Annotated in this window: 48 protein-coding genes (1 of these 48 cut by a window edge); 16 read left to right on the forward strand and 32 right to left on the reverse strand. The window is 72.2% G+C overall.

Annotation, left to right across the window (positions count from 1 at the left end; genetic code table 11):
- Nucleotides 1-37: 37 nt before the first annotated feature.
- From M8330_RS04195 to M8330_RS04235, 9 genes are all read right to left on the reverse strand, one after another.
- Nucleotides 38-1,084 (reverse strand): C-terminal binding protein, encoded by a 1,047-nt coding sequence (locus tag M8330_RS04195; protein ID WP_250826315.1) that lies wholly within the window; start codon nt 1,082-1,084, stop codon nt 38-40.
- Nucleotides 1,085-1,086: 2 nt separating this feature from the next.
- Nucleotides 1,087-1,593 (reverse strand): Lrp/AsnC family transcriptional regulator, encoded by a 507-nt coding sequence (locus M8330_RS04200; protein WP_250826394.1) that lies wholly within the window; start codon nt 1,591-1,593, stop codon nt 1,087-1,089.
- Nucleotides 1,594-1,676: 83 nt separating this feature from the next.
- Nucleotides 1,677-2,549 (reverse strand): substrate-binding periplasmic protein, encoded by an 873-nt coding sequence (locus M8330_RS04205; RefSeq protein WP_250826316.1) that lies wholly within the window; start codon nt 2,547-2,549, stop codon nt 1,677-1,679.
- 176 nt (nt 2,550-2,725) lie between these two features.
- Nucleotides 2,726-3,379 carry an amino acid ABC transporter permease gene (locus M8330_RS04210; RefSeq protein ID WP_250826317.1) on the reverse strand — a complete coding sequence of 218 codons (654 nt, stop codon included), beginning with the start codon at nt 3,377-3,379 and terminating at the stop codon, nt 2,726-2,728.
- The gene (locus M8330_RS04215) at nt 3,379-4,002 is read right to left on the reverse strand and encodes an amino acid ABC transporter permease (protein WP_250826318.1); all 624 of its coding nucleotides are present in this window, start codon (nt 4,000-4,002) and stop codon (nt 3,379-3,381) included. Before M8330_RS04215 ends, M8330_RS04210 begins: the two co-directional genes overlap by 1 nt.
- A 1-nt stretch (nt 4,003) precedes the next feature.
- Nucleotides 4,004-4,816, reverse strand: a complete 813-nt coding sequence (locus M8330_RS04220; RefSeq protein ID WP_372490178.1) for an amino acid ABC transporter ATP-binding protein — start codon at nt 4,814-4,816, stop codon at nt 4,004-4,006.
- Nucleotides 4,817-4,840: 24 nt separating this feature from the next.
- A complete protein-coding gene (locus tag M8330_RS04225) occupies nt 4,841-6,259 on the reverse strand; it encodes an NAD(P)/FAD-dependent oxidoreductase (protein ID WP_250826319.1) in 1,419 nt (472 codons plus the stop codon).
- A 2-nt stretch (nt 6,260-6,261) separates the two neighbouring features.
- Nucleotides 6,262-9,291 (reverse strand): aminotransferase class III-fold pyridoxal phosphate-dependent enzyme, encoded by a 3,030-nt coding sequence (locus M8330_RS04230; RefSeq protein ID WP_250826320.1) that lies wholly within the window; start codon nt 9,289-9,291, stop codon nt 6,262-6,264.
- 331 nt (nt 9,292-9,622) lie between these two features.
- Nucleotides 9,623-9,826, reverse strand: a complete 204-nt coding sequence (locus M8330_RS04235) for a hypothetical protein (RefSeq protein ID WP_250826321.1) — start codon at nt 9,824-9,826, stop codon at nt 9,623-9,625.
- Between the two features lie 233 nt (nt 9,827-10,059).
- Between M8330_RS04235 and M8330_RS04240 the strand changes: the two genes are divergently transcribed.
- From M8330_RS04240 to M8330_RS04255, 4 genes are all read left to right on the forward strand, one after another.
- The gene (locus M8330_RS04240) at nt 10,060-11,940 is read left to right on the forward strand and encodes a patatin-like phospholipase domain-containing protein (protein ID WP_250826322.1); all 1,881 of its coding nucleotides are present in this window, start codon (nt 10,060-10,062) and stop codon (nt 11,938-11,940) included.
- Nucleotides 11,941-12,066: 126 nt separating this feature from the next.
- Nucleotides 12,067-13,524: an MFS transporter gene (locus tag M8330_RS04245; protein WP_250826323.1), complete on the forward strand. Its 1,458-nt coding sequence runs from the start codon at nt 12,067-12,069 to the stop codon at nt 13,522-13,524.
- Between the two features lie 120 nt (nt 13,525-13,644).
- A complete protein-coding gene (locus M8330_RS04250) occupies nt 13,645-14,439 on the forward strand; it encodes an SDR family NAD(P)-dependent oxidoreductase (protein ID WP_250826324.1) in 795 nt (264 codons plus the stop codon).
- A complete protein-coding gene (locus tag M8330_RS04255; RefSeq protein WP_250826325.1) occupies nt 14,436-15,278 on the forward strand; it encodes an amidohydrolase family protein in 843 nt (280 codons plus the stop codon). Before M8330_RS04250 ends, M8330_RS04255 begins: the two co-directional genes overlap by 4 nt.
- A 23-nt stretch (nt 15,279-15,301) precedes the next feature.
- Here the strand turns inward: M8330_RS04255 and M8330_RS04260 are convergent, their stop codons facing one another.
- On the reverse strand, nt 15,302-16,372 hold the full coding sequence (locus M8330_RS04260) for a 5'-3' exonuclease H3TH domain-containing protein (RefSeq protein ID WP_250826326.1): 1,071 nt from the start codon (nt 16,370-16,372) through the stop codon (nt 15,302-15,304).
- Between the two features lie 99 nt (nt 16,373-16,471).
- Nucleotides 16,472-16,846, reverse strand: a complete 375-nt coding sequence (locus M8330_RS04265) for a PH domain-containing protein (RefSeq protein WP_250826327.1) — start codon at nt 16,844-16,846, stop codon at nt 16,472-16,474.
- 183 nt (nt 16,847-17,029) lie between these two features.
- Between M8330_RS04265 and M8330_RS04270 the strand changes: the two genes are divergently transcribed.
- Complete coding sequence (locus tag M8330_RS04270; RefSeq protein WP_250826328.1) at nt 17,030-17,905, forward strand: matrixin family metalloprotease; 876 nt, start codon at nt 17,030-17,032, stop codon at nt 17,903-17,905.
- Nucleotide 17,906: 1 nt separating this feature from the next.
- Here M8330_RS04270 and M8330_RS04275 read toward each other — a convergent pair whose 3' ends face one another.
- The 3 genes from M8330_RS04275 to M8330_RS04285 form a co-directional block, all read right to left on the reverse strand.
- On the reverse strand, nt 17,907-18,734 hold the full coding sequence (locus tag M8330_RS04275) for an aldo/keto reductase (protein WP_308196238.1): 828 nt from the start codon (nt 18,732-18,734) through the stop codon (nt 17,907-17,909).
- 277 nt (nt 18,735-19,011) lie between these two features.
- On the reverse strand, nt 19,012-20,202 hold the full coding sequence (locus M8330_RS04280; protein WP_250826329.1) for a hypothetical protein: 1,191 nt from the start codon (nt 20,200-20,202) through the stop codon (nt 19,012-19,014).
- A 108-nt stretch (nt 20,203-20,310) separates the two neighbouring features.
- Complete coding sequence (locus M8330_RS04285) at nt 20,311-21,441, reverse strand: GTPase family protein (protein ID WP_250826330.1); 1,131 nt, start codon at nt 21,439-21,441, stop codon at nt 20,311-20,313.
- Between the two features lie 100 nt (nt 21,442-21,541).
- Here M8330_RS04285 and M8330_RS22320 point away from each other — a divergent pair, with 100 nt between their 5' ends.
- The 4 genes from M8330_RS22320 (at nt 21,542) to M8330_RS04305 (ending at nt 27,455) form a co-directional block, all read left to right on the forward strand.
- Nucleotides 21,542-23,329: a M1 family metallopeptidase gene (locus M8330_RS22320; RefSeq protein ID WP_250826331.1), complete on the forward strand. Its 1,788-nt coding sequence runs from the start codon at nt 21,542-21,544 to the stop codon at nt 23,327-23,329.
- 101 nt (nt 23,330-23,430) lie between these two features.
- Nucleotides 23,431-24,663: a DUF3500 domain-containing protein gene (locus tag M8330_RS04295; protein WP_250826332.1), complete on the forward strand. Its 1,233-nt coding sequence runs from the start codon at nt 23,431-23,433 to the stop codon at nt 24,661-24,663.
- Complete coding sequence (locus M8330_RS04300; RefSeq protein ID WP_250826333.1) at nt 24,663-26,060, forward strand: HupE/UreJ family protein; 1,398 nt, start codon at nt 24,663-24,665, stop codon at nt 26,058-26,060. The genes M8330_RS04295 and M8330_RS04300 overlap by 1 nt, the downstream gene beginning before the upstream one ends.
- Nucleotides 26,061-26,081: 21 nt before the next feature.
- A complete protein-coding gene (locus M8330_RS04305; protein WP_250826334.1) occupies nt 26,082-27,455 on the forward strand; it encodes an ATP-binding protein in 1,374 nt (457 codons plus the stop codon).
- Between the two features lie 2 nt (nt 27,456-27,457).
- On the opposite strand, the gene M8330_RS04310 is transcribed toward M8330_RS04305, so the two are convergent.
- From M8330_RS04310 to M8330_RS04335, 6 genes are all read right to left on the reverse strand, one after another.
- Nucleotides 27,458-28,021, reverse strand: coding sequence for a cysteine hydrolase family protein (locus M8330_RS04310; protein WP_250055406.1), 564 nt, complete (start codon nt 28,019-28,021; stop codon nt 27,458-27,460).
- Between the two features lie 75 nt (nt 28,022-28,096).
- Nucleotides 28,097-28,414: a hypothetical protein gene (locus M8330_RS04315; protein ID WP_250826335.1), complete on the reverse strand. Its 318-nt coding sequence runs from the start codon at nt 28,412-28,414 to the stop codon at nt 28,097-28,099.
- 103 nt (nt 28,415-28,517) lie between these two features.
- The gene (locus M8330_RS04320; RefSeq protein ID WP_250826336.1) at nt 28,518-29,696 is read right to left on the reverse strand and encodes an MFS transporter; all 1,179 of its coding nucleotides are present in this window, start codon (nt 29,694-29,696) and stop codon (nt 28,518-28,520) included.
- A 47-nt stretch (nt 29,697-29,743) separates the two neighbouring features.
- Complete coding sequence (locus M8330_RS04325) at nt 29,744-29,959, reverse strand: YkvA family protein (RefSeq protein ID WP_250826337.1); 216 nt, start codon at nt 29,957-29,959, stop codon at nt 29,744-29,746.
- A 285-nt stretch (nt 29,960-30,244) separates the two neighbouring features.
- A complete protein-coding gene (locus M8330_RS04330) occupies nt 30,245-30,493 on the reverse strand; it encodes a hypothetical protein (RefSeq protein WP_250826338.1) in 249 nt (82 codons plus the stop codon).
- Nucleotides 30,494-30,547: 54 nt separating this feature from the next.
- The gene (locus M8330_RS04335) at nt 30,548-30,856 is read right to left on the reverse strand and encodes a tyrosine-type recombinase/integrase (protein WP_308196239.1); all 309 of its coding nucleotides are present in this window, start codon (nt 30,854-30,856) and stop codon (nt 30,548-30,550) included.
- Nucleotides 30,857-30,881: 25 nt separating this feature from the next.
- Here M8330_RS04335 and M8330_RS04340 point away from each other — a divergent pair.
- A protein-coding gene (locus M8330_RS04340; RefSeq protein ID WP_250826340.1) for an IS3 family transposase occupies nt 30,882-32,071 on the forward strand; the annotation gives its coding sequence in 2 pieces (ribosomal slippage) (nt 30,882-31,160 and nt 31,163-32,071; 1,188 coding nt in all).
- Between the two features lie 324 nt (nt 32,072-32,395).
- On the opposite strand, the gene M8330_RS04345 is transcribed toward M8330_RS04340, so the two are convergent.
- Both M8330_RS04345 and glnA read right to left on the reverse strand, forming a co-directional pair.
- Nucleotides 32,396-36,343, reverse strand: a complete 3,948-nt coding sequence (locus M8330_RS04345) for a restriction endonuclease (RefSeq protein ID WP_250826341.1) — start codon at nt 36,341-36,343, stop codon at nt 32,396-32,398.
- A gap of 448 nt (nt 36,344-36,791) precedes the next feature.
- Nucleotides 36,792-38,213, reverse strand: coding sequence for a type I glutamate--ammonia ligase (gene glnA, locus M8330_RS04350; RefSeq protein WP_250056900.1), 1,422 nt, complete (start codon nt 38,211-38,213; stop codon nt 36,792-36,794).
- A 219-nt stretch (nt 38,214-38,432) separates the two neighbouring features.
- Here glnA and M8330_RS04355 point away from each other — a divergent pair, with 219 nt between their 5' ends.
- The 3 genes from M8330_RS04355 to M8330_RS04365 all read left to right on the forward strand — a co-directional run bounded on the left by M8330_RS04355 (nt 38,433) and on the right by M8330_RS04365 (nt 40,696).
- The gene (locus M8330_RS04355; protein ID WP_250826342.1) at nt 38,433-38,837 is read left to right on the forward strand and encodes an RDD family protein; all 405 of its coding nucleotides are present in this window, start codon (nt 38,433-38,435) and stop codon (nt 38,835-38,837) included.
- 178 nt (nt 38,838-39,015) lie between these two features.
- Nucleotides 39,016-39,870, forward strand: a complete 855-nt coding sequence (locus tag M8330_RS04360) for a hypothetical protein (protein WP_250826343.1) — start codon at nt 39,016-39,018, stop codon at nt 39,868-39,870.
- A gap of 10 nt (nt 39,871-39,880) precedes the next feature.
- Nucleotides 39,881-40,696, forward strand: a complete 816-nt coding sequence (locus M8330_RS04365; RefSeq protein WP_250826344.1) for a hypothetical protein — start codon at nt 39,881-39,883, stop codon at nt 40,694-40,696.
- Nucleotides 40,697-40,797: 101 nt separating this feature from the next.
- Here M8330_RS04365 and M8330_RS04370 read toward each other — a convergent pair whose 3' ends face one another.
- The 5 genes from M8330_RS04370 to lipB all read right to left on the reverse strand — a co-directional run bounded on the left by M8330_RS04370 (nt 40,798) and on the right by lipB (nt 45,715).
- Nucleotides 40,798-41,502 carry a DUF4191 domain-containing protein gene (locus M8330_RS04370; RefSeq protein ID WP_250826345.1) on the reverse strand — a complete coding sequence of 235 codons (705 nt, stop codon included), beginning with the start codon at nt 41,500-41,502 and terminating at the stop codon, nt 40,798-40,800.
- 132 nt (nt 41,503-41,634) lie between these two features.
- On the reverse strand, nt 41,635-42,627 hold the full coding sequence (gene lipA / locus M8330_RS04375; protein ID WP_250057128.1) for a lipoyl synthase: 993 nt from the start codon (nt 42,625-42,627) through the stop codon (nt 41,635-41,637).
- Nucleotides 42,628-42,806: 179 nt separating this feature from the next.
- Nucleotides 42,807-43,817 carry an ABC transporter permease subunit gene (locus M8330_RS04380; RefSeq protein ID WP_250826346.1) on the reverse strand — a complete coding sequence of 337 codons (1,011 nt, stop codon included), beginning with the start codon at nt 43,815-43,817 and terminating at the stop codon, nt 42,807-42,809.
- The gene (locus M8330_RS04385; protein ID WP_250826347.1) at nt 43,814-44,845 is read right to left on the reverse strand and encodes an ABC transporter ATP-binding protein; all 1,032 of its coding nucleotides are present in this window, start codon (nt 44,843-44,845) and stop codon (nt 43,814-43,816) included. Before M8330_RS04385 ends, M8330_RS04380 begins: the two co-directional genes overlap by 4 nt.
- Nucleotides 44,846-44,932: 87 nt before the next feature.
- A complete protein-coding gene (gene lipB, locus M8330_RS04390; RefSeq protein ID WP_250826348.1) occupies nt 44,933-45,715 on the reverse strand; it encodes a lipoyl(octanoyl) transferase LipB in 783 nt (260 codons plus the stop codon).
- A 64-nt stretch (nt 45,716-45,779) separates the two neighbouring features.
- Between lipB and M8330_RS04395 the strand changes: the two genes are divergently transcribed.
- Complete coding sequence (locus M8330_RS04395; RefSeq protein WP_250826349.1) at nt 45,780-46,394, forward strand: hypothetical protein; 615 nt, start codon at nt 45,780-45,782, stop codon at nt 46,392-46,394.
- A gap of 38 nt (nt 46,395-46,432) precedes the next feature.
- Here M8330_RS04395 and M8330_RS04400 read toward each other — a convergent pair whose 3' ends face one another.
- The 4 genes from M8330_RS04400 to lpdA form a co-directional block, all read right to left on the reverse strand.
- Nucleotides 46,433-47,338 (reverse strand): TIGR01777 family oxidoreductase, encoded by a 906-nt coding sequence (locus M8330_RS04400; protein WP_250826350.1) that lies wholly within the window; start codon nt 47,336-47,338, stop codon nt 46,433-46,435.
- 71 nt (nt 47,339-47,409) lie between these two features.
- Nucleotides 47,410-50,961 (reverse strand): ATP-binding cassette domain-containing protein, encoded by a 3,552-nt coding sequence (locus M8330_RS04405; protein ID WP_284704233.1) that lies wholly within the window; start codon nt 50,959-50,961, stop codon nt 47,410-47,412.
- 269 nt (nt 50,962-51,230) lie between these two features.
- A complete protein-coding gene (gene sucB / locus M8330_RS04415; RefSeq protein ID WP_250826351.1) occupies nt 51,231-52,979 on the reverse strand; it encodes a 2-oxoglutarate dehydrogenase, E2 component, dihydrolipoamide succinyltransferase in 1,749 nt (582 codons plus the stop codon).
- Nucleotides 52,980-53,250: 271 nt separating this feature from the next.
- Nucleotides 53,251-54,654: a dihydrolipoyl dehydrogenase gene (gene lpdA, locus M8330_RS04420; protein WP_250826352.1), complete on the reverse strand. Its 1,404-nt coding sequence runs from the start codon at nt 54,652-54,654 to the stop codon at nt 53,251-53,253.
- Nucleotides 54,655-54,797: 143 nt separating this feature from the next.
- Between lpdA and M8330_RS04425 the strand changes: the two genes are divergently transcribed.
- Entirely contained in the window at nt 54,798-55,163 is a 366-nt protein-coding gene (locus M8330_RS04425) for a hypothetical protein (protein WP_250056925.1), read from the forward strand.
- Nucleotides 55,164-55,172: 9 nt separating this feature from the next.
- Here M8330_RS04425 and M8330_RS04430 read toward each other — a convergent pair whose 3' ends face one another.
- Nucleotides 55,173-56,693: a leucyl aminopeptidase gene (locus M8330_RS04430; protein ID WP_250826353.1), complete on the reverse strand. Its 1,521-nt coding sequence runs from the start codon at nt 56,691-56,693 to the stop codon at nt 55,173-55,175.
- A 91-nt stretch (nt 56,694-56,784) separates the two neighbouring features.
- Between M8330_RS04430 and gcvT the strand changes: the two genes are divergently transcribed.
- Nucleotides 56,785-57,671 carry the 5' portion of a glycine cleavage system aminomethyltransferase GcvT gene (gcvT, locus tag M8330_RS04435; protein WP_250826354.1) on the forward strand. Its footprint extends 208 nt past the window's final position, so the window shows 887 of its 1,095 coding nt (coding positions 1-887); the start codon lies at nt 56,785-56,787; the stop codon falls past the right edge of the window.

The following is a 57,671-nucleotide window of genomic DNA, read 5'->3' on the forward strand; positions in this document are numbered from 1 at the left end:
GAGGAGCCTCGAGACCGGCGAGACCGGCCTCAGTGCCTCAGACGGTGCGGGGCAGCGGCGCCTCGTGCCGGGGGCTTCGCCCGTGCACGAGCACGTCGACCACGCAGGCCAGCGCCATCTCGCGCGCCTGCACGAACGACTCGGCCGACAGGAAGGCCGAGTGCGGGGTCAGCACCACGTTGTCCAGGTCGGTCAGCGCGGTGCGGCCGGTGTCCTCGTCCTCGATCACGTCGATGGCGGCGGCGGCGATCGTGCCGGTGCGCAGGGCCGTGACCAGCGCGGCCTCGTCCACGACCTCGCCGCGCGCGGTGTTCACCAGGCCGGCGCTCGGCCTCATCAGGCGCAGCTCGCGCTCGCCGACGAGGTGGTGGGTCGAGGGGAGCAGCGGGCAGTGCAGCGAGACGACGTCGGACGTCGCCAGCAGCTCGTCCAGGGAGCCCACGGGCGTGACGCCGGCAGCGGCCAGGTCCTCGGCGCTCCAGGTGGGCGCCCACACGGCCACCTCGAGCCCGAACGCGTGCAGCAGCGGGGCGACGGCCCGGGGGATCGCGCCGAAGTAGACGAGCCCGACCCGTTGGCCGCGCAGCCGCCGCGGCATCGGCAGGGAGGCGTCCAGGGGGTCCCACACGCCGGCCCGGACGCGGCGGTCGAACCGGGTCACGTGGCGGGCCAGGTCGAGGATCATCGCCACGGTGTGCGTGGCGACCTCGTCGACGCAGAAGCCAGGGGCGTGGGAGACCGCGACGCCGCGCTCGGCCGCGGCCGCGAGGTCGACGGTGTTGGTGCCGATGCTCTGCAGGGCCACGGCGCGCAGCCGCGGGAGACGCTCGAGGACCTCGCGGGTGATGGCCAGGCCCTCGGTCACGATCGCGTCGGCGTCGGCGAAGGCGGCCACGAGGGCGTCGACGGACCCGTCGCCGGGGTCGGCCTCGAGGAGCTCGAGACCGGCCACGCCCCAGCCCTGCAGGACGCCGCGCTCGTGGGCGAGGTCGTCCCCGATCCCGGCGTAGACGACCCGCAGGTCGGCGGTGTCGGTGGCACCGGCGGCGGGGGCGGTGGAGGGGCTGGGGCGGTGCTCGGTCAACGTCAGTCCGTCTGGTCGGGCTCCTCGTGGGGCTCGCCGGCGGCGACGGGTGCGCCGTCGACCTGCTGCTCGCCCCACGTGAACCGGTGGGTGTGGATGTCGTGGTAGGTGAACGTCGTGAGGCTGCGGACGCCGGGCACGGCGCGTACCTCGCGGTTGATCACGGTGGAGAGGTGACGGGTGTCCTCGGCGAGCACCTCGACGAGGACGTCGAAGGGTCCGGCGCCGATGACGACGTAGACGACCTGCGGGATCGCGGAGAGCTTGTCCGCGATCTCGTACGGGTCGCCCTCGACGGTCAGGGCCAGCATCGCCATCGCCTCGAACCCGATCTTGAGCGGGTCGGTGATGCCGACGACCTTGAGGACCTCCTCCTCGATCAGGCGCATCACGCGCTTGCGGACGCCGCCGGGGGTCAGGCCGACGACGTCGGCGAGCTCCCGGTAGCCGGTCCGGCCGTCGCGCTCCAGCGCGCCGATGATCTTGCGGTCGACGTCGTCGAGGTCCATCACGCCTCCATCCTCGGGGCGCGCCGGGCGGCGGGGGTCGCCCGCCGCCCGGCGTGTCGTGGTCGGTCTGATCTGCGTGCCGATCAGTTGCCGGAGAAGTTGGCCTCGTCGGTGAGGCCGTAGGTGTCGAGCGCGTCCTGCACGGTGCCGTCCTCGCGCAGCGTCGCGATGTCCTCGTCCAGCGCGGTGGTGAGGGAGTCGTTGCCCAGGGTGTGGGGGAAGTTGACCTGGCCGTAGGACAGGGACGCCTCGAGGCGGTCGTCGGCCTCGATGGGCTGCATCGAGAGCGTGGTGCCGTCCAGCTGGGAGAGCTGGTAGCCGGTCTCGCCGGAGCCGGCGATGGTGGCGTCGATGCGGCCGTTGGTGAGGTCGGTCATCGCCTGGGTGAGGGTCTCGTACTGCTTGACGTTGTCGGCGCCGAAGACGTCCTGGAGCTCCTCGACGTAGAGGGAGCCCTGGGTGACGCCGACGGTGAGGCCGTCCAGGTCGTCGAGCGAGGAGTACTGGCCGTCCTGCGAGGCGACCGCGGTGAAGTCGTAGTAGACGGTGTCGGTCTGGCCGAGCACCTTGCCGTGGGCCTTGGTCCAGTACCAGCCGCCGGCGGCCAGGTCGGACTGGCCCTGCTGCACCGAGCCGATGGCGGTGGAGCCGTGGATCGTCGCGTTGGTGATGGTCAGGCACTCCATCTCGGCGATCTGGTTCAGCACCAGGCCGTCCACGCCCCCGAGCTCGCCGGTGGAGTCGTCCACGTCGACGTAGGGCAGGGAGACGTCGGCGGCCACCGTGAGCGTGCCCTCGGTGACGGTGGTCAGGTCCGGGTGGGCCGGGGTGCAGTCGGCCTCGACCTCGCCGGTGGTGTTGGTCGAGCTGTCGGCGCAGGCGGAGATGCTGAGCGCGAGGAGCGGGGCGACGGCGATCAGGGCGGCGCGTCGCTTGGTGCTGGTCGTGCGGGTCATGTCGATCCTTCAGGGTCGGGCGAGAGGGTCGGGCAGGAGAGGACGGCGGCGCGACGCTGCGCCTGCGGTGCGGGCTGTGCTGGGTGCTGTGCTGGGTGCTGCGGTGGGACGGGTGGTGCGGGCCGCCGCCCCGGTCGGGGGCGGGGCGACGGCGGTCGGTGGGAGCGGCGGGCGGCTCAGTACTGGGTGCGGGTCGCCAGCCAGCCGGCGAACCGGGAGGCGGCGATGACGACCACGGCGTAGAGCGCACCGGCCACGATGAACACCTGCAGGTACTGGAAGGTGATCGAGCCGATGTTGTAGGCGGCGTTGAGCAGCTCGGGCTCGGCGACGGCGACGGCCAGCGAGGTGCTCTGGAAGACGATGGCGGCGTAGCCGACCAGCGACGGGGTCGAGATCCGCAGCGCCTGCGGGGCGATGACGGAGGCGAAGGTGCGCGCGCGGCCGATGCCGAGGGCCTGGCAGGCCTCCAGCTGGCCGGCGGGGATGCCGCGGATGGCGCCGCGGACGATCTCGCTGACGTACCCGGCGTTGGAGAACGTGAACGCCGCGATGATCGACCAGAAGGCGCTGAGCACGACCTCGACGCTCGGCAGGCCGTAGTAGATGAGGTAGAGGACGACCAGGGCGGGCAGGCCACGGGCGAGCTCGATCACGGCTACCAGGAGCCACCGCAGCGGCCGCGAGGTGGTGCGCTCGGTGACGTAGCCGAGGACGAGGCCCAGCGGCAGGCCGAGCAGCAGCGAGACGAACGTGAGCCAGAGGCTGTGGCCCAGGCCCCGGAGCAGGTCGGGCAGCCAGGAGACGGAGTCGGCGAGGAAGTCGCTCATCAGGCGGCCCACCCCGACTCGGCCCTCGCCGCCGCGGCCCGGCCCACGAGGGCCAGCACGAGGCTGAGCAGCAGGTACAGGACGCCGACCGTGACGAAGGGGGTGATCCCGTCACCGGTGCGGTTGGCGGCCCGGTTGGCCACGAAGGTCAGCTCGGCGACGCCGATCACGGAGGCCAGCGAGGTGTCCTTGACCATGCCGATCACGTAGGAGACGACCGCCGGTGCGGAGATCACCGCGGCCTGCGGCACGACGACGCGCAGCCGGCCGGTGCGGGTCGGGATGCCCAGGGCGTCCAGGGCCTCGTACTGACCCTTCGCGACGCCCTCCAGGCCGGAGCGGTAGATCTCGGCGCAGTAGGCGGAGGCGACCAGGCCGAACACGATGACGGCCGCCCCGAGCGGGGTGAAGACCCCGACGCCGAGGAAGACCAGCATCAGCCAGACCAGCGGGGGGACGCCGCGCACGACGTCGGTCCAGGCGATGGCCAGCCAGCGCAGCGGGGCGACGCGGCTGCGACGCGCGAGCACGACCAGGACGCCGGCGGCCATGCCGATCAGGGCCGAGAGGATCGTGATCTGCGCGGTCAGCCAGAGCGCGGCGGGGAGGAGGGAGAAGTCCATCTCAGCCCTCCGCGATGGCCCGCAGGAACTGCCGGGTGCGGTCATGGGTGGGCTGCTCGAGCAGCGAGCGGGACGGGCCCTCCTCGAGGATGCCGCCGTCGCAGAGGAACACCGTGCGGTCCGAGACCTGCTTGGCGAAACCCATCTCGTGGGTGGAGACGAGCATCGTCATGCCGGCCTCGGCGAGCTCGCGCATCACCGAGAGGACCTCCGAGCGCATCTCGGGGTCGATGGCCGAGGTGGGCTCGTCGAAGAGGATCACGCGCGGGTCGAGCGCCAGGGAGCGGGCGATCGCGACGCGCTGCTGCTGGCCGCCGGAGAGCTGGGAGGGGTGGGAGCCGGCCTTGTGGCCCATGCCGACGCGCTCCAGCAGGGTGCGGGCACGCTCGCGCGCCTCGTCCTTGCCCGTGCCGAGGGCGGCGCGCTGGGCGAAGACGATGTTCTGCTCGGCGGTCATGTTCGCGAACAGGTTGAACGACTGGAAGACCATGCCGATCTGGCGCCGCACCCTCAGCAGCGCCTTCGCGGACGGGGCCACGACCGCGCCGCCCCGGGTGCTGACCAGCGGGGTGCCGTCGAGGGTGACCTGGCCGCTGGTGGGCAGCTCGAGCTGGTTGATGCAGCGCAGCAGCGTGGACTTGCCGCCGCCGCTGGGGCCGATGAGGGCGACGACCTCGCCCTTGTCGAGGTGCAGGTCGACGCCCCGCAGGACGGTGTGGTCGCCGAACGACTTCGTCAGCGAGTCGACGACGAGCAGCGGCCCGCCGGGGGCGGCGGTGGCGTCGGGGGACGGGGTGGTGTTCAACAGGCTCATCCGATCTGGCGTCAGTGCTGCCGGTCAGTAACGGCCGGAGATCCGGTTGGCGAGGGTGGCCAGGCGCGAGGTCTCGGGGCTCTGGCTGCGGCGCTCGAGGGCGTCGACGGCGCTGTAGACGCGGTACATGCCGCGCACGCCGAGCCAGCGTGCGGGCTCGGGCTCCCAGGGGCGGACCTTCTTGCCGACCCAGGGCAGGCGGGTGATCGCGGTGTCCTCGCCCAGGATCAGGTCGCGCAGGGTCCGGCCGGCCAGGTTGCTGGCGGAGAGGCCGTCGCCCACGTAGCCGCCCGCGACCGCGAGGCCGGTGGCCGGGTCGGCGTCGACCGTGGCGGACCAGTCGCGGGGGATGCCCAGCACGCCGGTCCAGGTGTGGTCGAAGGCGACGTCGGCCAGGGCAGGGAACAGGCGGTCGAAGCTGGCGGTGAGCGCCTCGACGGAGGCCACCGGGGTCTCGCCGTGCCTGTCGCGGCCCGAGCCCCAGTAGTAGGGGGTGCCGGGCCCGCCGAGCACGATCCGGTCGTCGGCGGTCTTCTGGATGTAGGAGAAGGAGTGGGCCGCGTCGCGGGTGAGCACCGCGTTGTCCGCCCAACCGACGCTCTCGAGCTGCGCGCGCGAGAGCGGCTCGGTGGCCAGCACGCTGGAGAGCTTGGGCAGCCAGGTGCGGCGCTGGCCGGGCAGGTCGGCGGTGAAGGCCTCGGTGCCGCGGACGACCCAGCGGGCGTCCACGGTGTCGCCGGTGCCGGTGGTGACCCGGTGCGGGGCGATGTCGGTGACGCGGGTGTGCTCGTGCACCACCACTCCGAGGCGCAGGCAGGCGTCGCGCAGGCCGGAGACGAGCTTGGCCGGCTGGACGCGGGCGGCGCGGCGCGACCAGAGGCCGACGGTGCCGCCGGCGAGGTGCGCGAAGCGGTCGGTCAGGGCGTCGCCGCTGACCAGCTCCAGGTCCTCGTCCTCGAAGCCCCACGCGAGGCAGTACTCCTGCTCCTCGCGCAGCCGCGCCGCCTGGGCCGGCGTCGTGGCGATGGCGATCTCGCCCTGCGTGGCGACGTCGGCCTCGATGCCCTCGGCGCGGGTGACGGCCACGACCTCGTCGATGGCCCCGAAGATCTGGCGCTGGAAGTCGATGACGGACTGCTTGCCGTGGCTGGCCGCGTACATCCGGTTCAGGCCCGGCATGCCGTAGGACAGCCAGCCGCCGTTGCGGCCGGAGGCGCCGTACCCGACGGTCTCGGCCTCGAGCACGACGATGCGCCACTCGGGCTTCGCCCGGGCGAGGTAGTAGGCGGTCCACAGGCCGGTGTACCCGCCGCCGACCACGACGACGTCGGCGGTGGTGGAGGAGGTCAGCGGCGGGTGGACGGGCCCGAGCCCGGCGTCGCGGTACCAGAAGGAGACGTCGCCGTTGCAGCGCAGCGCGTGTCCGGCGGTGGGGGTGGGCATGCTCAGAACCACTTCCTGGAGAGGACCTCGTCGAGGGCGTCGACGTAGGAGTCGGCCTCCTCGACGGTCAGGGTGAGGGGCGGCTTCACCTTGAGCACGTTCTGGCGCTCGGAGGTGGCCTGGTCGATGACGCCGCGGGCCAGCAGGGCCTCGCAGACCGCGGCGGTGAGCGCGGCGTCGGGGGTGAGGGAGTCGCGGTCGGTGACGAGCTCGATGCCGCGGTAGAGCCCGCGCCCGTGGACGGCGGCGATCGACTCGTGCTGGGCGGCCAGCTCGGCCACGCGGCCGGCGAGGTGGTCGCCGACGGCCTTGGCGTTGGCCTGGAGGCCCTCGTCGGCGAGGACGTCGAGCACGGCCAGGCCGGCGGCGCAGGCGACCGGGGAGCCTCCCGTGGTGGAGAAGAAGGTGCCCTCGCGACCGAGCTGGTCGCTGATCTCCTTGCGGGTGATCACGGCGCCGAGGGGCACGCCGTTGCCCATGGCCTTGGCGCAGACCACGACGTCGGGGGTGACCCCTTCGGCCTGGAAGGCCCAGAAGCTCTCGCCGGTGCGGGCGTAGCCGACCTGGACCTCGTCGGCGATGGTCAGCGCACCGACCCGGTGGGCGGCCTCCTGCATCGCCACGGAGTAGCCGGCGGCGGGCACGACGCCGCCGGAGTTGCCGAGGATCGACTCCATGATCACCGCGGCGGGTGCCGTGCCGGCGTCCACGAGGCCGTCGAGCACGCCGTTCAGGTCGGCGGCGTAGGCGGCGCCCGCGCCCTCGCCGCGGTGGGTGCCGCGGAAGGCGTTGGGCACGTCCGTCACCGTCACCCAGGAGGGGCGCGAGTCCAGCGCGTGCGGGTTGTCGTAGGCCGAGGTGGTGATCGCGTCGGCGGCCGTGGACCAGCCGTGGTAGCCCTCGGCGTGGGTGACGACCTGGCGCCGGCCGGTGGCGATGGTGGCCATGCGCAGGGCGAGGTCGACCGCCTCGGTGCCGCTGTTGACCAGCACGACCGAGTCGTAGGGGGAGGTGCCGTCGGCGCCGCGGGTGGTCTCGAGGATGCGTTCGGAGAGGTCCGCCAGGTCGCGGTAGAGGAACCGGCTGTTGGTGTTGAGCCTGCCCAGCGCGCGGGTCACGGCGGCCTGGAGTCGCGGGTGCGAGTGCCCGATGGCGGCCACGTTGTTGACCATGTCGAGGTGGGCGCGGCCGTCGGCGTCGAGCAGGTGGCTGCGCCAGCCGCGGACGAAGACCGGCGGGCGGGCGTAGTAGCGCTCGGTGTTGTCGGGCAGGAACGCGTTGCGCCGGGCCTGCTCGCTCGCGGCGTCGACCGCGTGGTCGGTGCCGCTGGTGGCCAGGCCGAGGGCGGCGTCCGTGCCGGCGACGAGCGCGCCGTAGCCGGGGGCCAGGTCGGCCGGGCAGTCCCAGGGCAGGTCGATCGCGGCGGACGCCGGCAGCAGTCGCAGCCGCAGGTGGTGCCGGGCGTGCTCGAGGGTCGTGGTGCTGCCGTCGGCGTGGGTGCTGACCTGGTCGAGGGGAGTGGCGCGGCCCAGCGACTCGCCCGCGGTCACGAGCGCACCCGGCACGCAGGCGGGCGAGGGCTGCACGTCGGCGACCTCGAGCCGGTGGGCACCGATCCGCACGTGCAGGGTGCCGGGCCCGGTGCTCAGCACGGTGGCGTCGGCCAGCGTGACCAGCTCGTGGCCGCCGCGCGAGACCGACTCGGCGGCCAGCGGGTAGGTGCGCTGCCGGTCGGGGCGCACGCCCGGCCGGGCCGAGGTGACCCGCGGCTCGCGCTGCGGCACCACGACCAGGGGGTGCCGGGCGAGGGCGTGGTGCAGGACGAGCGCCTCGGTGTCGGGCCGCAGGAGCAGCCGGGACGGGGCGTCGTCGCCGTCGGGGGCGAACGAGAGCGGCGTGGGGGAACCGCCGTCGACGCCGCGCAGCGCCAGCAGTGCGACCGGAGCCTCGGTGGTGCTCGCGTCCGCGTCCTCGCGGGGGAGCAGCAGCGCCGCCATCGCGTCGGCGTCGAGCCCGGCCGCGGTCTCGAACGAGCGCCACTCGTGCGCCATCCGCGTGGTGGCGTAGGTGTTGTGCGGGTCCACGGCCAGCTGCTGCCAGCCGGAGGCCACGAGCACGGCGCAGCGCAGCTGCACGAGCGGCCAGAGGGCGGAGCGCTCCGCCGGGGTGAGCGGCAGGCCGTCGTCCGCGGCCAGGCCCTGCTCGAGCGTGGCGGTCATCGCGCGCAGCACCCCGTGGTCGTCGAGGTCGTGGTGGAGCATCGAGGCGAGGGTCACCGCCACCTCGCCGATCCGCCACGAGCCGACGACGTCGCCGAAGTCGATGACCCCGACGACCCGGGGGCGAGCGTCCACGGTGCGGGCCACCACGTTGTCGTCGGTGATGTCGCCGTGGATCAGCTGCACGGGCAGGTCGACGGCCACCTGCTGCACCCGTGCCCAGGCCCGCTCGGTGACGGCGAGGAGCTGCCCGCGGCGGTCCTCGGGGACGGCGGGGGCGAACTCGCTGACGACGGTGGCCGCGTGCCGCAGGTCCCACTGGGTCTCCCGGTCGGCGGTGGCCGGCACGTCGGCGAGGGCCCGGCTCACCCGGGCGACCAGCGAGGCCAGGCCGGTGACGAGGTGGGTCGGCAGGTGCCGCTCGTCGACCAGCTGCTCGCCCTCGACGAAGCGCAGGGCCACCGCGAAGTGGTCCGCGCCGTCCAGGGCGACCCGCTGCACGAGCGTGCCGTCCGCGGCGGCCACGGGGGCGGGGGCCTCGATGCCGGCCGAGGCGAGCGCGGTCATCGCCGCCACCTGGTCGTGGACGACGGCGGCGTCGGTGGCGGGGTGGAAGACCTTGAAGACCAGGGCGCCGGCCGAGGCGCCCGAGGGGCCGGTGTCGGGGCGGAGGAGGAAGTTGCGGTCCTGCTGGCTGCCCAGCTCGGTGACGGCCCCGGTGAGCCCGTAGCGCTGGGCGACGAGGGTCGCGGCCAGCTCGGGCGTGATGGCGGGGCGGCCGTACGAGGCGGCCTCGGTGGCTGCCATCGGCATGGTGGTTCCTCCTGAGTGATCACCCGTCACCGGATCTGTGCAGATCCTCGGTTAGCAGTGATCTTCGGTGACTCACTGCGCCGATCTGGTGACGTGGTGCTTCGACTGTAGGAAGGCTTGTGCCGAAAAGTCACTCAGGAATGTCGCCTGGAACCAGCAATTAACGCAGCCGTGACATTCGGGCTCGGATTCGTGACCTGGGTCGCGCGAGTGGTGATGGATCGTCACTGTTGCCTGGACGATCGGTGACGGATCGGTCCGTCAGGGCCGACCCGTGGTGCCGGGATGTCCGCCCGAGGAGGTGTGCCGACGTCCCTGAGGGGAGGTCGGATCAGGACAGGGTGCCGACCCAGCCGAGGGCGCCGGCCTGCACGGCCAGGACGCCGGCGAGCCCGAGGGTGACGCTGCCGGCGACGAGGCCGAGCGTGGTGCGGCCGTGGGCGGCGAGCGCGCGGGTCAGGGTCGTGGCCACCATGCCGGTGAAGCCGACGCCGGCCGCGATCAGCACGACGTGCGCGAGTGCGCTCGCGGGCACGAAGAAGGTCCCCCCCCAGGTCCATGGCACAGAACCCTAGGAGCAGGTCGGGACCAACGTCTCGGACTCGCGGGACCTCCGACCTCCGGGGGAGGAGATTTAACTCTGAACCATCGGTCCCGTCCGCGAGGGGTGTCGCGCGGATGCCCACGGGGGTAGACAGGAGCACCGCCGTGATCCAGACCCCGTGATCCAGACCCGTGAGCCAGACCTCGAGACCCAGGGAGGGCGCCGTGGCCCCGCAGGACACCGAGACCGACACCGACACCCGCGAGACCCACGAGTCGGATGCCTACGGCGATCCGCGGCTCGAGTGCGACCTCGTGATGAAGGGCGGGGTGACCAGCGGCGTCATCTACCCGGGCGTCGCGTGCACGCTCGCGCGGGTCTACCGCTTCCGGTCGGTGGGCGGGTCGTCGGCCGGGGCCATCGCGGCGGCTGCGACCGCGGCGGCCGAGCTCGGCCGGGCCTCGGGCGGCTTCGAGAAGCTGGACGCCCTCGCCGGCCGGCTCACCGCCCGAGGAACGGGTGGTCGGTCCCTGCTGTTCCGGCTGTTCCGCCCGGTGCCCGAGCAGCGGCGGCTCTTCGGCGTGCTGACCGCGGGGCTGGGTCGCACCGGTGCGGCACGGTGGGTGGCCACTGCGGCGGCGGTCGGACGCGGCTACGCGCTGCGGCTGCTGCTGGCGGCCGTCCTGCCCCTCGGCCTGGTGGTGGCCGGCGTGCTCGCGGGTGGGGTGCTGGGCCTCGTCCTGGTGCCGGTGGCGGCGCTCCTGCTGCTGGTGGGGCTGGCGGCCGTGGGGGTGGGGAGCGGGGTCCTGGCCGACGTGCGGCGCATCGAGCGGTTCGGCCTCGTCTCCGGCATGCCCGGCCCGCGCGGCGGCGAGGCGCTGACCCCCTGGTTGCACGAGCGGCTGCAGGACCTGGCCGGGCGCGGCCCCGGCGACCCGGTGCTGACGTTCGGGGACCTGCGCGCCGCGGGGGTGCGGCTGCGCGTGATGACCACCGACCTCACCCGGGGCTACCCGGTGACGATGCCGTGGCCGAACCGGGAGCACTGGTGCGACCCGGACGAGATGGCGCAGCTGTTCCCGGCCGACGTGGTGCAGCACCTGGTGCGGGTCGGCGGTGGCGCCCGGGAGGACGGGCTGGTGGCGTGGCCGGAGCCGGACGACCTGCCGGTGGTCGTGGCGACGCGGATGTCGCTGAGCTTCCCGGGGCTGATCCAGGCGGTGCCGCTGCACGCGGTCGACCACGCGCGGGCCGGGGGAGCGGACGGTGCCGCGCCGCGTCCGGTGTGGTTCTCCGACGGAGGTATCTGCGCGAACCTGCCCGTCCACCTCTTCGACTCGCCGCTGCCACGGCGCCCGACCTTCGCGATCAACCTGGAGGCGTTCGGCGACGTGCGCCGGCAGGACGCCGAGGACGAGGGGCAGAACTCCTACCTGCCGCTGGACGCCGGGGCCGGTCGCTACCGCCCGCGCCGCCACCTCGACCCCGCGGGCGTCGGCGGGCTGCTGGGCTTCCTCGGAGCGATCGTGGGCACCGCCCGGACGTGGGTCGACAACCAGCAGCTCACGATGCCGGGCTACCGCAACCGCGTCGTCACGATCTTCCACAGCGACAGCGAGGGCGGCCTCAACCTGGACATGCCCGCCGAGGTCGTCGAGGCGCTGGGTGCGCGCGGCCGCGGGGCCGGGCGCAAGCTGGTGGACGCCTTCGCCGGCCCGGAGCCGGGCTCCGTCGACGGGCCCGCGTGGACGGCGCACCGCTGGACCCGGCTGCGGATCTCGGTGGCGGGCCTGGCGGACTGGTGGGGGGCGTTCGCGCGGTCGTTCCGCGACGCCGACGTCGGCCGTCCGGACTACCCGGGGCTGCTGGCCGCGCACGCCGACGAGGTCGACCTGCCGTACCGGCTCAGCGCCACCGACCGTGCGCTGCTCGCGCAGCGGCTCGGCCGGTTCGTCGCCGAGGAGCAGCAGTGGGACGACGGCCTGGCCGGTCGCCACGCGCCCAGGCCTGCTCCGGAGCTGCGCCTGGTCACCGACATGGACACCACCGCGGAGCCGCTGCCGCCGACCGGAATTGCGGAGCCTCCGCAGGAGCCCGGCGGCTGAGCCGGTCCGCGTGAGGGGTGGCGGTGAGAGCGCGGTGAGAGCGCGGCGAGAACGGTGTGAGAGCGGGTGGCCGCAGGCTCGGTGGCGTCCGGTGCGAACCACGCACCCGAGCCCCAGGAGGCCGCCATGACGACCACCAGCTCCCCGCCGCTCGGCGGCCCCCGCACCTACCCCTCCCTGCGTTCCGCGGCGATCCCGCTGGCGGCGCTCGCGCTCGCCTTCTTCGTCGAGATGGTCGACAACACCCTGCTCTCGATCGCGCTGCCCACCATCGGCCGCGACCTCGGCTCGGGGACGACGGCCCTGCAGTGGGTCACCGGCGCGTACTCGCTCACCTTCGGCGGCCTGCTGCTCACCGCCGGCTCGGTGGCCGACCGGTTCGGCCGACGACGGGTGTTGCTCGTCGGGCTCACGGCCTTCGGCGGGCTCAGCCTCCTCGCCGCCCTGGTGGGCAGCACCGGGGAGCTCATCGCACTGCGGGCGGCGCTCGGCGTGGCCGCGGCCGCGATGGCACCGATCACCAACTCGCTGGTCTTCCGGCTCTTCGACGACTCCGCCCTGCGGATGCGCGCGATCACGGTGATGATCGTGGTCGGGATGTCGGGCTTCGTGCTGGGCCCGCTGCTCGGCGGCACGGCGCTGGCCCACGTCGGCTGGGAGTGGCTGCTGCTCGTCAACGCCCCGATCGCGCTGCTCGCCGTCGTGGGGGTGCGCCTCGGCGTGCCCGCCGACCACCCCGACGACCTCACCGACGACCGCCTGGACGTGCCGGGCGCCCTGCTCTCCATCGCCACGATCGGACTGGCCTGCTGGACGCTGACCAGCGGCGTCGACCACGGCTGGCTCTCGCCGCTGACCCTCGGCTCGGCGCTGGCGGCACTGCTGGCGGGCCTCGGCTTCTGGCAGCGCGAGCGGCGTGCCTCGTCCCCGATGCTGGACCTGGCGATGCTGCGCGGTGGCACCGTGCGCGGCGCCCTGCTCGCCCAGGTGGCCGCGTCGCTGGCCATGGCCGCGGTGATGTTCGGCCTGATCCTGCACTTCCAGTACGCCTACGGCTGGAGCCCCGTGCGCGCCGGCCTCGCCAACCTGCCGATGATCCTCACGATGCTGCTGGTCTCGCCAGCCACCGACGCGCTCGTCGCGAAGGTCGGGCACCGTCGGGCGTCCCTGGTGGGTGCGGCCTCGCTGTTCCTCGGGCTGGCCGGCATGGCCTGGGGGGTCGAGCACGGCTACCTGCCCATCGCCTGCTCGATGGTCGTGATGACCATCGGTCTGCGCACCCTCATGGCGGTCGGGGCCGTCGCGCTCATCGACGCCGTGCCGGAGAACCGCACGTCCGTCGGCGCTGCGCTCAACGACACTGCCCAGGAGGTCGGCACCAGCATCGGCACCGCGGTGGTCGGCACCGCGATCGCCGTCCTGGTCACCACCGTGCTGCCCAGCGGGGTCTGGAGCAGCGACCTGGTCGCGTCCTACTTCGCGGGGGAGCGGGTCGTGTACGGCGTCCTCGCCGTCGTGGTCGGGCTGGTCGCGGCCGCCGGTGCGCTGACCCTCACGGACTCGCGGATCACGGAGGAGGCCTGAGCGGCCCCGCTGGACGGAATAGCACGTGCTAGCGCTAGGCTGCGTGTGACGCAGGCGACATGTCTGTGGCACCCGAACCGCACGGGCCGTGAGCCCGCGCCGAGCACGGAGGAACCGCGCATGACCGCCTGGGCGAGCTACCCCTACGAGGGCACGACGGTGCTGGTGACGGGCGGGGGCTCCGGCATCGGCCGGGCCATCGCCCGGGCGTTCCTGGAGCAGGGCGCCTCCGTGCTGGTCACCGGTCGTCGCGCCGAGCCGCTGGAGGAGACCGTCGCCGGGTTCCCGGCCGAGCGGGTCGGGGTGCTGACCGGCGACATGGCGGGCGAGGCCGACATCCAGGCCGCCGTCGCCGCCGTCCTCGAGCGCTGGGGCACGCTCGACGTCGTCGTGGCCAACGCGGGCGTCTCCAGCCCCGGCACCGTGGAGACCATGACCGAGCAGGTCTGGGCCGCGATGCGCGAGCTGAACGTCGACGGCATGGTGCGGCTGGCCCGGCACAGCGTGGCCGCCCTGCGGGAGAGCAAGGGCACGTTCCTGGCGATCTCGTCGGTCGCCGGCGTCGGTGGCGACTGGAACCAGGTCGGCTACAACGCGACCAAGGGCGCGGTGAACGCGTTCGTCCAGGCGATGGCGCTCGACCACGGCCACGACGGCATCCGCGTCAACGCGATCGCGCCGGCCTTCACCGCCACGGCCCAGACCCAGGAGCGGCTCGACGACCCCGAGTTCTCCGCCAAGCTGCACGACCGCATCGCGCTGGACCGTCCTGCCGTCCCCGAGGACATCGCCAAGGCCGCCCTCTGGCTGGCCAGCCCCGACGCCGCCTACGTCACCGGCGTGATCCTGCCCGTCGACGGCGGCACGACCGCTTCCTCGGGCACCCCGCGCCCGCTCAAGCCGCGCACCTCGTGAGCCCCACCGGCAGCCAGGGGCCGGTGCGCGGCGACGCGCACATGCACCTCTTCTCCCGCGGCTACCACCCCGAGCGCGCCTCCGAGCAGAGCGACCTGGAGCGCTACGAGGCGTTCCGGGCCGGGCACGGGGTCGCCGCCGCGCTCGTCATCGGCTATGTCGGGGACGGCATCGACCCCGGCAACAACGCCTACCTGCGCTCGCTCGCGGTCGACCGGCCGTGGATGACGACCCTCGCCCACGTCGTCGCCACGCCCACGGCCGCCGAGGTCTCCCGCCTCCTCGCCGACGGTCACCGCGGAGTCTCGGTGCTCTGCCGCACCGAGCAGGACGCCGCCTGGCTGGCCGCGTGGCCCGACGAGGTCTGGCAGGTCCTCGAGGACGCCGCGGCCATGGTGTCGATCAACGGTGCCCCGCCGGCGCACCCCGGTCTGGCCGCCGTCGTCCGCGCCCGGCCCGGCTGCACGTTCCTTTTTGCGCACCTCGGCGAGCCCGGCTCGTACGCGTCGGTCCCGACCCACGACCAGGCGCGGGCGCGGCTCGCCGGTCTGCTGGCGCTGGGCGGGGAGGCGAACGCGTACGTGAAGGCGTCCGGCTTCTACCAGACCTCCACGGCCCTGGACGCCGGCTCGACCGCGCACGCGCAGGCGCGGCCGTTCGTCGACGTCCTGCTGGAGGCGTTCGGGCCGCGGCACCTGGTGTGGGGCTCGGACTTCAGCCCGGTCGCCGACTTCACCGACCTCGACACAGCCGCCTCGCCGGGCGCGCTCGCGGGCCTCGACCTCGCGGACCGGGCCGCGGTCATGGGCGGCACCCTGCTGGGGCTGCTCGGCGCCTGACCACACGGACTATCGGGGCCTCGTCAGCCGCGGGTGCGCACCAGGGACGCGGGGTCGCCGGTGAGCACCCGCAGCGCCAGGTCGGTGGTGGAGTCGTTGCCCAGGAAGCCGACGACGCGGCCGACCCGGGCGATGTCGAGCGGCAGCAGGCCGGGGGAGCCAGGCACGTCGGGAGTGAGCCCGAGGTCGAGGTCCTCGCGGCCGGTCATGATCCGCACGTTGAAGTCGTAGCGCTCCCGTGTGCCCTCGGCGCTCAGCGCCTTGACCAGGCGGGCGCCCAGCCGTCGTCCACCCTGCTCGAGGGACCAGGAGTCGAGCGCGGCGGCGAGCGTGCGGCCCTCGTCGTGCTCGACGTCGGCCCACACCTCGTCCATCGAGCCGGCGACCTCGAGCAGCGCCGCTGCGGCCTTCTCGCCGATGCCCGTGACGCCGGGCAGGTTGTCGCTGGCGTCGCCCCGCAGCGCGGCGAAGGCGAGGTAGTTCGAGGCGTTCACGCCGTACATCGACCGCAGCGCCCGCGGGGAGAGCAGGGGAGAGGCGTGGATGCCGCCGTCGATCAGTCGCAGCACCTTGGTGTGGTCGCTGATGTGGGCGAAGGCGTCGCGGTCGGAGGTGATGATGACGCACTCCCAGCCGTGCCGACCGGCCCAGGCCGCGCCCGAGGCGTTGACGTCGTCGGCCTCCAGTCCTGCCGGGACGACCGTCGCCAGACCCAGCGCGTCGAGCAGCGACTTCGCCCGCTCGAGCTGGTCGACGAGCTCCGGGGCCTTCTCGGCCCGCCCCGCCTTGTAGTCGGGGTAGAAGTCGCGGCGGGCGGACGCCGTCCTGTCGTCGAGGCCGAAGACGACCGCGTCGGGCGCGAACGTGTCGATCGACTCGATGATCTGGCGCAGCATGCCGTGCAGCGCCCACACCGGGCGGCTGGCCCGGTCGACCATCTGCGTGTAGGCCCGGGCGTGGTGGTTGCGGTGCAGCAGCGAGGGCGCGTCCACGACCAGCAGCAGCTTCTTCTCGCTGGTGCGGGAGAGCGCGGCCTGGGCGGAGGTCTCGGTGTCGGCGCTGCCCGCGAGGGGCTCGAGGTCGGACGGCGGCATGGCGCTGGCCATCGTAGGGGGTTCCGCGGCCACCGGTGATCGTGGAGTCCTGGACGTACCCGGTACGTGCAGGACTCCACGATCAGCCTGGTCGCCGGTTCACTTCAGGACGGCCCAGGAGATGAGCTGGTCGAGCCGGCGGACGTCGATCTTCTTGTTGAGCTTGACCTTGATGTGACCGGCCTTGGTCCACAGCTCCAGCTCGGCGTCCCGGTCGAGCATGCCGCCCGCGTTCTCCGAGGACCACATGTGGATCGAGCTGTAGGGCAGCGAGTACACCTCGACCTTCTTGCCGCTCAGACCCTGCGCGTCACGCACGATCAGCCGCTTGGTCGTGAAGATGGCGCTGTCGCGGAACGTACGGAACGCGGCCACCGCCTGCTCGCCCTCCATCAGCAGGTTGACCACGTCCTGCGGGACGGGGATCTCCTCCATCAGCGTCCAGGCGGTGATCGCGGCAACACTCGTGTCCATGGTTCTCCTTCGTCGGGGTCGGTGCGGCCGACCGTACGTCAGGGTGGACGTGGCAGTGAGTGCAGGGTGGGCGAGCGGTGGGACCCGTGTCGATCATCGAGTTCCGCCTCGCAGGACGCGGGCGCGCAGGTAGCCTCCCGCCGTCACGTCAAGATCTGCGTGGCAGTCGAAGGAGCGTGACAGATGCCCCTCTCTCGGGGGTGGTACCCGGACCCGAGCGGCGACGGCGAGCGCTACCACGACGGGACCCGCTGGACCGGAGTCAGACGGGGCGTCAGCGCCCCGGTCGACACCCGCTTCCGCCCGTGGAGCCCGCCGACGCGCAAGCCGCGCAGGCAGTGGGGGACGGGACTCGCCGTGGTGGCCGCGATCGTCGTGGTCGGCGTCGTCGCGGTGGCGGGCCTGACGTTCGACGCCGGTCCCGCCGCGCCGCTGACCCGGTCCCTCGGGCTCGGCGGCTCCGACCGGCTGCTCCCGGTGGTCGAGCCGGGGGTGACGTCCCAGTCCTACCGGTTCCTGCAGGAGACGGATGCCGGCGACCCGGTCACCTACGACCCGTGCGAGCCGCTCCTGGTGGAGGTCAACCCCGAGGGTGGACCGGCCGACTACCTGCGCTTCGTGCTCCCGGCGCTCGCCGAGGTGCAGGACGCCTCGGGCTTGCGACTCACCTACGCGGGCACGAGTGAGCGCACCTGGGACACGCAGAGTCAGGAGCAGGGCTCGGTCCTCATCTCCTTCGAGAAGCGGCTCGACTCCGACAGGGCCGACGCGGTGGGAGTTGGAGGCAGCCTTGTGATGACGATGGACGGCGCAGCCCTGCCGCACTACGTCTCCGGTGCCGTCGCCCTGCGTCAGGACTGGTTCGTCGCCGCCAGCCGGCGCGGGGAGACCGCGCAGCAGCAGGCGGTGGTCATGCACGAGCTGGGCCACGTGCTGGGCCTCGGCCACGTCGACGACCCGGACCAGCTCATGAGCGCCGAGAACGACGGGCAGACCGCGTTCGGCGCCGGCGACCTCGTGGGACTCGCCCTCGCGGGCGCCGGCACCTGCGCGGGGTGACTCAGGCGTCCGAGCCGAAGAACAGCGGGTCGGGGCCGATGCGCTCGCCGGTGTTCATCCAGTCGATCGCGGCGAGCTGCTCGCTGGTCAGCACGAAGTCGAGGTCGATGTTCTCGGCGATCCGCGAGGGCGTGACGGACTTCGGGATGGCGACGCGGCCGGAGTCCAGGTGCCAGCGCAGCACGACCTGGGCGACCGAGCGGCCGTGCTCGGCCGCGATCGCGGTGAGGGTCGGGTCGGTGAGCACGCCGCCCTGGCCCAGCGGGCTCCACGCCTCCGTGACGATGCCGTGCTCGGCGCCGTAGGCGTCGATCTCGGTGTCGCGGAACATCGGGTGGCTCTCGACCTGGTTGACGGCCGGCACGGTGCCGGTCTCCTGGGCGAGGGTCTCCAGGTGCGCGGGCTGGAAGTTCGAGACGCCGATCGCCCGGACGACGCCGTCGGCCAGCAGCTTCTCGCAGGCCTTCCAGGTGTCGACGAAGAGGGCCTTGGACGGGATCGGCCAGTGGATCAGGTACAGGTCGACGTACTCGGTCGCCAGCTTGGTGCGGCTCTCCTCGAACGCGGCGAGCGTGGACTCGTAGCCCTGGGCGTCGTTCCACAGCTTGGTGACGACGAACAGGTCCTCGCGCGGCAGGCCGGACTTCTTCAGGCCCAGGCCCACGCCCTTCTCGTTGCCGTAGGCCGAGGCGGTGTCGATGTGGCGGTACCCGGTCTCGATCGCGGTCGCCACCGCGGTCTCGGCCTCGTCGTCGGCGATCTGCCAGACGCCGTAGCCGAGCTGGGGCATGGCGACGTCGCCGGGGAGCATGATCTGCGGGACCTGCACGGGGGAGCCTTCTCTCGTTCAGTTCTTCTCAGGGGGTTGCCGGGCGAACCTAGTCCGGGCCAGGACGCGGCCGCGAGGCTGCGTCTCGCAGTCTCGACCGCGGTGGACCCAGGCCGGTCGCGGCAGCCGCGCAATGCGGGTGGGACCTGGTGCACTGCCGTCGTCCTCGCAGGTCAACGCCGCTGTGGTGGCGCCACCCCTCGAGGGTGCGTCGGCCGAGACCGGCGCAACGCGCGCGTCACCGTCAGACTGTGACCGGAGTCTCGCCGAGCGGCTACTACCAGCCGTCGGGCCGCAGCGGCTCCTGGACGTCGGGCAGGTCCAGCGTGAGCGGCGGCAGGCCCATCCGGTCGGCGACCTTGGCGACGAGGGCCTCGACGTCCGCCCGGGCCAGCGCCTCCCCGTCCACGCCGCGGGTGGTGGGTGCTGCTCGGCGCACGGTCGCGGTCACCATGTGCGCGAGCCGTCGGACGCTGATGCCGGGTCGCTCGTCGGTGAAGTACACGTCGACCTGGAGCAGCAGGCGATCGGCACCCGCCCACCAGTCGCGGCCCTGCTCCTCGAGGCTGTTGAGGTAGGAGAAGAGGGGAGTGCTGTAGGCGCCGGCGACGCCGTTCATCGGCCCGCCGCCGGTGAAGCGGATGGTCGGCTCCTCGGGCACGTTGCCCTTCACGGTGACGACGACCGGAGGCACCGCCGACTCGTCCACGGCGACCGGGACGGGCGCAGATGCCCTCGGCCCGGGGCTCGTCGGGTCGAGCCGCACCTCGGTCGGCTCCGTCAGTCCCAGGTGGCCGAAGGACGTCATGGTGGCGACGGACCCGTCCCAGCGCAGCGTGCGGGCGCTGCGCTTGAAGCCCTCGTGGCTGACGAACGAGGGGGCGACGTCGGAGCGGACCGGCTCCGCGTCCTCGTCCCTGCGAGGTCGCGCCTCGATCCAGGCCTGGCCGAACCCGTCGGCGTCGACGAGGTGGAACGCGCCGCGCGCCTCCCAGCGTCGGCTCGGGGCGGACTTCCAGGGGCTCTGCCAGTCGAAGACCCAGGCCGGCGCGGACTCCTGTGCTGCTGCGGCGGCCCGTGACAGCGCCCCGGCCGACCAGCCGCGCTCGGGCGCCAACGTCTCGACGGCTGCGCGCAGGATGCGGAACGCCAGGGCCGCGCGCTGGAGGTCGTCGAGGTCGGCCACGCTCGGTGGGATCTCCGCGTGCGCGGTCTCGAAGGACCCGCCGAGGTCCTGGTGGACGGTGATCAGCACGACGCCAGCGTCGGAGTCCGCGGCAGCCGGGGACAGGAAGACGCGGACCTCGGAGGAGGGTCCTTGCAGCCCGAGGGCAGTGACCTCCCGGCCGTAGACCTCGCTGACGCGCCTCCCGCTCCGGGCGAGCAGGTCGACGGCCGGCGACTCGTGCCACGGTCGGTCGCGCCAGCCGGAGTAGGGGTAGAACAGCACGGTCCTGACGACGGCCACGGCACCTCCCGAGTAGTGGTCCGTCAGGAGCGTAGCGACGGCTGCCCGGGGACAACGGGCGCGACGCGTCCGAGCTCCTAGCCCATGACCAGGCCCTCGCGGCGGTGCTCAGCCCTTGCCCGTGATCCGCTTGCGCGCCTGGGTCTTGAACTCGGTGGTGAACAGGTTCCGCAGGGCGCTGGAGTCGAGCAGGATGGCGGGGCTGAGGTCGCCCCGGGCGATCCGGTCGCAGATCTCGACCCAGGCGTGCCCCATCGCGTAGGTGATGGTCGAGGCGACGCCGGCGCTGATCGTGCCGCCCACCACCGTGCCGCCGCCGGGCACGAGCTTGACCAGGTTGGTGACGACCGAGCGGCCGGCACCCGTGCCGGCCGCGGTCATCGCGAACGCCATGCCGGTGGCCCGCTGGAACGGGATGTTGTAGGTCAGCGCGATCTTGGAGAGCATCCCGAGCTGGATCGGGATCAGCAGCGCCGCGTCGGAGAACGGGATCGGGCTGGCGCCGGCCGCAGCAGCAGCCGACACCGCGGCCGCGATCGGCGCCTGACAGCTCTTGCGCTTGCGCGCCAGGTCGATGCGCTGGGCCTGGATCAGGGCTTCGTGGACCGCTGCGGGAGCCACGCGAAAGGTGGCATCGAGCAGGGCCTCCAGCCCGTGCGCGGGGCCGTCGAAGGAGTCCGGCTCCGCCATGGTGAGGAACGGACGAGGCGCCGCGATCGGCAGCCCCAGCGAGGCGATGTGCTCGGCGAGCTCCACGGCCCGTCCGTGCGGCACGCCGTCGCGCGAGGGCACCTGCGTCAGCACCACGAGCACCGGCAGGCCGAGCTCGCGCAGGCGCCGCACGAAGTGCTCCTCCACCGCCTCGAACCGACCACCCCGCGCCCCGACGCAGTACCAGGCGACATGGATCTGCTCGTGCACCGGCCGCTTCTTCAGGTCGGTGACCAGGCCCGCGAGCTCGTCCAGGATCGTCTCGTCGTCCTTGCCGATCTCCAGGCCCTCGGTGTCGAAGACGCCCAACGAGCCCGACGCGTGCTTGTAGAGGTGATGACCACGGGTGACCGGCTCGCCGATCCCCGTCTCCGCGATCGTCTCGCCGAAGATCGCGTTGACCAGCGTGCTCTTGCCGACGCCGGTCTTGCCGAAGATCGCCAGGTTGAAGCTGCCGATCTCCTCCTGCTGCGCCCGCCAGCTCTCCTCGACGGTGCGGCGGAACCACTCCTCCGAGACGTTGGGCATCGGTGCTCCTTCGGTGCGGCGGACGTGCGGCGGACGGTCCTCGAGCCCGCCGCCGTCAGCCTAGTGTGGACGCCCCAGCACCCACGGATAGGTTGACGGGGTGGCTCCCCAGACGCACCCCGACCCGCACTCCTACGGCCGACCCGACGAGGTCGTGGTCACGCACCTCGCGCTCGACCTGACCGTCGACCTCGACGCCCAGCGCCTCACCGGCAGCGCCGCGCTCGACCTCGCGCACCGCGACGCCGCGGCCACGACGCTGGTGCTCGACACCTGGCGCCTCGAGGTCACCTCCGTCACCGACGGGGACGGGGCGGCGCTGGCGTTCAGCCTGGGCGAGCCGGACCCGGTGCTGGGCAGCCCGCTCACGGTCGAGGTCGGCGCGGCCGACCGCGTCGTGGTCAGCTACGCGACGAGCCCGGAGGCCCAGGCGCTCCAGTGGCTCTCGCCGGAGCAGACGGCCTCGGGCAAGCCGTTCCTCTTCTCCCAGAACCAGCCGATCCTGGCCCGGTCGTGGATCCCGTGCCAGGACAGCCCGGCCGTGCGGACCACCTACGAGGCCGTCGTCCACGCGCCGGCTGGCCTGCTGGCGCTGATGAGCGCGGAGAACCCCACGAGCACCACGGACGACGGCACGTACCGCTTCGCGATGCCCGAGCCGATCCCGTCGTACCTGATCGCGCTCGCGGTGGGCGACATCGAGTTCCGGCCGATCGGCGAGCGCGCCGGCGTCTACGCCGAGCCGAGCGTCGTGGAGGCGACCGCCTGGGAGTTCGCCGACACCGAGACCATGATCGACGCCGCCGAGCGGCTCTACGGCCCCTACCGGTGGGGCCGCTACGACATCCTCGTGCTGCCGCCGAGCTTCCCGTACGGCGGCATGGAGAACCCGCGCCTGACCTTCGCGACGCCGACGGTGCTGGCCGGCGACCGGTCGCTGGTCAGCCTGATCGCGCACGAGCTGGCGCACTCCTGGTCGGGCAACCTCGTCACCAACTCCACCTGGAACGACATCTGGCTCAACGAGGGGTTCACCACCTACTTCGAGCGCCGCATCGACGAGGAAGTGTTCGGCGCCGACTACACCGCGATGCTGTGGCGCCTGGGCCGCAACGACCTCGACCGCGCCGTGCGCGACGAGCAGCCGCGCGACACCTGGCTCGAGCTCGACATGGCCGGCCGCGACCCCGACGACGGCCCCGCCAAGGTGCCCTACGAGAAGGGCTCGCTGTTCCTGCGGCTGCTGGAGGAGACGGTGGGCCGCGAGCGGTTCGACGCGTTCCTGCGCGACTACTTCGACCGCTTCGCGTTCACCTCCATGGACACCCCCACCTTCCTCGCTCACCTGCGCGCCGAGCTCCTCGCGCCCGCCGGCCTCAGCGAGGAGGACGTCCAGCTCGAGGCGTGGGTGCACGGCCCGGGCGCGCCCGCGAACGCGCCCGCGTTCACCTCCGACGCGTTCGCGGTCGTCGATGCCCAGGTCGCGCGGCTGCTCGCCGGCGCCGCCGCGTCCGACCTGGAGACCGACGGCTGGGTCAGCCACCAGTGGGTGCACCTCGTGCGCGAGATCCCCGTCGACACCGACCACGCCGTGCTGCTCGCCGTCGACGCGGCCTTCGGCCTCTCCGCCAGCGGCAACATCGAGATCGCCACCGCCTGGCTGGAGCTCGCCTCGCAGTCCGGGCTGGTGTTCTCCGCCCCGCAGGTGGACGAGGCGCTGCACTCGTTCCTCACCCGGCACGGGCGTGCGCTGTACGTGCGGCGCGTCTACACGGCCCTTGCCGGGTCGGACGCCGGCCTGACCCGGGCGCGGGAGATCTTCGCCGAGGCCCGACCCGGGTACCACTCGGTGACCGCCGCCGTCGTGGGGCGCGTGCTGGGGGTCTGACAGGCCTCTGTGGCGGGGCTCACGAAAGTGGCACGAGCCACACACAGGTCGCACAGGTGGAGGAGGCCTGGTCACGAGATTCCGCTTCCATCCTCCTCGGCATGACCCCACAGAACACGCTCTCCGAGCGCTCCGTCTCGCGTCGCTGGGTGCTCGGCGGGCTGTCCGCCACCACCGCCCTGGTCGTGACCGGCTGCGCCGCCACGTCCGCCTCGACGACCACGAGCAGCAGCGCCGCGAGCAGTGCGACGACCTCGGCCGCCGCTGCGGCTACCTCCTCGTCGGCTGCGTCCACGACCACCTCGGCGGCCGTCGAGGCCACGGCGGCCGCGACGCCGTCCGCGAGGGCGAACGCCCGCACCGTCGCCAGGCTGGCGCGGGCGTTCCTCGCCACGCTCGACGCCGACCAGAAGGCGACGGTCCTGCAGGACTACTCGCTCACCAACGCCGAGAACTGGTCGAACCTCCCGCAGGGCCTCATCGGCGGCGGTGGCGGGCCGGGCGGCTCGACCAGCTCCAGCGGCGGTCGTGTCGGCATCAGCCTCGGCGACCTGTCCTCGGCGCAGCTCAAGAAGTTCAACACGCTCATGAAGGCGGCCACGGGCTCGTCGGCAGGTCTCGGCTGGGACGAGATCACGATGCACCTCGACGCCGACGACTACCTCGGTGAGAACGGTGGTGGCGACACCTACGGTCGCGAGAACTTCTACCTCGCCTTCCTCGGCAAGCCCCGTGCGAAGGGCACCTGGGAGCTCCAGTTCGGCGGCCACCACCTCGCGGTGGCCAACACCTACACCGATGGGCAGCTGGTCGGAGCGACGCCCTCCTTCCGCGGCATCGAGCCCAACGGCCGGTTCACCTGGGACGGGGAGACGATGAAGGTGATGCGCCGCAAGGAGCGCGCGTTCACCGCGATGCTCGCCTCCCTGACCTCCGCTCAGCAGTCGACCGCCCAGCTCTCCGACGTCTACAGCGACCTGGCGCTCGGCCCGGGCAACGACTGGCAGTTCCCCACCACGCGCGAGGGCCTGCGGGTCGGAACGCTGAGCGCCGCGCAGAAGAAGAAGGTGCTGGCCGCGATCGGCACCTACGTCCACGACGTCGCGGACGCCGACGCGGCGGTGATCATGAAGCGCTACCGGTCCGAGATCAACAAGACCTATGTCGCCTGGTCCGGCACGACCGCGCTCACCGAGCGCAACGACTACGTCCGCATCGACGGCCCGTCGGTGTGGATCGAGTTCTCCATGCAGGGCGGCATCGTGCTCTCCGGCAACCACCCGCACTCGGTGTGGCGCGACCGCGTCACCGACTACGGCGGGACCGGCTCCTGATGCAGCACTCTCTGCAGCGCCTGCTGCGAGTCGCGACGGGCGCCCTCGCGGCGCTCGTCGCGGCCGCGGTGCTGCTGCTCGGCACGGCCGGCAGCGCGTCCGCCCACGTCGTGCCGAGCTCCACCGTCGAGCTCGCCGTCACCGACAGCGACGTCGTCGCCACCGTCGAGATCCCGCTCGACGACCTGGAGGCCGCGACCGGCATCGACCTGGGGGACGAGACCCAGGCCGACGTCGACGCGAACGCTGACGCCATCGAGGCCTACCTGCTGGAGCACTTCACCCCGACCAGTGACGACGGCACCGAGTGGACCGTCACCGAGGGCGACCTGACCGTCGTCAGCGCCGGTGACTCGGCCACGACCGGCGTCTACAACGCCCTCGAGACTACCTTCACCCTCACCCCGCCCGCCGGTACCGATGCGGCGGAGGAGGAGCAGTCCTTCGACCTCGGCTTCGACGCGATCGTCGAGAAGGTCGCCACCCACACGGTCATCGTCACCGTCGCCTCCGACAGCACCGACGACGACTTCAGCGGCGCCTACGAGGTCGGCACCGTCAAGCGCGACACCGTCACCAACGAGGTCGAGAGCCTCCACATCGACCTCGACTCCGGCACGTCGTCCTCGGCCTTCCTCGACATGGTGCAGCTCGGCATCTCGCACATCCGCGAGGGCACCGACCACCAGCTGTTCCTGCTGACGCTCCTGCTGCCGGCGCCCCTGCTGGCGATGCCAGCCTCGGCCACCACGAGGGCACGAGGACGGCGGTGGGCCGGCCGTGTCGGCGGCGTCACCGCCTGGCGGCGCATCGGCGCGACGACCCTGGCCTTCACGCTGGGGCACTCGATCACCCTCGCCCTCGGCACCATCGGCGTGCCGGTCGCAGAGCGCTGGGTGGAGGCAGCCATCGCGATCTCGATCCTGGTGGCTTCCGCGCACGCCGTGCGGCCGCTGTTCCCGGGGCGCGAGGCCCTCGTCGCGGGTGCCTTCGGACTCGTCCACGGCCTGGCCTTCTCCGAGACGCTGCGTGCGCTCGACCTGAGCGGGTGGCACCTCGTCGTCGCCCTGCTGGGGTTCAACATCGGCATCGAGGTCATGCAGCTCGTCGTGGTCGCGCTGGTGCTGCCGCCACTGGTGCTGCTCTCGCGCTCGCGTGCCTACGAGCCCCTGCGCCTGCTCGCGGCCGCGCTCACCGGCGTGGCCGCATGCGGCTGGCTGGCCGCACGGGTGGGGTGGGCGAACCCGGTCGCCGACGGCGCTGACCAGCTGGGGGACTGGTCCTTGCCGGCCCTGACCGCCCTCTGGCTCGGTGCCCTCCTGGCCCTGGTGGTCGGTGGGGCACGGCGATCACCCGCTGCGGGCGAGGCGGCGCGTCCGAGCCGGTCGGGAGGCTGAGCCACCCGACCCGGAGGACACATGTCGACGCAGCCCACCGCCCCCCTCACCACGTCGGCCGACGGCCGCGCGGCCGACCTCGCCGGTCTGCGGGTGACACCGGGGGACCTGCTGGTGGCCGAGGCCCCGCTCCCGGTCCTGCTCCAGGCCGTCACCGCGAGCACGGCCGTGGTGCTGGGCGCGCTGGTCGCCGCCGGGTCGCCGGGGGAGCCGCGACTGGCACCCGACGTGGCCCCCTTCGCGGACGTCGCGGTGCGCCCCGCCTCCGCCGACGAGGTGGGCGTCCTGCAGGCCTGGACCCGCGCCGACCTGCCGATCGGGCGGTGGGACTGCGGCGACGCCGACGCCGCCGCGTCCCTGCGCTCGTCGGGGTTCAACCGGCACATGTTCCTGTGCGGCCAGAGCGGGTCGGGCAAGACCTACGCGCTCGGCGTGCTGCTCGAGCAGCTGCTGATCGGCACGGGGCTGCCGATGGTGATCCTCGACCCGAACGCGGACTTCGTGCACCTGGGGACGACGCGCCCGGACGCAGAGCCCACCGGGGCCGCCGTCATCGAGGGGACCGAGGTGCGGGTGCTGGGCAGCAACCCGCCCGAGGAGCCGCTGCGGATGCGGTTCGCGACGATGCCGCGCGCGGCGCAGGCAGCGGTGCTGCGGCTGGACCCGTTGCGCGACCGGGCCGAGTACAACCTCTTCGTCACCTCCTTCGGCCAGGACCGCCCGGTGCCCGCCGGGGTCGACGCGTACGTGACCTCGCTGCTGGCCGGTCACCACGACGAGCGGGCGCTGGGCCAGCGGGTGCAGAACCTCGGGCTCACCGACTGGGAGGTGTGGGCGCTGGACCAGGCCTCGGCGGCCGAGGTCGCCCTCGGCGGGGCGCGGGCCACGGTCGTGGACCTGGCCGGCCTGGCCGACCCGCGCGAGGCCTCCGCCGTCTGCCTGGACCTGGTGGAGCGCCTGTGGGCCGCGCGGCACGAGCGGCGGCCGATGCTGATCGTCATCGACGAGGCGCACAACGTGTGCCCCGCGGAACCCCACGGCGAGGTGCAGGAGCGGCTCGTGGAGCGGCTGATCCAGATCGCCGCCGAGGGCCGCAAGTACGGACTGTGGCTCCTGCTCTCCACGCAGCGGCCCTCGAAGGTGCACCAGCAGGTCGTCTCGCAGTGCGACAACCTGATGCTGATGCGGATGAACTCACCGGCCGACGTCGCCGACGTCGCCACCCTGTTCGGGTTCGCGCCGCCGGAGATGATCGCCCGCGCGCCGTCGTTCCGTCAGGGCGAGGCCGTGGCCGCCGGCCGGTTCGCGCCGTGCCCGATGCGGGTGCGGATGGGGGACCGGCTCACGGTGGAGGGCGGGTCGGACGTCGCCGTCCCGCCGGCCCCCTCGCGCTGACCTCAGAGGTCGGCGAGCACCTCGTCGGTGCTGCGGACGCGGGCGAACTCCCCGCCCTGCAGGTTGACCGCGGTCGCGTCGGAGAGCTGCTGCGCGCTCAGGCGCAGCCCGCCGGGGCCCTCGAGGTCGTAGGTCCAGGTGGCGTCGAGCGCGAGCGTGGTGTCGAAGCCCAGGTTGCCGGCCATCCGGGAGGTGGTCTCCACGCAGTGGTTGGTGGTGCCGCCGACGATCACCAGCTGGCTCACGTCGTGCTCACGCAGCCAGTCCTCCAGCGACGGCGTGCCGTAGAAGCACGAGTTGACCGCCTTGGTGATGAACAGGGCCGGCTCGATGGCCGCGACCTCGGGCACCAGGTCGTTGCCGGGCTGGCCCGGACGCAGGGTGGACCCGGCGTCGGTGGAGTCGTGACGGACCACGATCACGGGTCGGTCGGAGGCCTGCCATGCCTGCACCAGCCGGCCGATGTTGGCCTCGGCGTCCGGGTTGTCGCGCTCGCCCCAGGACGGGTCCTTGAACCCCTCCTGGACGTCGATGACCAGCAGTGCCGCGTTCGTCTCCAGGCTCACGTCCCGCAGCGTAGGACGCCCGTCCCGGGGGTCCGCAGCGACCCTCGGTCGCTGCGGTCCTCGTGTGACGTGGGATCAGCCGTGGGCCTCGCGCCGCTCCTGCACGCGTGCCTGCGCCTGGTCGAGGTAGGCCAGGCACGGCGCCTCGGCGTCGGGGTGCTGCCCGCTGAGGTGGAAGATCCAGCGGTCCATGGCCGCCATGTAGCCGTTGTCCTCGCCCTTGCGCCGGGTGCTCCAGGCACGGGTGCCGGTGCCGGGGCGCGGGACCTCGCAGTGCGTGCAGGAGATCTTGTAGGCGAAGGAGTCGTCCGGCTCCACGTCGATGCGGACGACGGCCAGCGGCCCGGCCTCGGCGCTGGCCTTCCTCTGCCGGGCGGAGCGGGTGGCGGGCACGGTGACCTCGTCTCGTCGGGGGTGGGCTGCCCAGCCTAGGCGCGTGGCCGCCGGCGCCTCTCGGCGGTGCGGCGTTCTGCCCGAGGCCGACCCGTGCGACCCGTCAGCCGACCGGCAATGCCTTCGGTCGCAGCGCCAGCACGGCCGCGTTCACCCCCACGACGGCGGCCGCGACGACCGCCACCCACCGAAGGTCCGTGGCGTCCAGGACGAGACCGCCGAGCGCAGCCCCGAGGGCGATGCCGCCGTTGGACGTGGCGTTGATCCAGGCGCCGGCCATCTCGGGGCTGACGTCGCGGGTGCGCACCGCGGCAGCCTGGAACAGGGTCGGCACGGGGCCGAACGCGGTGGTCCACGCCAGGCCGAGGACGAGCACGAGGACGAGCACCGGGTACGACGCCCCGATGAGCAGCATCGCGGTGGCGATCACGCCGACGCAGGCCAGCAGGGTTGCCCGCAGGTGGGCGTCGATGAACCGGCTCGCGATCCCCAGGCCGACCAGCCCGGCGGCACCGAAGACCAGCAGGACGGCACCGAGGACGGCGGCCGGGGTTCCGGCGCCGAGCAATAGCGTGCTCACGTACGTGTAGAGGACGTACTGCCCCACGAAGAAGAGCAGGTTCAGCGTGATCACGGACGTCAGGCGCCGACCGAGGACCCGGGGCCTGTCCGCCGGGGGGTCCGGCTCGACCGTCGGCAGGACGACGGCAGCCAGCGCCAGCAGGAGGGCTGCCAGGACGGCGACCACCGTGAACGTGACCCGCCACCCGACGGCATGGCCGAGCGCCGTGCCCAGCGGGACGCCGAGCACGAACCCGGCCGACGCGCCCGCGGAGACGAGCGCGAGGGCGGCGCCGGTGCGCCCCGGTGCCGCCAGACGGGCGGCGAGACCGATGCAGACCGAGAAGAACAGGGCGTGCACGAAGCCGCCCACGGCGCGACCGACCGCGACCATCGCGAAGCTCGGGGCGGTGGCGACGAGGACGCTGCTCACCACGTAGCCGGCCAGCGTCCCCAGCAGCAGGGTGCGGGCACCGATCCGGCGGGTCAGGAGGGTCAGCGGGACGGCGAAGGCAGCCACCATGAGCGCGTAGACGCTGACCAGCAGACCGGTGGTCGCGGGGGAGACGTCGAAGCGGGCGCTGATGTCGGGCAGCAGCCCGACCGGCAGGAGCTCGGTCGTCAGAGCCACGAACTGCGCGGCGGCGAGCACCAGCAACCCCGGCAGCCGGCCGGTCCTGCCCTGCTGCGTGGCGTCGGGTCCGGGGTGGATGTCAGGCACCCGCGCAGTCAACATCCGTCAGACACGTGACCACGAAACGGCGTGGGCTACCTCGTCTCCGAGAACCTCGACAGTTCCCGCCGGACCCAGGCCACCAGCAGCGCGAGTACCCCGACGTCGTCCAACCACCCGAGCACCGGGATGGTGTCGGGGATCGCGTCGATGGGCCACACGATGTAGAGGACGCCGAGCAGGCCCAGACCCTTCTTCCAGGTCGGCACGTCGCTGCTGCGCAGGTAGGGGCCCAGCTTCCGGATCGACATGCTCCGAGAGTAGAAAGCGTCAGAGCCCATCCGGGTGAGTCCGGGTCGGAGACCAGCCGGCGTCCGGAGAGGCCGGAGGCCCCCACCGCAGTGCGGTGAGGGCCTCCGGGGAGACAAGCCTGAGCGGTCGGCTCGGATGTTGCTGCGCTGAACGCGACGACACCCTTCGCTTCGCTCAGATGTCGTAGAACGGGCCGAGTGCGTCTCTGGCCTGCGCGAACGCCAGTGGGGTACACGCGCGGGTCCACATCGGGTACACAACGGCCCGGATCGAGACAATCGAACTCAGAAGTCCCCATGAATCGGGCCGGGTGACTGCTTCGCGGCTCGGTGGCGAACGCGGCGTCGCCACTGTGCCCGTAGGCGACGTCGAGCCGTCTCGACCTCGAGGAACTGCGGATCGGTGGCACTCTCGTAGTAGCTGACCTCGGCCTCGTCGGCGGCCCCGTCTTCCTCGACCAGACGAGCCAGTGGCTCGTGCATGGGAGGGCCCGCATCCAATTTGGCGATCCACGGCTCCTTGGGTGACGTCACGTCCTCAGTATGTGCCCCACGACAGGGGCAGGAGGCGCTATGCGCTAGTGACGGCTACGTCCAGAGAGCGTCGATCGCGTGGCGTACGGCGTCGTTGCTCGTCGGCATCAGGTGCGTGTAGGTCCGGAGCGTGAAGGCCGGATCGTGATGACCGAGGTACTCCGAGAGCGCCTTGATGCTGACGCCGGCCTCCAGCAGCGCCGAGGCGTAGAAGTGCCACAGCGCGTGCATCCCGGTGTCGGTCCCGGCGTCGATGCCGGCGGCTTTCAGGGCGGGGCGCCAGACGTAGCCGTTCACGTGATTGCGGTTCAGCGCCTTGTGTGGGTCTGCCCCGAGTCTGGTTGATACCTGACCTGTGAGGATCTGTCCTCGCTGGAAGGATGTCCCCGTGGCAAAGCCTTATCCCAAGGAGTTCCGCGACGACGTCGTGGCCGTGGCCCGCAAGGGCCAGGCTCCGCTGTCTCAGATCGCGAAGGACTTCGGCATCTCTGAAGGTTCGCTGGCGAACTGGATGAAGAAGGCCGATGTCGAGGACGGTCACCGTCCCGGTCTGACCGATGCCGACCGTGCCGAGCTGCGCGAGGCGAAGAAGCGGATCCGGCTCCTGGAGCAGGAGAACGAGGTCTTGCGTCGCGCGGCTGCCTACCTGTCCCAGGCGAACCTGCCGGGAAAATAGTCTTCCCGCTCGTCCGTGAGATGGCCGCGACCGGTGCCCGCATCAGGGTGCCGGTCGCGGTGGCGTGCAGGGTCCTGGGTCTGACGACTCAGGGGTACTACAAGTGGCTCAAAGACCCGGTGTGCCGGCGGGACTGGGACGACGCCCACCTCATCGACATCCTCTACGACATCCATGCCGACGACGCCACGCTGGGCTACCGGTTCCTCACCGACGAGCTCGACCTCGAGCACGGCATCACCGTCGGTGAGAACCGTGTGCACCGGCTGTGCCGGATCGCCGGGATCACCGCGTCGCACCACAAGAAGCGCAGCAAGGCCGGCTCGACCGGCCCCGCGCCCCACGACGACCTCCTGGCCGTGGTCGACGAGCACGGCGTGGTCCGCCACGAGTTCGTCGCCGACGCCCCGAACAAGGTGTGGCTGTGGGACATCTCGGAACACCCCACACGGGAAGGGAAGCTCTACATCTGCGCGATCAAGGACGTCTTCTCCAACAAGATCGTGGGCTACTCCATCGACTCACGGATGAAGTCGTCCCTGGCCCGGGCGGCGATGAGGAACGCCATCGCCCTGCGCTCACCCGATGGGACGGTGTGTCACTCGGACCGAGGCGGTCAGTTTCGAGCCAAGCGCACCCAACGGCTCCTGGTGAACAACGGCCTGGTCGGCTCGATGGGCCGCTCCTACGGAGCCGGGGACAACGCCAGCATGGAGAGCTTCTTCTCCCTGCTGCAGAAGAACGTGCTCAACACCCAACGCTGGGACACCCGCGAGGACCTCCGCCTCGCGATCGTCACCTGGATCGAGACCAAGTACAACCGACGACGACGCCAACGTGCCCTCGGCAAGCTCACCCCGATCGAGTTTGAGATGATCTACACGACCGCAGAAGCGGCCTGACTACCGCAAGCACCGAGTATCAACCAGACCGGGGGCAGACCCTGTTCACGCGAGGTCGAGATCAGTCGGTGGGTGACCGGTCGTCCGTCGGGCCGATCCCACGGCAGCACGACCTGTGCCGCCGGGTTGGCCGCGAGGTGCCGGTCAACCTCGGCGGCGACGTGGTCGGGCAGCGGCACTTCACTCTGCGGACGTCGCAGTTCGAGTCTGCTCCTTGGGATACGACGCCTGAGCTCAGCGTGTATGAATCGCCTGACCTGCGTCCCCGACTACAGCGAGATGTAGCTCTGCCTGCCGGTCGATAGCAGCGACGCCGCCAGCGGGCTAAAAGTCGTTGTCGAGGTCTTCTTGGTGCAGCCTCGCGTCCGCCTCGATGTTTTGTTCTAGCCAGGCCCGCGCGTCTCCATAGTCTACGAGCAGATCCACGTCGGTCGCATTAGCGATCGCCTTCTTGAGATGGGTGAGTGCTCGGACAAGGTCTTCGGACTCGCCATTGGTGCCGCCCCAGACGGTCGGAGTCATGTTCGAGCGGATGCTTGCGCGGGTGTCGGGGAGTGTGTCGTGGGTGCGCGCATGGGCGTAGACGGCCTCGGTGAAGGCGGGTTGGTCATTGGGCCACTCGTCAACGCTGCTCAGGTTGTCGACGAACATCCTGAGCCCGTCAGCGTCTAGGTCCTTGAGTTTCACGGTAAGGGCCGCAGCTTGGTTCTCGTCGATGGAGTAGCTGAGGGCGACACCCGCCGCGGGGGCGACGAAGCGCCCGGTGGTGGCAGCGTTATTAAGCCAGCGTGCGAGCACGTTGGCGTGGGTGCGGAACGCGGTGGCGATTGCGCTGGAGTTATCGTCGGCCGGAACGTTCTCAGTGCGTGTCAGGTGCTCTAGGACGAGCTCGGGATGGTTGGTGGCGATACCAGCCATGATGTCGCTAAGCGCGTGGTCGCGGCCAGAGTGGCTGGCGTGGTTCACGAGGGTCAGGACAGCTACTGCGGCGGGTTCAGCGAGAGTGGCACCCCAGCTGTGGCCCTCGTAGCCGCCTGCGCGTTCGAGCGCGGTGAGAGCGCTTGACGAAACGATTCCGGCTTCGAGTAGTGCCGCGGGGGCGTGTTCGGGATCACTGGCGATGAATGGCCCGCTGTTTTGGAGAAACTGCGTGCGCACATCGTCGTCGGGGTCGATGATGCCGGCGCGGAACACGGATTCGAGTTCCGGTGCGAGGGTCCACTCGCGACTGAATCCTTCGGCAATGGCGCGGCGAACTGCGGGACGGTATTGCGCGGCGCACTGGATCCAGGCGGTCGCTGCGTCGGGGTCGTGACGGCGCCACGCTGTGATGAGGTGCTCGAGGTCGAGGTCGAGTGGGCTTGGTTCTGTGGTGATGGCGTCGATGAGTCCGGCGATGCGGGTTGGTGCGATGTCCGCGACGGCGCTGATGATGTGTCCAACCGTGGGGTGGTCTTTGGCGCGGGCCGTTGTGGCGCGTTGAAGTGTCTCGGCAAGCTTGTTCACGAGGTGGTCGTCGCCGAGTTCGAGCAGTTGTGCGGCGAGATCGTTGAGTTCGGTTTCTGAGGCCTTGCGACGTGCTTCAACGCGGGCCCGTGTATCGGGCTTGGTAGTTCCGGCGGCGAGGTCCGCCTCGAACTCCTCCAGGGTTGGGGGTGTGATGCCGCGCCGCGAGGGTGAGAAGGAGCCGTATACGGGGTGGATGATGTTCTCGGCGAGATTTTCGTCGAGGGTGTCGATGTTGTCGAGATCCGTAACTAGGACGAGTGCCTTGTGTCGCACTCGTGGTGAGCTTCCGTGGTCGGCCTGCCACCCGACGGTGTCTCTAATGAGGCGTCGCACGAGAGGCTCGTTGGTTGCTTCTGCGATGGCGCGGGCGGCGTCGACGAGTGCTTCGGAGTCGGTGTCCCAGCCGCGGATGGTCCCGATTTCTGGGGCGTCTCCGAAATAGCCATGAGGTTGCCTGATTGCGCTCTTGAGAAGCGCGATCGCGTCTCTCGCCCGTCGTGGGTCTTCGCCGAGCGCGACCCTGACGATGATGTCGCGAATGCGGCCGCGTATGCCGGCTACAGCGACGGGGTTAATGGCGTACGGCTGCATGACCCACTGCCACCGGGTCTTGGCGTGCAGGTGTTGGCCTTCCTTGGCCATGAGGGACTCAAGGGCGAACAGGGGTGTGGTGACGTCGTCGGATTGTGCTGGTTCTTCGAGCCATGCTTCGACTCGGTCGATCACAGTGTTCGCCAGGTTCGTGCGGATGCGGTTGAGGTTGGCAAGTTCGTCCACGATGAGTCGTGCGGCCGAGCTCGGGTTGGAGTTGGGTGGCCGCGGGTCGCGCCGACGGAGGTCCCACATTGCGTCGAGGACGGTCTCGATGAGTTCGCGGTCGGCTCTGGCTGCGTTCGTGTACAGACGTGGCAGTGCGTAGCGAACGTCGTCGGCATGGTGAGGTGCGAGTCCTAGGAGAAGACGCATGTTTTCGTCTTCGTCGATGTCGTCAGATTCGGGGTCGGTCGGCGGTTCGGGGGGGTCGGTGTTGAGATGGTGGCGAAGCTTCTCAAGGCGCTCGACCAGTTGTGCGGGCTGGGTGAACGAGACGTTTCTGAGCAGGTCAAGTTCGCGGACGATGGAGGCCGGGTTGCCTGACGCGAGGCGGGTGTCGATGGCGTTCCAAACGGGGGCCATGATGTCGGGGCCTCCGCGGTGGCGGAGGCGCCAGTCGAGCTCGGAGAGCGCAGTGATGAGGCGCTCACGATGGGTGGTGCCGAAGGCGCCCCAAAGCTCGGCGGTGAAGCCGAGGTCGATTGGGCCAGCTGCTGCTTCGTCCTCAAGGAACGTGTCTGCGAGTAGGTCCGGTACGACTCTGGTTGAGTTGCCGGTAGTGGTGATGAGGCCGTGGTCTGCGAGCTGTTGGTTCAGGCGAAGCACTCTCGTTGTGGTGAGGCCGCAGAACTTGGCGATTGCCGCAGTGAGGTCCTGGTTGGTTAGGTCGGGACGCAGGGCCGTGTAGGTGGCTAGGACACGTCTGACGGTGTCATGGTCGTAGTTCTCAATGCTCGCGGTACGCAGGTCCTGGTAGCGGCCGAGAACCTGGGTTCGTAAGCCCTCGTCAAGGGGGAGCGCCCCGGTGAGTTCGCCGCGGCGGAGGAGGTTTGCTGTGATGACAGCGAGGTCTGGGCTGTGAGTGGCTTCTTCGGCGAGGTAGTGGCGCGCGGATGTGTTGAGGTTGAGACCGTCGGTGAGTTGGGTGACGAGTTGGCGCGCTTCCTTAATCGTGAGCTCGGCGACCTCGATGATCGCCCTGTCGCCCGGGCCGAAGCGGGCGTTGGTGACGGCAGCCTGTATGGCGGCCGCTGCGCTCGGTCGGGTCGCGAGGACAACCTGAGTGCCTGGGGTTTGGCGTGCGTAGGTCAGCAGGCTGCCTAGGGCGACCGGGTTGTGATGCGCGTCGTCGATGAAGACGACGGCCGGCCCGTGGGGTAGGTCGGAGATGGCGTCTTGGTCGAAGGTGTTGCCGGGGGCCAGGCAAACGACCGGCATGTCGCGATGTGCATCCTGGTGTTCGGCGAGGACATCGGTGACGAGGCGGGACTTTCCGCGACCACCGGGGCCGGCGACAGTGATGACTATTGGGTACTCGTCGCTGCTTCGGTCTAGGGCGTTCTTGAGGGTTTCGACCTCTGTGGCTCGCCCTACCAACGGCGAAATGTCGTTCAAGACCAGGTCGGGGTTATGCCGGTCGTCCTGGAAGGTTTCCACCGTCCAGAACGCGTCTTCGCCGGGAATGGCGAGAACAGCTCTGCGGATGTCGCGGGTGAACGCCTTATCCAGCAGTTCGCGGCGCCGCGCGCGGGGTACGTCGTCGAGCATGCGGGCGAGGCCACGTTGGTCGAGTAGCTGCCAGTTGGGATGTTTTTCGATTTGCTTTCGTGCTTCGGTCGATGCTTGTCCAGAGTAGACAAGGAAGTACTTGTCGGCCTTGTAGGTCGTTGCCTCGACGGCGTCAGACACGTTGGCTGGGGTGAGTTTGTCCTGTCGTTTGCACTGCCATGCGGCGGAGATTCCGTCGCTCAGCGTGCCCTTGAGATCGATACCGTCTTGCTTGTCGCCACGGCGGCCCCAGCGTTCGACATCCTGCACGTGGACGATGTCGTCGCTGCAGAAGCGGTGGGCGCTAAGGAGTGCCTCGGTATAGTCCTCGAACTCGTACTCGCCTAGGGATGGAGTAGGCGGCAGCGCGGGGTCCTTCCCAGGCATCTTCGGTTCGGTCATGTCTGCGCCTCCCATCGAGTTTCGTCGCTCACCGAGATTGTCTCGCATGGAAGCAACGCATCGTTCAACTCTTGAGCGTCCGTTTTGTGCGTCATTCTGGGCTACTAGAGGATTCCCGTAGGGCCGATGTGCAGCACCCTCGTCGCCTCGCTCACGTCACGTCGCTCGACGTACCAACTGTGGTCATGCGTGAGCGAGTCGAGTGGTCACGAGGTTGCGAGTTGCCGGTCTCACTTCAAGCCCGCAAACGCCGTCGGCCCCGACCTCACGAGGAGGCCGGGGCCGACGGTTGCGGTACACATCGGGTACACGTGCGGGCCGTAGACAGCCGTTCAGGGCCGTTGTCAGCCGTACACGTCCACGATGGACATCTCAGCGTTTCTGCAGGTCAGAGGTGGTTTCGAGACAGTCGCAGGGCGACCTGCTCAACAACCGGGAGGCCCAGAAATCAGATGTCGTAGTAGAGCTCGAACTCGTGCGGGTGCGGCCGCAGCTGCACGGGCAGGATCTCGTTCTCGCGCTTCCACTCGATCCACATCTCGATGAGGTCCTCGGTGAAGACACCGCCCTCGGTGAGGAAGGCGTGGTCGTTCTCGAGGGCCACGAGCACGGCGTCGAGGGAGGTCGGGACCTGGTCGATCTCGGCCTTCTCGTCCGGCGGGAGCTCGTAGATGTCCTTGTCGATCGGAGCGGGCGGCTCGATCTTGTTCTTGATGCCGTCGATGCCGGCCAGCAGCAGCGCCGAGAAGGCGAGGTACGGGTTCGATGACGGGTCGGGGAAGCGGGTCTCGATGCGCTTCGCCTTGGGGTTGGTGCCCGTGATCGGGATACGCACGGCCGCGGAGCGGTTGCGCGAGGAGTACACCAGGGAGATCGGGGCCTCGAAGCCCGGCACCAGGCGGTGGAAGGAGTTCACCGTGGGGTTGGTGAACGCCAGCACCGAGGCGGCGTGCTTCAGGATGCCGCCGATGTACCAGCGGGCCATGTCGGACAGGCCGCCGTAGCCCTTCTCGTCGTAGAAGAGCGGCTCGCCGTTCTCCCAGATCGACTGGTGGACGTGCATGCCCGAACCGTTGTCACCGAAGACGGGCTTCGGCATGAAGGTGACCGACTTGCCGGCCTCCCACGCGGTGTTGCGGACGATGTACTTGAACTTCATGACATCGTCGGCAGCCTTGAGCAGGGTGTCGAACTTGTAGTTGATCTCGGCCTGGGCCGCGGTGCCGACCTCGTGGTGGGCGCGCTCGACGAGCAGGCCGACCTTCTCGAGGTTCTTGACCATGTCGTCACGCAGGTCCTGCGTGCCGTCGGTCGGCGTGACCGGGAAGTAGCCACCCTTCTGGCGGACCTTGTAGCCGCGGTTCGGGGAACCGTCGGGGTCGGTGTCCGCGCCGGAGTTCCAGACGCCCTCGAAGGACTCGACCTTGTAGAAGGACTCGTTCATCCCGGTGGAGAACTTCACCGAGTCGAAGATGAAGAACTCGGCCTCGGGGGCGAAGTAGGCGGTGTCGCCGATGCCGGTGGTGGCCAGGTACGCCAGCGCCTTGCGCGCGATGTTGCGCGGGTCGCGGGAGTAGGCCTCGCCCGTGATCGGGTCGTGCACGAAGTAGAGCAGCGCCAGCGTCTTCGACTTGCGGAACGGGTCGATGTAGGCCGTGGAGATGTCCGGGTACAGGGCCATGTCGGACTCGTTGATGGCCTGGAACCCGCGGATCGACGAGCCGTCGAACGCCATGGGGTCGAGGTTGAACGACGACACCGGCACGGTGAGGTGCTGCATGATGCCGGGGAGGTCGACGAAGCGAACCGAGACGAACTCGACGCCCTCGTCCTTGATGAACTGCATCAGCTCATCGTCACTGCTGAACATACGTCCTCCTGTGGCTGTCCGTTCCGAGGGCAGCCGACCATACGTATAGAGAGTGGACAGCCCGTGGCGCCGTTGCCACCGACGATTGGGCCCAACCCTACGAGCGGGACCGTTTCGTGACCGTATCGGTTTTGTGTCACGGATGTAACAGCCCGTTTCAGGTCAGGTGCGGCCCCCGCCGTCGCGGTCGAGCACCGGGCTCACTCTAGGGTGAGGGGCGTGCACCTTGGGTTCGAGACCGCCACGTGGCCACGTCGGATGCTGGCCCTGGCGGTCGACTGGATCGCCTGCCTGCTGGTCACGGGCATCTTCATGCCGGTCTACGGCGCGAACGCCTCCCAGGCGTCCGGCTTCGTCGTGCTCGGCGTGTTCGTGCTGGAGTCCGCCGTCATGTGCGCCACCGCGGGAGGGTCGTTCGGTCAGCTGGTCACCCGCCTGCGCGTCGTCAGGGTGGACGGCGGCGGGCGACCCCTCACGCTCCTGCCGGCGATCGGCCGCCAGCTGCTGGTCGCGCTCGTCATCCCGCCGCTCGTGTTCAAGCCGGACGGCCGGGGCCTGCACGACCTGGCGGTCGGCTCCGCCGTCGTCGAGCTCGGCACCTTCCGCTCGATCAGCGGACGCTGACGACCGTTCACCGAGACGGACCGACGGGCACCCGTCAGGGTGTGGTGGTCGTGACCGGATCGTTGCCTTTTGCAGCAGCTGTCGTGCAACCCGGCCGGTAGCGTCCCGCGAGGCCTCCGGGTGGCCGCTCTCGGTGCTGCCCCGTGGCCGTTCGGACCACCACACAGACGGGACCACCGTGAACCACCGCACCACCCTGCCCCTGCGCGCAGGCGCGCGACGCCCGGCCCTGCGGGCCCTGGCCGCTGCCGCCGTCCTGCCTCTCGCCCTGACGCTGACCGCCTGCTCCGGTGGCAGCGAGTCCGCCGAGGACGCCGCTGAGCCGGCCTCCGCCACCGCCAGCCCCGGCGCCGAGGAGACGGCCGAGGCCGTCGCTGAGGTCGAGGAGTCGACGTCGCCCGAGCAGGAGCTCGCGGCGGCCACGAAGGAGCTGAAGGCGGCCGTGCCCAGCAGCGTGCGTGCCGACTTCACGCTGTACTACTCGCCGGAGTGGAGCGGCACGGTGCTGCTCGCCGGCAAGGGGGCGGCCACGCGTGCCTCCGGGGTCGTCACCGGCATGGAGGACGTCGATGGTGAGGTCGGTTTCCGGGTCGCGGACGGGACGTTCTACGCCCTCCCCCCGACGTCCGAGCCCGCCTGGACCTCCTCGGCGCTGGACTCGGCGACGGTGCAGGGCTCCGAGTTCCTCGTCTCCGTCGACGTGCTGGGCCAGCTGCGGGCCGTGGCCGCCACCGCGGACTCCGTCTCGGACGAGGGCAGCAACGTGATGACCATCGGGGACGACCTGGTGACGGTCCACCAGTGGCGGTTCACGGCCCCGGGCGCGGCGGTGATGGACGCGATCGGGTACGTCGCCGCCGACGTCGCCGAGACGGTGGACGACGAGGTCAGCGCGACCGTGGGCTACGACCCGCGGGGCCGCATCGTGTGGGTCGAGTCCGACGTGGTCGGCGCGACGTCCCGCTTCCAGCTCTCGGGCTGGGGCAAGGTCACCCCCGAGCCGGCGCCGGCCAACGCCTTCAAGCTGGACTGAGGTACCGACGATGAGCACGCGCCCGCTGCGCCGCACCGGACTGGCCACAGCCTCCGTCCTCCTGCCCCTGGCTCTCGTGCTGTCCGCCTGCTCCGGCGGCAGCGAGTCCGCCGAGGACGCCGCAGCGCCGACGTCGGCCTCGGCCGGCGCCGAGGAGACGACCGAGGTCGTCGCCGAGGTCGAGGAGTCGCCCTCGCCCGAGCAGCTGTTGGCGTCAGCGAAGAAGGAGCTGAAGGCAGCCGTCCCCGCGAGCGCCCACTACTCCGGCTCCTACGTCGAGGGTGGGGTACAGCGCTTCGTCGAGGTCGACGTGCAGGGCACGGGGTCCGACGCGCGCGTGGCCGTGGTCCTGGACCCCACCGGGGACGCCACGGAGGTCACCCGCGTGGGCGACACCCTCTACCTGCGGGCGCCGGAGTCCCAGGGCGTCTGGGCGTCGACCTCCCTGAGCGGGGCCACGGGAGCCGACCTGCTGCCGCCGATCGCGATCTTCAACGGCAGCGCGATCACCACGGCGACCGCGCAGACCGCCTCCGCCGTCGTCGACCACGGCGCCACGACCGACACGATCGACGGGAAGGCCGTCCAGGTCCGGGAGCTGGAGCTCACCAGCACCTGGGAGTCGATCCTGAAGGTTGCCGGGCCGGCCGGCGCCCTCCGCGCCTCCGGCCTCAGCGGTGAGGTCACCGTCTACGTCCACCTCGACCGGCGCGGCGACCTGGTCAGCGTGACGCTCCAGGACGCCGGCCAGGTCGTGAGCCTGTACGCCTTCCGGGCCGGCAAGGTCACCGTGGACGCTCCCGCGGGCGCGGTCGCCGTCGACTGAGGCGACCCGCCCGGCACCGTCCAACACGACGAAGCCCCCGTGCTCGCTCGGAGTGCGGGGGCTTCTGTCTGCCCACGAGGGGCGGAAGTGACGGTGCCGGCTCAGCGGCCGCGCATGTTGCCGCGCACGCCCTTCATGGACGTCGGCACCGGGCCGCGCGGCATGGGGACGGCGGGGCGGCTGGCGTCGAGGGCCTTGAGCCGGTTCAGCACGGCGGTCATCTCGGCCGGCTTGAGCGCGCGCTTCTTCTTCTGCAGCACGCCGACCAGCTTCGGCAGCGGGGTCTGGCCGGCCTCGCGGCCGACGACGATCTCCTCGACCGGCACCTCGTAGGCCACGCGCTCGTGCTTCTTGCGCTCGTTGGCCAGCAGCGCCTTGAGGCGGCTCGGGTTGCCCTCGCCGACCAGGACGATGCCCGGGGGGCCCACGACGCGGTGGACGACGTCCTGCTGCTTGGTGAAGCCGACGGCCGGGGTGGTCACCCAGCCCTTGCGGAGCATGGTGAGCGCGGCGGCGGCCGCGCCGACCTGGCCCTCCATCTGGGCGTAGGCCGAGGTCTGCGCACGGCGGCTGAAGATGATCAGCGCCGTGAGGATGCCGAAGATCAGGCCGCCGAGGACGCCGAAGATCCAGTCCAGCACGCCCGAGCCGGGCAGCAGCCAGAACAGGCCGAAGCCGATCGCGCCGCCGACCACGAAGCCGAGCAGCAGCCACAGGCCGATCAGCGGGTCGTTGCGCTTGGTGACCTTGTAGGTCTCGATGAACTGCTTGATCCGGCCCATCGACGCCGGGTTCGTGTTGGCCATCTGGTGGCGTGCCTCGCTCGTCGTCTTCCTCCCGGCGCCGGGTCCGGCGCGGGCTCGGCGCGGGGCCTCGTCCGACCCCGAGCGGGAGGAGAGGCTGCGCCGACGTTCGATCTTACGTCAGGGTGGGGCGGTTCAGCCCGCGGTGGTCGGCTCCTGCACGGCACCCTCACGGACGCCGGCGGCCGGGCCGCCGAGCTGCACGTCGTGCTCGCCCCGCGCGGCCATCGCCTGCTGGTAGAGGCGGCCGGCGCGGTAGGAGGAGCGCACGAGCGGGCCGGACATGACGCCGGAGAAGCCGATCTCGTCCGCCTCGTCCTTGAGCTCCACGAACTCCTGCGGCTTCACCCAGCGCTCGACGGGGTGGTGGCGCTTGGAGGGCCGCAGGTACTGGGTGATGGTGATGAGCTCGCAGCCGGCCTCGTGGAGGTCGACGAGCGCCTGGCTGACCTCCTCGCGGGTCTCGCCCATGCCGAGGATGAGGTTCGACTTGGTGACGAGGCCGAAGTCCCGGGCCTGGGTGATGACGTCCAGCGAGCGCTCGTAGCGGAACGCGGGGCGGATGCGCTTGAAGATGCGCGGCACCGTCTCCACGTTGTGCGCCAGCACCTCGGGGCGGGACTCGAAGACCTGCGCCAGGAGGTCGGGCTTGCCGTTGAAGTCGGGGATCAGGTTCTCGACGCCGGTGCCCGGGTTGAGCTCGTGGATCTGGCGGACCGTCTCGGCGTACAGCCAGGCGCCGCCGTCCTCGAGGTCGTCGCGCGCGACGCCGGTGATCGTCGAGTACCGCAGCCCCATGGTGCGCACGGACTCGGCGACGCGGCGGGGCTCGTCACGGTCCAGCGGGGACGGCTTGCCGGTGTCGATCTGGCAGAAGTCGCAGCGTCGGGTGCACTGCTCGCCGCCGATGAGGAACGTGGCCTCGCGGTCCTCCCAGCACTCGAAGATGTTGGGGCAGCCGGCCTCCTGGCAGACGGTGTGCAGGCCCTCGCCCTTCACCAGCCCCTGGAGCTCCTTGTACTGCGGGCCCATCTTCGCGCGGGTCTTGATCCACTCCGGCTTGCGCTCGATCGGGACCTCGGCGTTGCGGGCCTCGATGCGGAGCAGCTTGCGGCCGCCGGCGTCCACGTTGGCCGAGGACGACGGCGCGGGGCCGCACCCGCCCCCGGCGCGGGGGGTGGTGCTCGTGGAGGGCGTGCTGGCGGGGGTGCTCGGTGCCTGCGTCACGTCTCCCAGCCTACGTGCCGCGTGTCCGCCCACCGAACCAGGCGGGCCTCGAACGTCCGTCTACAGGTGTCGGATACGGCTCAGACGTCTCGCCGCCGGTGGACGAGCACCGACGCAGCGCCGACGACGACCACCCCGAGGCCGGTGTACAGACCGCCCTGGACGGCCCCCACGGTGCGTTCCGGGTCGCAGCCGGGCAGCCTGCCCCGCACCTCGCCGTAGGAGGTGTAGCACTCACGGTCGAGGCCCTCGTCGACGTAGTAGCTGGCGCTGCCCTCGACCAGCGCGGCGATGTTCGTGACCGGGTCCCAGCGGCTGGACTCCGAGAACAGGCCCGCGGCGGCGACCAGGCCGCCGGTGCTCACCGCGAGGGCGAACAGCACCGCGATGGTGGCCACCGTGCTGCGGAAGAGCATCGCGAGCGCGAACCCCAGCAGGGTCGCCAGCGCCGCGGCGACGGCCGTGCGGGCCACCTGGGCCCAGCCGTCGGCCACCACCGCGTCCGGCACGGGCAGGTCGCGGCTCGAGGCGAGCAGCAGGAGGCCTCCCCAGAGCGCGCCGAGCAGCACCGCGGAGACGACGAGGCCGGCGACGCCGACGACCAGCGCCTTGGCCAGCCAGACGCGGGTGCGGCGCGTCTCGTAGAGCAGCTGGTTGCTCATCGAGCCTGTGCTCCAGTCGTGGCCCGCGAACGTGGCGCCCATGAGGAGCAGCAGGAGGACGACGAAGACCGTGCACGCGATGAAGCCGTTGCCCAGCTCGGAGGCGACGTCCAGCGTCGGGCGACCGGAGTACCAGCCGAGCACCAGCTCCTCGCAGGTCCGGGCAGCCTCGTCGGCGTCGAGCCCACGGGCACGCGGACCCAGGTAGCGGCGGGGGTGGGCGGTGCACTGGTCGATCTCCGAGACCACGTAGGTGGTCTGCCTGACCTCCGCGACCTCCTCGTCGCTGACCGGTCGCGTGTCCCAGGCCGTCACCGTGAACGTGAACGCGGTGACCACGACGGCGCCCAGCACCAGCAGCAGCACGGCACGTCGCCACCGCAGCCGATCGACCTCGGCGCGCAGCAGGGGCAGCCACGAGCCGTTCATCGCGCCGCCCCGCCCTGCTCGGCGCCCGACCAGTCCGGTGGCATGTCCATGCCGGGGCCCTGCCCGGCGGTCACCTCCAGGAACAGGTCCTCGAGGTCGCGCTTGACCGGGGCCAGGGACGCCAGCCAGGTGCCCGCCTCGCCCAGGGTGCGGGTGACGATGGTCGGGTCCTCCGCGGTGACCAGCAGGCTGCCGTCGTCCTGGACCTCGCAGGGCAGGCCCGCGGACGTGAGGACGCCGGCGGCGGACCGCGCCGCCTCGTGGGTGCCGGCCTCGTGGGTGCCGGCCTCGTGCGTGCCCGGCGTGAGGGTGACCCGGTGCCGGGTGACCGCGCCGAGGAGGTCCTCGACGCGCCCGGAGGCGAGCAGCCGACCGCGGCCGACGATGGTGGCCGAGGAGCAGACCTGCTGGACCTCGGCGAGGATGTGGCTGCTCAGCAGCACGGTGACGCCCTGCTCGCCCAGGCCGGTGATGGTGTCGCGCACCTCCCGGATGCCCGCGGGGTCCAGCCCGTTGGTGGGCTCGTCGAGGATGAGCAGGGCCGGGTCCTTCAGCAGGGTCGCCGCGATCGCCAGGCGCTGCTTCATGCCGAGGGAGTAGCCCTTGTAGCGGTCCTTCTCGCGCCCGGTGAGCCCCACCGTGGCCACCGCACGCTCGACCCGCTCGTCGGGCACGCCGATGGAGCGGGAGAGCAGGCGCAGGTTCTGCCGGCCGGTCAGGTTGGGGGAGAACTTCGGTGACTCCACGACGGCGCCGACGCGGCCGATGACCGCGGGCAGCCGCGCGGGCACCTCCTCGCCGAACAGCCTCATCGAGCCGGACGTGGGGCGGGCCAGCCCGAGCAGCATGCGGATGGTCGTGGTCTTGCCCGAGCCGTTGGGCCCGAGGAAGCCGTGCACCCCGCCGGCGGGGACGAGGAGGTCGAGGTCCGCGACGGCCACGTGGGTGCCCTTGCGGCCGCGGTAGACCTTGCGCAGGCCGTGCGTCTCGATGACGGGAGCGCCCGTCGCGGGTGCGGTGGTGGTCACCAGCGCAGCGTGGCACGCCTCACGTGCATACCGGGTATGCCGCGCCGAGGTGTCCAGATGTCCCCTGAAGGACGGTGCCTGGGCCGATCAGGCGGACGAGCCCGGGCGCAGCACCTCGACGCGGGGCACGCCCCCGGGGGCGCACGGGGCAGGCGGACCCGCGTCCGGGGTGGGCTCGTACGGCTGCCAGGCCAGCATCTCGGCCAGCCGCTCGCGCAGCACCGGGAGCAGGTCGTGGACGCTCACGTCGCGGTCGAGCTCGGAGGAGAGCGAGGTGACCCCGGCGTCCGCGATGCCGCACGGCACGAACCGGTCGAACCAGGCCAGGTCGACGTCGCAGTTCACCGCGATGCCGTGCATCGTCACGCCGTGGGAGACGCGGATGCCGATCGCGCCGACCTTGCGCTCCGGGCCGCGCTCGGAGGCCGACAGCCAGGCGCCCGAGCGGCCGTCGACACGGCCGGCCACCACGCCGAGGTCGGCGCACGCGCGCAGCATGGCCTCCTCCATCCGACGGACGAAGTCGACGACCAGCACGTGGTCGGGCAGGCGGACGATCGGGTAGGCCACCAGCTGGCCGGGGCCGTGGAAGGTGATCTTGCCGCCGCGGTCGACGTCCACGACGGGTGCGCCGCCGGCGTCCACCGGACGCTCGTGCGGCTCGGTGCGCTTGCCCGCCGTGAACGTGGGCGGGTGCTCGAGCAGGAGCACGGTGTCGGGCCGCTCGCCGGCCACGACCTCCGCGTGCACGCGACGCTGGAGCTCCCAGGCGTCGAGGTAGCCGACCGCCTCGTCGCCGAGGCCCGCGACCTCGAAGGCGACCTGGCGGCCGGGCGCGGTGGTCGTGCTGGCCAGGGCGTCGGTGCTCATGGGCGCAGACGATACGCCTGTGGACGACGGCCGCCGACCCCGTCGTCGCGGGTAGGACGAGGGGGTGCACCCGACCGAGACGCACCACCGCGCCCCGTCCACCCGCCCGCCCTCGACCCGCCTGCTCCCGCCGCGCTCCCTGCCGCTGCCGCTCCTGGTGGGGCTGGGCGCCCTCGTCGTCGCGGTGACGACCGTGGCGCTCGCCGTGGGCGTGCGGCTCCTGGGCGTCGGAGCGACCACCCCCAGCCCGGTGGTGGCGCCGTCGGCCACGACCACGCCGGTGGCCGACACCAGCGAGGACCGACGAGCGCTCGCCCTGCTGCGGGGCTGGGACCGACGCCGCGCCGTCGCCTGGGCCGCCGCCGACCCGGTGACGCTCGAGCGGCTCTACACGCGCGGGTCGCCCACGGGCAGCCAGGACGTGGCGATGCTGCGGGCCTGGCAGGACCGGGGGCTGCGGGTCGCCGGGCTGAGCACCCAGGTGCTGAGCGTCTCGGCGCTGCGGGTCTCGCCGCGGCTCGTGCGGCTGCGGGTCACCGACCGGGTCGCCGCCGGTTCCGTGGAGCGGATCGACACCGGTGAGGCGACCGGTCAGTCGCTGCCGACCAGCCGCCCCAGCACCAGCGTGGTGACCCTGGTGCGCGGAGCGGGGGAGTGGCGGGTGCGCGGGGTGCGCTGAGCCAGGGCCCGCCCGGTGTCAGCCTGTGTCGTGCTGCGTCAGTCGGCGGCGGCCAGCCCGGCGGCCAGCACCGCCGCGACGTCGGGGTCGCGGTGCGTGAAGCCGAGGGCCTCGAGCGCGGCGGGTCGCAGGTTCAGCGAGCCGAGCAGCTCGGGTGCGAGGCGACCCGCGGCCACCTTCATCACCGGAGCCGGGGCGAAGACCACCGCGGGCCGGTGCAGCGCGTGCGCGAGGGCGCGGGTGAACTCGGCGTTGGTGGGTGTCACGGCGCTGACCAGGTTGACCGGGCCCGAGGCCTGCTCGTGCTCGGCCAGGTGGACGACGGCGTCGACCCAGTCGCGCAGGGAGATCATCGCCATGTGCTGCTCGCCGGAGCCGAGCCGGGCACCCAGCCCCAGGGAGAAGAGCAGGCGCAGCTGCGCCAGCGGGGCGCTGCGCCGGTCCATCACGGGGGAGGTGCGCAGGCGGACGACGCGGGCGCCGGCGTCCTCGGCCGGCTGGGTGGCGGCCTCCCACTGGCGTGCCACCTCGGTGAGCAACGCGTGCCCGCGGCTGTCGGAGGCCTCGGTCAGCACGGTGTCGCCGTGGTCGCCGTAGATGCTCACGCCGCTGCCGGCCATGAAGGCGGGCTTGCGGTCGCTGCGGGCGATCGCCGAGGCGAGCAGGCGGGTCGTCGTCACCCGGCTCTCGAGCACCGCGTCGGCCCACTTCTGCGAGTGCGGGTTGCCGATCAGCGGCGCCCCGGCCAGGTTCACCACCACGTCCGCCGCCTCGATCAGCGCCGGGGGGTAGACGTCCCCGTAGGGGTCCCACGACGCCTCGCCGGGCTCCTGCGTGGGGTGTCGGACGAGGTGGGTGACCTCGTGCCCCCGGGCGCGCAGCCGCTCGGTCAGGTGCGTGCCGAGGAAGCCGGAGGCGCCGGCGATGACCACGTGCAAGCTCATGCTCGCAGCGTGCCACCGCCGGCGCCCCGGTCAGGTCACCCAGCAGGTGCGCGGGCCCATCGGCCCGGGCGTCAGCCCGCCAGGTGCGACCAGTCCCGGGAGAGCTCCGACCACGGGCCGGCGGCCGCCACGGTGCCACCGGCGACGACCACGACCTGGTCGGCCCGGGCCAGCGCCGCCGTCTTCGACGTCGCACCGATCACCGTGGCGCCCCGCTCGCGCAGGGCCTCCCACAGCTCGATCTCGGTCGCGGCGTCCAGGGCGGAGGACACGTCGTCGGCCAGCAGCACCTCGGCCTCGCACGCGAGCGCACGGGCCAGCGCGAGGCGCTGCACCTGCCCGCCCGAGAGCCGGACGCCGCGGTGGCCGACGAGCGAGTCCGGTCCGCCGGCCTCGGCGACGTCCCGCTCCAGGCGAGCCGTCGCGACGGCCGGGGCGACCTGGCGGTCGGCGTGGTCCAGGGCGATGTTGCCGGTGAACGTGCCCGACAGGACGCGCGGCACCTGGGCCACGTGCGCCACGCGCCCGGGGCGCAGCTCGGTCTGGCGGTCGGTCAGTGCCGTGCCGTTCCAGGTGACCTGCCCGGTCGAGTGCACGAGCCCCGCGAGCGCGCCCAGCAGGCTGGACTTGCCCGAGCCGACCTGGCCCAGCAGCAGCACCAGCTCACCGCGGCGCACCGTGAGGTCGACGCCACTGACGCCGATCGTGCCGTCGTCGTGGACGGCGGTCAGGTCACGCACCTCCAGCTCGGTCAGCCGGTCCGTCACGCCGTGGGCGGGGGCGGGCGCGGCGCCGGTGATGAGGTCGACCCCGGCAGGCTGGTCCATCAGGTCCCCGCCGCCGGCCAGCCGGCTGGTCTCGCGGTACCACGCCGCCGTCCCCGGTGCCTCGGTCACGACGGAGCCGGCGACCCGGCCGAACCAGTCGAAGCCGTTGACCGCGTTCGCCACGAGCAGGGCCGTGGCCAGGCCCCAGCCGCCCCAGACGTAGGCGGCCCAGGCGGCCACGATGCCGCCCTGCACCATGACGATCGGGACGCCGTCCAGCAGCGCCTGCACGCGGTGCTCGCGCACCGCCGCGTCGACGCGGCCGGAGTCGACCTTCTCCAGGTGCCGGTGCACCTGCGGCGTGGCTGCCGCGAGCTTCACGGTGCGGATCGACTCCAGCGCCGAGACCAGGGACCGACCGAAGCCGGCCCGCGCGGCGGAGGAGGCGGCGGCCGAGCGGCCGGCCACCCGTCGTCCGAAGGACGAGGCGACCGCCGAGACGACCATGACCGCGAGCAGCACGAGGCCGGTGAAGACGTTCCACGACAGCACCATCGTCACGACCACGATCGCCAGGCCGTTGACGAAGTCGACCCAGCGGTCGGCGTAGCGGGCCAGGCGGTCGGCGTCCATGGCGCGCGCCACCGCCTCGCCGGGCGGGGTGCGCAGCAGGCGGTGCTGCGTGGTCTGGCCGTGGAGCACCGAGCCGCGCACGCGCATCATCACCGCGACCCACCAGCGGGGGTACACGCCGAAGGCGTGGGCCAGCAGGAACGGGGAGACCATCAGCGAGGCGACCAGCGCGACGAGCAGGCGCCACGGGGACGCCCCGCCCTGGAGGTCGGTGACCAGGTGGCCCCAGATCCAGGCGGTGACGACGCCGAAGGCGCCGGTCATCGCGGAGACCGCGAACAGCAGCATGCCGAACAGGCCCCACTGCGGCTCGATGGTCAGCGCCGACCAGGTCGCCCGCGCCAGGCGGGGGACCGGGGCGACGGCCGGCGGCTCCGGGGCGACACCCACGCGCCGCGCGGTGCCGATGCCGGGCGTGCCGTCCTCGTCCGCGGTGCCCGAGTCGGTCGCGACCCGGGCCGCCTCGGCGGCCCCGGCGGCGTCCGGCTGGGCGTGCGCGGCGGCCTCCAGGAGGTCGCGGAACGGGCCCGGCTGCTCGGCCAGCACCGTGCGCGGGCCGTTCTGCACGACCGTGCCGGCCTCGAGGACCGCCACCTGCTCGGCGCGCTCGGTCGTGGACAGACGGTGCGCGATGAGGATGCCCGTGCGGCCCACCAGCAGCCGGTCGGAGGCGCGCACGACGCGGGCCTCGGTCACCGGGTCCATCCGGGCCGTGGCCTCGTCGAGGACGACGACCTGGACGTCGCGGACCAGCAGGCGCGCGAACGCCACCAGCTGCTCCTCGCCGGCCGACAGCGTGGCGCCGCCCGGGCCCAGCGGGGTGTCCAGGCCCTGCGGGAGGCCCGCGACCCAGCCGTCCAGCGCGAGCTCGGCCACCGCGGCCTCGACCTCGGCGCGGGGCACGTCCGAGAACAGGGCGATGTTCTCCGCGAGCGTGCCCGCGAGGATCTCGGTGCGCTGGGTGACGACGCCGACGCCGGCACGCAGCTGCTGGAGGTCCAGCTCGAGCACGTCGCGCCCGCCCAGCAGCACCGAGCCCGGCTCGGGGTCCAGCGCGCGGGAGACCAGCGAGGCCAGGGTCGACTTGCCCGAGCCCGTGCGGCCCACGAGGGCGCAGGTCGTGCCGGCGGGCACGGTCAGGTCGACGTCACGCAGCGCGAACGTGCCGGTGCCGTAGGAGAAGTGCAGGCCGCGCAGCTCCAGGGAGAGGGAGCCGTCGGGCACCGGGTCGCCGCCGTCCGGCTCCGGCGCCACGGACATCAGGTCGCGCAGGCGGATGACGGCGCCGAAGCCCGCCTGGAGGTCCGGCAGGTGCCGGGCCAGCTGGTCGACCTGGCCGACGAAGGTGGTGGTCACCAGGAACAGCGTCACCAGCGAGGCCGTGGACAGGTCGCCGGCCAGCACCAGGGCCACACCGACCACGCCCACGCCCGCCAGCAGGCCGTGCAGCAGGCCGCCCGAGCGACGCCCGACCCGCTTCTCCAGCGAGACGATCGAGGCGAAGCGGGCGTGCACGGTGGCGGCCAGCTCCGAGCAGCGGCGCAGCACGTGCGCCTGGCCCAGGCTGGTGCGCAGGTCGTCGCGCGCGGCGACGCCCTCCTCCATGGCGGCGGCGTGGTCCGTCCACGCCATCTCCTCCAGCACCTTGCGGCGCGAGATCTCGGGCAGGAGGCGACGCACGGCCGCGAACGTCACGAGGGCGGTGAGCGGGAACAGGAAGAACGCGGGCCACCAGGTGACGGTCGCGACCACCCACAGCGGCCCGGCCGCGAGGAACGTGGCGGCGGCCTGCCAGACGCCCTGGCGCAGCAGGTTGCCGACCTCCCAGGTGTCGTCGTCCAGGCGGTCGTAGATCTCGCCGACGGCCTGCTCGGAGAGCTCCGGCAGGGGCTGGGAGATGGCCGCCTGGAGGAGGTCCGCGCGCAGGCGGCCCTCGGCCCGGTCGACGACGCCCGCCCAGGCGGTGCGGGCGATCGTCTGGACGACGGCCGCGCCCACGGCGGCCAGCGCCAGCAGGGACAGCCAGCCCGTGGTGGGGTCGTCGGCCAGGCGGCCGGCGAAGACGGTGGACAGGGAGGTGCCGACGGCGGCGACGAACGCCCCGACCAGGCACACGAGGGCCAGCGGGGAGCGGAGACGGCGCCAGTCGACCGGACGACGCCCGGCCGGGGGGGTGGGCCGGGTGGGAGCGGAGGAGGGAGCGGTAGCGGGGGGTGCAGTCATGGTCACGATGAGCCGAAGGTACGACGAACCACCGACGTGGCGCCTCTTGATTTACCTGGGCGCCCTCCGGGCGCATGCCCTCGCGCTGTACCCCTGTTCATCGCTCGGAGCCCTCGGCGCCGACGTTCGCTGCGCTCACGGTCGTCACCTCGCCATCCTCGTGGCAGAACAGGCGTCGCGCTCGGACGGCATCTGCGTCCGGAACGACCGAGTCCCCAGAGGCACACGGGGTGTGCCGCTGGGGACTCGTGTCAGCCTGCTAGGTCAGCTCAGACCTCGAACGCGCCGCACTCGAGGCGCTTCTTGACCTCCGAGAGGAAGCGGCCGGCGTCGGCGCCGTCCACCAGCCGGTGGTCGTAGGTCAGGGCCAGGTAGACCATGTGGCGCACGGCGATGGTCTCGCCGAGGTTCGGGTCGTCGATGACGACCGGACGCTTCACCACGGCACCGGGGCCGAGGATGGCCACCTGCGGCTGGTTGATGATCGGGGTGTCCCACAGGGCGCCGACCGAGCCGAGGTTGGTGATGGTGAAGGTGCCGCCCGACAGCTCGTCGGGGCCGATCTTGTTCGTCCGGGTGCGGCCCGCGACGTCGCCGATCTTCTTGGCCAGGCCGGCGATCGACAGGTCGCCCGCGTCCTTCACGACCGGGGTGAGCAGACCCTTGTCGGTGTCCACCGCGAAGGCGACGTGCTCCACGTCGTGGTAGGTCACCTCGCCGGCCTCGTCGTCGATGGTCGCGTTCAGCTTCGGGTGCTGCTTGAGGCTGTCCACGGCCGCCTTGGCGAAGAACGGCAGGAACGAGAGCTTGACGCCCTCGCGGGCCAGGAACTCGTCCTTCTTCGCGGTGCGCAGGCGGGCGATGTTGGTGACGTCGACCTCGACGACCTGGGTCAGCTGCGCGGAGGTGTCCAGGGACTCCTTCATGCGCGTGGCCACGATCTTGCGCAGGCGCGACATCTTCTCGGTCGTGCCACGCAGCGGCGACGGCGTCACCGGGACGCCGGCGGCGGCCGGTGCCGACGGGGCAGCGGCGGACGGGGCGGCGGGTGCCGGCGCGGCCGCGGCGGCCTTCGCCTTCTCCGCCGCGTCGAGGACGTCCTGCTTGCGCACGCGACCGCCGACACCGGAGCCGGTGACCGACGCGAGGTCGACACCGTGCTGCGCGGCGAGCTTGCGCACGAGCGGGGTGACGTACGTGCCGGAGGAGTCCGAGGACGCGGCGGGGGCCGACGGCGCGGCCGGCTTCGGGGCCTCGGGAGCGGGGGCGGCCTTCGGGGCCTCGGGGGCGGGGGCCGGCTCGGGCTCGGGCTCCGGGGTGGGCTCCGGGGTGGGCTCGGGCTCCGGCTCCGGGGTGGGCTCCGGCTCCGGGGTGGGCTCGGGCTCGGCCGGGGCGGCGGAGCCGTCACCGATGAGGGCCAGCTCGGTGCCGACCTCGACGGTGTCGTCCTCGTTGACCTTGATCTCGAGCAGGGTGCCGGCGACGGGCGAGGGGATCTCGGTGTCGACCTTGTCGGTGGAGACCTCCAGCAGCGGCTCGTCGACGGCGACCTCGTCACCGACCTGCTTGAGCCAGCGGGTGACGGTGCCCTCGGTGACGGACTCGCCCAGCTCGGGCAGGGTCACCGGGGTGCCGGAACCACCGGAGCCACCGGACGCGGCGGGCGCCGCCGGGGCGGGCTCGGGCTCCGGCTCGGGAGCGGCCTCGGGCTCGGGCGCCTCCTCCGCGGCGGGCTCCTCGCTCGGGGCGGGGGCGTCGTCGCCGCCGGTGGGGGCCTCGCCCTCCTCGCCGATGAGCGCGAGCACGGTGCCGACCTCGACGGTGTCGTCCTCGTTGACCTTGACCTCGAGGAGCGTGCCGGCGACGGGCGAGGGGATCTCGGTGTCGACCTTGTCGGTGGAGACCTCCAGCAGGGGCTCGTCGACGGCGACCGTGTCGCCCACCTGCTTCAGCCAGCGGGTGACGGTGCCCTCGGTGACGGACTCACCCAGTTCCGGGAGGTTGACTTCGGTAGCCAATTCGATTCCTTCGCTCGCGGTTTCGTGTCGGTGCTCGCGGGTCCGTGCGCGTCGCGCGGGTCCGGTTGCCACAGGGTCGTGCCAGGCTCGGTTGTTCCCGATTGTTCACCCGTAGCGCAACGTGTCGCGCGGCGGGGTCCGCCCAGCGAACAGGTGGTCGGAGTGCGACCGCGATGCACCGCTGGGCGAACAGTATCGAGAGTTGGTTTCGGATGTCGGACGGGGCTGCGGCGCGTCGGCAGAAGTCCGAGGGCGGACCCGGCCGGGCGTCTCAGCCATGGACGTGCAGCGGCTTCCCGGCGAGCGCGAGGTGCGCCTCGCCCAGCGCCTCGGACTGGGTCGGGTGGGCGTGCACCAGCGGTGCCACGTCCTCGGGGTGGGCCTCCCAGCCGACGATGGCCTGCGCCTCGCCGACCAGCTCGCCGACGCGCTCGCCGACGAGGTGGACGCCGACCACCGGCCCGTCGATCCGGCGCACGAGCCGGACGTGCCCGGAGGTGCGCAGGATCTGGCTCTTGCCGTTGCCGGCGAGGTCGTAGGTCTGGGTCTGCACCGCGTCGTCCCCGTAGCGCTCGCGCGCGGCGGCCTCGGTGAGGCCGACCGACGCCACCTCGGGGTGGGAGTAGGTGACCCGCGGGATGGTCTCCTCGACCACGGGTGCGGGGGAGAGCCCGGCGAGCTCCTCGGCGAGGAAGATGCCCTGGGCGAAGCCGCGGTGGGCCAGCTGGAGCCCGGGCACGATGTCGCCCAGCGCGTGGACGCCCGCGACGGAGGTGCGGCACCGCTCGTCGACGGTCACGTAGCCGCGCTCGGTGGCGACGCCGACGTCCTCCAGGCCCAGCCCGGCGGTGGCGGGCCGACGGCCGACGGCCACGAGCAGCACCTCGGCCTCCAGGACCTCACCGCCCTCGAGGGTCACCGCCACGCCGTCGTCCGAGCGCTTCACGCTCTGGAAGGTCTCCCCGGTGCGGGAGGTGATGCCGCGCTTGCGGAACGCACGGGCCAGGGCGGCCGAGCTGGAGGGCTCCTCGGCGGGCAGCAGGCTCGGAGCGGCCTCCACGATCGTGACCTCGGCGCCGAAGGAGCGCCAGGCGCTGGCCATCTCGCAGCCGATCACGCCGCCGCCGAGCACGATCGCGGACGTGGGCACGCGGTCGAGGCGCAGCGCCTCGTCGGAGGTGAGGACGTGGGTGCCGTCGACCTCGATGCCCGGCAGCACGGTGGGTGCCGACCCGGTGGCCAGGACGACGGCCCGGCCGGTGAGCCTGGTGCGCTGCTGCTCGCCGTCGACCGTGCGGACGACGGTGACCTCACGGGGGCCCGTCAGCGTGCCGCGTCCCTCGACGACGGTGATGCCGCGGCTGCGGACCAGGCCGGTGAGGCCGGCGAAGAGGCGGGCCACCACGCCGTCCTTGTAGGCGTGCACCCCGGCCATGTCGACGCCCTCGAGCGTGGCCAGCACGCCGAAGGAGGAGGCGTCGCGCGCGGCGTCGGCGACCTCGGCGGCGTGCAGCAGCGCCTTGGTGGGGATGCAGCCGGCGTGCAGGCAGGTGCCGCCGACCTTCGCCTCCTCGACCAGCGTCACGCTCAGGCCGAGCTGGGCCGCTCGGAGGGCGCAGGCGTAGCCCGCGGATCCTGCTCCGAGGATGAGCACGTCGACGTCGGTCCCGGTCACACCTGTCCTTCCCCACGAGACGCCTCGTTGCGCCCGTGCGCCGCCATCCTGCCACCTCACGGGCGGCTGTCCACCTGCCTCCGGGGGGCGCGTCGGGACGGTCCTGCTCCGTGGCCTGGGTCGCACAGGGCACACTGGTGAGCATGGGAATCCTGGACCGCTTCCGGCGCGGCCCGCGCACGAGCGCCCCCGCTCGTGACGGCTTCCGCACCGGCTCCACCCGCGTGCGTGCCTCGGACGCGGCCGACGTCGAGCACCTGCAGGCGTGGATGGAGCCCCGGCACGGCGTCGAGGGGTTCGTCGAGCCGCGCACGTCGGTCAGCGACGTCACGCTCCTCCTGGTCGCGCACGACGGCGAGTGGACGCGACGCCGCGTCCCGTCCGTGAAGTGGGCGCACGCCTTCTGCAACGACCACCGGGTGCCGTCCTACGACGCGGCCGTCGTGGGCGTGCCGCAGCGGATGCGCGAGTACAACCGCCGCTACCGGGAGCAGCAGAAGCGGGGCTGAGCCGCCGGCTCAGCCCGCCAGGTTGCGCGCCACGTCCACGAGCGTGGCCGTGGAGAAGCCGGTGCCGCCCGCGGTGACGTGGCCCGAGGTGGCCGAGGCGAACGACGGGCCGGCGATGTCGAGGTGCGCCCACGGGGTGGTGCCGACGAACTCGCGCAGGAACGCGGCGGCGAACAGGCCGCCGCCCCACCGCACCCAGTCGTGCTGGGCGAGGTCGGCGATCTTCGAGGACGTGACGCGACCCTTCATCTCCTCGGGGATCGGCATGTGCCACATCGGCTCGCCGGCGGTCTCGGAGGCCTCGAGCACCTGCGCGACGACGGCGTCGTCACCGAGCACGCCCGCGACCTTGTCGCCGAGCGCCAGGACCATGTGGCCCGTGAGCGTCGCGACGTCCAGGACGAGGTCGGGCTCCTTCTCGATCGCCCGGCCGAGCGCGTCGGCCAGCACGAGGCGGCCCTCGGCGTCGGTGTTGGTCACCTCGACGGTCTTGCCGCCGTAGGTGGTGAGCACGTCCCCGGGGCGCATCGCCGCGCCGGAGACCATGTTCTCGGCCATCGGCGCGAAGCAGGAGACCTGCACCGGCAGCCCGAGCTCGGCGATCGCGTACGTGGCGGCGACGACGGTGGCGGCGCCGGCCATGTCGGACTTCATCTCCTTCATGGACGCGGCGGGCTTGATGGTGAGGCCGCCGGAGTCGAAGGTGATGCCCTTGCCGACCAGCGCGAGGTGGGCGACCGGCTTCTTCGGGGTGTAGGTGATCTCCACCAGCCGCGGGGCGGCCGCGGAGCCCGCGCCCACGCCGAGGATGCCGCCGCAGCCCATCTCCACCAGCGACGCCTCGTCGTGCACGGTGACCTTCACGGTGGCGCCGCGACCCTTGGTCAGCGGCTGCCCGGCGGCGACCACTGCGTCGGCGAAGGTCGGCGGGGTCAGGTCGCCCGGGGGAGTGTTCACCCACGAGCGCACCTGCTCGGTGGCGCGCAGCACGACCTGCGTCTCCTCCACCAGCTTCTGGGACTCCTTGCGGCGGGCCAACGGGGTCAGCACGACGACCTGGCCGGGCGCCTCGTCCGTGCGGGCGGCCGACTTGTAGTCGGTGTAGGTGTAGCCGCCCAGCTGCCACCCCTCGACCACGGCGCGCAGCAGGGCCGGGTCGTCGGCGGGCAGGGCCAGGGCGACGCTGGCGCAGTTGGTCACCACGCGCGCCGCGCCACCGGCCGCGCGGCGCAGGGCGGCCGGGCCGGCGTCCTTGCCGAGGCCGACCAGGACGAGCTGCGGGCTGCCGATCACGCCGTTGGTCGGCACGCGCACGACCTCGCCGGCCTCGCCCTTGAGCCCCAGCGAGGCGAGCATCGGGTCCAGCTTGCGGCCGTAGGCCTTGGCCACGTCCTCGCCGCCCGCGGCCAGCGCGACGGCGGGGCCGGACTTGCGGCGCCCCGAGGGCGAGGCGGGCACCAGGCCGACGACGACGGCGTCGGCCTTGGTCTTGGCGGGGCTGGCGGCACGGAGGAGGAAGGACGGGCTCACGCGGGCCAGGCTAACCACACCTGACGCCGGGTCGGGTGGGGACGGGGCCGGGCACGGCCGATCGGTGAGGCGTTCGGGTAGGTTCCGGGCCATGTCGCTGCTGACCTCACCCCTGCACGAGCGCCACGTCGCGCTGGGCGCCAAGCTCGGCGAGTTCGGCGGCTGGTCGATGCCTCTGGAGTACGCGGACGGCGGCGTGGTGGCCGAGCACACCGCGGTGCGCGAGGCCGTCGGGATCTTCGACGTCAGCCACCTCGGCAAGGCGACCGTCTCCGGCCCGGGCGCGGCCGACTTCGTCAACGCCTGCCTCACCAACGACCTGGGCCGCATCGTCCCGGGCCAGGCGCAGTACACGCTGTGCTGCGACGAGAGTGGCGGCGTCGTCGACGACCTGATCGTCTACCTGCACTCGCCCGAGCACCTGCTGCTCGTGCCGAACGCGGCCAACACCGCCGAGGTCGTGCGCCGCCTGCGCGAGGCGGCCCCCGCCGGCGTCACCGTCACCGACGAGCACCGCGACCACGCCGTCCTGGCCGTCCAGGGACCCGCCTGCGACGCCGTCATGGTGGGCGCCGGGCTCCCCGTGGGGCACGACTACATGAGCTTCGTGACCGCCAGCTTCGCCGACACCGACGTGGTCGTCTGCCGCACCGGGTACACGGGCGAGCGGGGCTACGAGGTCATCGCCCCCGTGGCCGTGGCCACCCGGCTCTGGGACGCCCTCGTCGAGGCCGGCACCGAGCACGGCCTGCGGCCCGCCGGCCTCGGGGCGCGCGACACGCTGCGCACCGAGATGGGCTACCCGCTGCACGGCCAGGACCTGTCGATGGACATCACCCCGGTGCAGGCCCGGTCGGCCTGGGCCGTCGGGTGGGACAAGCCGACCTTCTGGGGCAAGGAGGCGCTGGCCGCCGAGCGCGCCGCCAAGCCCGCCCGCGTCCTGCGCGGCCTCAAGGCCGTGGGTCGCGGCATCCCGCG

The organism is Nocardioides bruguierae, assembly GCF_023656415.1.
In the GTDB taxonomy this organism is placed as follows: Bacteria; Actinomycetota; Actinomycetes; order Propionibacteriales; family Nocardioidaceae; genus Nocardioides; species Nocardioides bruguierae.

Excerpts from the sequence above, each read along its gene's own strand:
- M8330_RS04200 (WP_250826394.1), bottom strand. The coding sequence starts at position 1,593 with ATGGACCTCGACGACGTCGACCGCAAGATCATCGGCGCGCTGGAGCGC.
- M8330_RS04205 (WP_250826316.1), bottom strand. The coding sequence starts at position 2,549 with ATGACCCGCACGACCAGCACCAAGCGACGCGCCGCCCTGATCGCCGTC.
- M8330_RS04210 (WP_250826317.1), bottom strand. The coding sequence starts at position 3,379 with ATGAGCGACTTCCTCGCCGACTCCGTCTCCTGGCTGCCCGACCTGCTC.
- M8330_RS04215 (WP_250826318.1), bottom strand. The coding sequence starts at position 4,002 with ATGGACTTCTCCCTCCTCCCCGCCGCGCTCTGGCTGACCGCGCAGATC.
- M8330_RS04220 (WP_372490178.1), bottom strand. The coding sequence starts at position 4,816 with ATGAGCCTGTTGAACACCACCCCGTCCCCCGACGCCACCGCCGCCCCC.
- M8330_RS04225 (WP_250826319.1), bottom strand. The coding sequence starts at position 6,259 with ATGCCCACCCCCACCGCCGGACACGCGCTGCGCTGCAACGGCGACGTC.
- M8330_RS04230 (WP_250826320.1), bottom strand. The coding sequence starts at position 9,291 with ATGCCGATGGCAGCCACCGAGGCCGCCTCGTACGGCCGCCCCGCCATC.
- M8330_RS04245 (WP_250826323.1), top strand. The coding sequence starts at position 12,067 with ATGACGACCACCAGCTCCCCGCCGCTCGGCGGCCCCCGCACCTACCCC.
- M8330_RS04250 (WP_250826324.1), top strand. The coding sequence starts at position 13,645 with ATGACCGCCTGGGCGAGCTACCCCTACGAGGGCACGACGGTGCTGGTG.
- M8330_RS04260 (WP_250826326.1), bottom strand. The coding sequence starts at position 16,372 with ATGCCGCCGTCCGACCTCGAGCCCCTCGCGGGCAGCGCCGACACCGAG.
- M8330_RS04265 (WP_250826327.1), bottom strand. The coding sequence starts at position 16,846 with ATGGACACGAGTGTTGCCGCGATCACCGCCTGGACGCTGATGGAGGAG.
- M8330_RS04270 (WP_250826328.1), top strand. The coding sequence starts at position 17,030 with ATGCCCCTCTCTCGGGGGTGGTACCCGGACCCGAGCGGCGACGGCGAG.
- M8330_RS04285 (WP_250826330.1), bottom strand. The coding sequence starts at position 21,441 with ATGCCCAACGTCTCGGAGGAGTGGTTCCGCCGCACCGTCGAGGAGAGC.
- M8330_RS04295 (WP_250826332.1), top strand. The coding sequence starts at position 23,431 with ATGACCCCACAGAACACGCTCTCCGAGCGCTCCGTCTCGCGTCGCTGG.
- M8330_RS04300 (WP_250826333.1), top strand. The coding sequence starts at position 24,663 with ATGCAGCACTCTCTGCAGCGCCTGCTGCGAGTCGCGACGGGCGCCCTC.
- M8330_RS04305 (WP_250826334.1), top strand. The coding sequence starts at position 26,082 with ATGTCGACGCAGCCCACCGCCCCCCTCACCACGTCGGCCGACGGCCGC.
- M8330_RS04325 (WP_250826337.1), bottom strand. The coding sequence starts at position 29,959 with ATGTCGATCCGGAAGCTGGGCCCCTACCTGCGCAGCAGCGACGTGCCG.
- M8330_RS04345 (WP_250826341.1), bottom strand. The coding sequence starts at position 36,343 with ATGACCGAACCGAAGATGCCTGGGAAGGACCCCGCGCTGCCGCCTACT.
- glnA (WP_250056900.1), bottom strand. The coding sequence starts at position 38,213 with ATGTTCAGCAGTGACGATGAGCTGATGCAGTTCATCAAGGACGAGGGC.
- M8330_RS04365 (WP_250826344.1), top strand. The coding sequence starts at position 39,881 with ATGAGCACGCGCCCGCTGCGCCGCACCGGACTGGCCACAGCCTCCGTC.
- M8330_RS04370 (WP_250826345.1), bottom strand. The coding sequence starts at position 41,502 with ATGGCCAACACGAACCCGGCGTCGATGGGCCGGATCAAGCAGTTCATC.
- M8330_RS04380 (WP_250826346.1), bottom strand. The coding sequence starts at position 43,817 with ATGAACGGCTCGTGGCTGCCCCTGCTGCGCGCCGAGGTCGATCGGCTG.
- lipB (WP_250826348.1), bottom strand. The coding sequence starts at position 45,715 with ATGAGCACCGACGCCCTGGCCAGCACGACCACCGCGCCCGGCCGCCAG.
- M8330_RS04400 (WP_250826350.1), bottom strand. The coding sequence starts at position 47,338 with ATGAGCTTGCACGTGGTCATCGCCGGCGCCTCCGGCTTCCTCGGCACG.
- M8330_RS04405 (WP_284704233.1), bottom strand. The coding sequence starts at position 50,961 with ATGACTGCACCCCCCGCTACCGCTCCCTCCTCCGCTCCCACCCGGCCC.
- M8330_RS04425 (WP_250056925.1), top strand. The coding sequence starts at position 54,798 with ATGGGAATCCTGGACCGCTTCCGGCGCGGCCCGCGCACGAGCGCCCCC.